Annotated in this window: 60 protein-coding genes and 1 pseudogene (1 of these 61 running past the window's edge); 52 read left to right on the top strand and 9 right to left on the bottom strand. The window is 48.2% G+C overall.

Annotated features, from left to right (window positions below):
- The 4 genes from CVU71_14835 to CVU71_14820 form a co-directional block, all read right to left on the bottom strand.
- Positions 1-95 carry the 5' portion of a hypothetical protein gene (locus CVU71_14835; protein PKN17703.1) on the bottom strand. Its footprint begins 322 nt before the window's first position, so the window shows 95 of its 417 coding nt (coding positions 1-95); it begins with the start codon at positions 93-95; its stop codon lies off the left edge, out of view.
- Complete coding sequence (locus CVU71_14830; protein PKN17702.1) at positions 31-201, bottom strand: hypothetical protein; 171 nt, start codon at positions 199-201, stop codon at positions 31-33. Before CVU71_14830 ends, CVU71_14835 begins: the two co-directional genes overlap by 65 nt.
- 65 nt (positions 202-266) lie before the next feature.
- Entirely contained in the window at positions 267-959 is a 693-nt protein-coding gene (locus tag CVU71_14825; GenBank protein PKN17701.1) for a hypothetical protein, read from the bottom strand.
- Complete coding sequence (locus CVU71_14820) at positions 956-1333, bottom strand: XRE family transcriptional regulator (GenBank protein PKN17700.1); 378 nt, start codon at positions 1331-1333, stop codon at positions 956-958. The genes CVU71_14825 and CVU71_14820 overlap by 4 nt, the downstream gene beginning before the upstream one ends.
- 317 nt (positions 1334-1650) lie before the next feature.
- Between CVU71_14820 and CVU71_14815 the strand changes: the two genes are divergently transcribed.
- A complete protein-coding gene (locus CVU71_14815; GenBank protein ID PKN17699.1) occupies positions 1651-1887 on the top strand; it encodes a histone H1 in 237 nt (78 codons plus the stop codon).
- On the opposite strand, the gene CVU71_14810 is transcribed toward CVU71_14815, so the two are convergent.
- Genes CVU71_14810 through CVU71_14800 form a run of 3 tightly spaced genes read right to left on the bottom strand, consistent with a single transcriptional unit; the run spans position 1877 to position 3799 of the window.
- Positions 1877-2341, bottom strand: coding sequence for a hypothetical protein (locus tag CVU71_14810; protein PKN17698.1), 465 nt, complete (start codon positions 2339-2341; stop codon positions 1877-1879). The genes CVU71_14815 and CVU71_14810 overlap by 11 nt on opposite strands.
- 19 nt (positions 2342-2360) lie before the next feature.
- Complete coding sequence (gene higA / locus CVU71_14805; protein PKN17697.1) at positions 2361-3488, bottom strand: addiction module antidote protein, HigA family; 1128 nt, start codon at positions 3486-3488, stop codon at positions 2361-2363.
- Positions 3489-3499: 11 nt separating this feature from the next.
- Entirely contained in the window at positions 3500-3799 is a 300-nt protein-coding gene (locus CVU71_14800) for a plasmid maintenance system killer protein (GenBank protein ID PKN17815.1), read from the bottom strand.
- A 223-nt stretch (positions 3800-4022) separates the two neighbouring features.
- Here CVU71_14800 and CVU71_14795 point away from each other — a divergent pair, with 223 nt between their 5' ends.
- The 5 genes from CVU71_14795 to CVU71_14775 all read left to right on the top strand — a co-directional run bounded on the left by CVU71_14795 (position 4023) and on the right by CVU71_14775 (position 8867).
- Positions 4023-4280 (top strand): hypothetical protein, encoded by a 258-nt coding sequence (locus CVU71_14795; GenBank protein PKN17696.1) that lies wholly within the window; start codon positions 4023-4025, stop codon positions 4278-4280.
- A complete protein-coding gene (locus CVU71_14790; protein PKN17695.1) occupies positions 4280-4657 on the top strand; it encodes a hypothetical protein in 378 nt (125 codons plus the stop codon). Before CVU71_14795 ends, CVU71_14790 begins: the two co-directional genes overlap by 1 nt.
- 1128 nt (positions 4658-5785) lie before the next feature.
- Positions 5786-6766, top strand: a complete 981-nt coding sequence (gene bioB / locus CVU71_14785; protein PKN17694.1) for a biotin synthase BioB — start codon at positions 5786-5788, stop codon at positions 6764-6766.
- A gap of 37 nt (positions 6767-6803) precedes the next feature.
- On the top strand, positions 6804-7811 hold the full coding sequence (locus CVU71_14780; GenBank protein ID PKN17814.1) for a hypothetical protein: 1008 nt from the start codon (positions 6804-6806) through the stop codon (positions 7809-7811).
- An 18-nt stretch (positions 7812-7829) separates the two neighbouring features.
- Positions 7830-8867, top strand: a complete 1038-nt coding sequence (locus tag CVU71_14775) for a [FeFe] hydrogenase H-cluster radical SAM maturase HydE (GenBank protein PKN17693.1) — start codon at positions 7830-7832, stop codon at positions 8865-8867.
- A gap of 134 nt (positions 8868-9001) precedes the next feature.
- On the opposite strand, the gene CVU71_14770 is transcribed toward CVU71_14775, so the two are convergent.
- On the bottom strand, positions 9002-9451 hold the full coding sequence (locus CVU71_14770; GenBank protein PKN17692.1) for a hypothetical protein: 450 nt from the start codon (positions 9449-9451) through the stop codon (positions 9002-9004).
- A 585-nt stretch (positions 9452-10036) separates the two neighbouring features.
- On the opposite strand from CVU71_14770, the gene CVU71_14765 reads away from it, so the two are divergent.
- The 42 genes and pseudogenes from CVU71_14765 (at position 10037) to CVU71_14560 (ending at position 53296) form a co-directional block, all read left to right on the top strand.
- Entirely contained in the window at positions 10037-11131 is a 1095-nt protein-coding gene (locus tag CVU71_14765; GenBank protein ID PKN17691.1) for a sulfate ABC transporter substrate-binding protein, read from the top strand.
- A 24-nt stretch (positions 11132-11155) separates the two neighbouring features.
- Complete coding sequence (cysT, locus tag CVU71_14760) at positions 11156-11989, top strand: sulfate ABC transporter permease subunit CysT (GenBank protein PKN17690.1); 834 nt, start codon at positions 11156-11158, stop codon at positions 11987-11989.
- Between the two features lie 15 nt (positions 11990-12004).
- Complete coding sequence (gene cysW, locus CVU71_14755; protein ID PKN17689.1) at positions 12005-12871, top strand: sulfate ABC transporter permease subunit CysW; 867 nt, start codon at positions 12005-12007, stop codon at positions 12869-12871.
- Between the two features lie 21 nt (positions 12872-12892).
- Positions 12893-13960, top strand: coding sequence for a sulfate ABC transporter ATP-binding protein (locus CVU71_14750; protein PKN17688.1), 1068 nt, complete (start codon positions 12893-12895; stop codon positions 13958-13960).
- 12 nt (positions 13961-13972) lie between these two features.
- Positions 13973-14185, top strand: coding sequence for a thiamine biosynthesis protein ThiS (gene thiS, locus CVU71_14745; protein PKN17687.1), 213 nt, complete (start codon positions 13973-13975; stop codon positions 14183-14185).
- Positions 14182-15417: an O-acetylhomoserine sulfhydrylase gene (locus CVU71_14740; protein PKN17686.1), complete on the top strand. Its 1236-nt coding sequence runs from the start codon at positions 14182-14184 to the stop codon at positions 15415-15417. Before thiS ends, CVU71_14740 begins: the two co-directional genes overlap by 4 nt.
- Positions 15418-15421: 4 nt before the next feature.
- Complete coding sequence (locus CVU71_14735; GenBank protein PKN17685.1) at positions 15422-16222, top strand: adenylyltransferase; 801 nt, start codon at positions 15422-15424, stop codon at positions 16220-16222.
- Positions 16219-16620: a hypothetical protein gene (locus CVU71_14730; GenBank protein PKN17684.1), complete on the top strand. Its 402-nt coding sequence runs from the start codon at positions 16219-16221 to the stop codon at positions 16618-16620. Before CVU71_14735 ends, CVU71_14730 begins: the two co-directional genes overlap by 4 nt.
- The gene (locus CVU71_14725; protein PKN17683.1) at positions 16617-17483 is read left to right on the top strand and encodes a sulfite reductase subunit beta; all 867 of its coding nucleotides are present in this window, start codon (positions 16617-16619) and stop codon (positions 17481-17483) included. The genes CVU71_14730 and CVU71_14725 overlap by 4 nt, the downstream gene beginning before the upstream one ends.
- Positions 17473-17706, top strand: a complete 234-nt coding sequence (locus tag CVU71_14720) for a sulfurtransferase TusA family protein (GenBank protein ID PKN17682.1) — start codon at positions 17473-17475, stop codon at positions 17704-17706. Before CVU71_14725 ends, CVU71_14720 begins: the two co-directional genes overlap by 11 nt.
- A gap of 23 nt (positions 17707-17729) precedes the next feature.
- Positions 17730-18482 carry a phosphoadenylyl-sulfate reductase gene (locus CVU71_14715; GenBank protein PKN17813.1) on the top strand — a complete coding sequence of 251 codons (753 nt, stop codon included), beginning with the start codon at positions 17730-17732 and terminating at the stop codon, positions 18480-18482.
- Position 18483: 1 nt separating this feature from the next.
- Positions 18484-19365: a sulfate adenylyltransferase gene (locus CVU71_14710; GenBank protein ID PKN17681.1), complete on the top strand. Its 882-nt coding sequence runs from the start codon at positions 18484-18486 to the stop codon at positions 19363-19365.
- The gene (locus CVU71_14705) at positions 19366-21165 is read left to right on the top strand and encodes an adenylyl-sulfate kinase (protein ID PKN17680.1); all 1800 of its coding nucleotides are present in this window, start codon (positions 19366-19368) and stop codon (positions 21163-21165) included. It abuts the gene before it with no gap.
- A gap of 335 nt (positions 21166-21500) precedes the next feature.
- Entirely contained in the window at positions 21501-22796 is a 1296-nt protein-coding gene (locus CVU71_14700) for a hypothetical protein (protein PKN17679.1), read from the top strand.
- Between the two features lie 269 nt (positions 22797-23065).
- A complete protein-coding gene (locus CVU71_14695) occupies positions 23066-23509 on the top strand; it encodes an AsnC family transcriptional regulator (protein PKN17678.1) in 444 nt (147 codons plus the stop codon).
- Between the two features lie 227 nt (positions 23510-23736).
- Positions 23737-25026, top strand: coding sequence for an O-acetylhomoserine aminocarboxypropyltransferase (locus tag CVU71_14690; GenBank protein ID PKN17677.1), 1290 nt, complete (start codon positions 23737-23739; stop codon positions 25024-25026).
- Positions 25027-25124: 98 nt separating this feature from the next.
- Positions 25125-26051 carry a cysteine synthase A gene (gene cysK / locus CVU71_14685; protein ID PKN17676.1) on the top strand — a complete coding sequence of 309 codons (927 nt, stop codon included), beginning with the start codon at positions 25125-25127 and terminating at the stop codon, positions 26049-26051.
- Complete coding sequence (locus tag CVU71_14680; protein ID PKN17675.1) at positions 26052-26933, top strand: pyridoxal 5'-phosphate synthase lyase subunit PdxS; 882 nt, start codon at positions 26052-26054, stop codon at positions 26931-26933.
- Entirely contained in the window at positions 26934-27137 is a 204-nt protein-coding gene (locus CVU71_14675; protein PKN17674.1) for a hypothetical protein, read from the top strand.
- On the top strand, positions 27134-27691 hold the full coding sequence (locus CVU71_14670) for an alpha/beta hydrolase (protein PKN17673.1): 558 nt from the start codon (positions 27134-27136) through the stop codon (positions 27689-27691). Before CVU71_14675 ends, CVU71_14670 begins: the two co-directional genes overlap by 4 nt.
- A 92-nt stretch (positions 27692-27783) precedes the next feature.
- Entirely contained in the window at positions 27784-28926 is a 1143-nt protein-coding gene (locus CVU71_14665) for a cystathionine gamma-synthase (protein PKN17672.1), read from the top strand.
- 60 nt (positions 28927-28986) lie between these two features.
- On the top strand, positions 28987-29826 hold the full coding sequence (locus CVU71_14660) for a TIGR00268 family protein (protein PKN17671.1): 840 nt from the start codon (positions 28987-28989) through the stop codon (positions 29824-29826).
- A complete protein-coding gene (locus CVU71_14655; GenBank protein ID PKN17670.1) occupies positions 29810-30616 on the top strand; it encodes a formate dehydrogenase family accessory protein FdhD in 807 nt (268 codons plus the stop codon). Before CVU71_14660 ends, CVU71_14655 begins: the two co-directional genes overlap by 17 nt.
- A 262-nt stretch (positions 30617-30878) precedes the next feature.
- Positions 30879-31154 carry a hypothetical protein gene (locus CVU71_14650; GenBank protein PKN17669.1) on the top strand — a complete coding sequence of 92 codons (276 nt, stop codon included), beginning with the start codon at positions 30879-30881 and terminating at the stop codon, positions 31152-31154.
- A 282-nt stretch (positions 31155-31436) separates the two neighbouring features.
- A complete protein-coding gene (locus CVU71_14645) occupies positions 31437-32663 on the top strand; it encodes a phosphohydrolase (protein PKN17812.1) in 1227 nt (408 codons plus the stop codon).
- 401 nt (positions 32664-33064) lie between these two features.
- On the top strand, positions 33065-33316 hold the full coding sequence (locus CVU71_14640; GenBank protein PKN17811.1) for a hypothetical protein: 252 nt from the start codon (positions 33065-33067) through the stop codon (positions 33314-33316).
- Positions 33317-33490: 174 nt separating this feature from the next.
- Positions 33491-34501, top strand: a complete 1011-nt coding sequence (locus tag CVU71_14635; protein PKN17668.1) for a transglutaminase — start codon at positions 33491-33493, stop codon at positions 34499-34501.
- A gap of 117 nt (positions 34502-34618) precedes the next feature.
- Entirely contained in the window at positions 34619-35755 is a 1137-nt protein-coding gene (locus CVU71_14630; protein PKN17667.1) for a sensor histidine kinase, read from the top strand.
- Between the two features lie 27 nt (positions 35756-35782).
- Positions 35783-37138 (top strand): DNA-binding response regulator, encoded by a 1356-nt coding sequence (locus tag CVU71_14625; protein PKN17666.1) that lies wholly within the window; start codon positions 35783-35785, stop codon positions 37136-37138.
- 777 nt (positions 37139-37915) lie between these two features.
- Entirely contained in the window at positions 37916-39145 is a 1230-nt protein-coding gene (locus CVU71_14620) for a hypothetical protein (protein PKN17665.1), read from the top strand.
- A complete protein-coding gene (locus tag CVU71_14615) occupies positions 39142-40386 on the top strand; it encodes an efflux RND transporter periplasmic adaptor subunit (protein PKN17664.1) in 1245 nt (414 codons plus the stop codon). Before CVU71_14620 ends, CVU71_14615 begins: the two co-directional genes overlap by 4 nt.
- Positions 40386-43490: a CusA/CzcA family heavy metal efflux RND transporter gene (locus tag CVU71_14610; GenBank protein ID PKN17663.1), complete on the top strand. Its 3105-nt coding sequence runs from the start codon at positions 40386-40388 to the stop codon at positions 43488-43490. The genes CVU71_14615 and CVU71_14610 overlap by 1 nt, the downstream gene beginning before the upstream one ends.
- A complete protein-coding gene (locus CVU71_14605) occupies positions 43474-43815 on the top strand; it encodes a GlnB (GenBank protein ID PKN17662.1) in 342 nt (113 codons plus the stop codon). The genes CVU71_14610 and CVU71_14605 overlap by 17 nt, the downstream gene beginning before the upstream one ends.
- 21 nt (positions 43816-43836) lie before the next feature.
- Positions 43837-44439, top strand: coding sequence for a hypothetical protein (locus tag CVU71_14600; GenBank protein ID PKN17661.1), 603 nt, complete (start codon positions 43837-43839; stop codon positions 44437-44439).
- A 129-nt stretch (positions 44440-44568) separates the two neighbouring features.
- Complete coding sequence (locus CVU71_14595) at positions 44569-44934, top strand: hypothetical protein (protein PKN17660.1); 366 nt, start codon at positions 44569-44571, stop codon at positions 44932-44934.
- A gap of 84 nt (positions 44935-45018) precedes the next feature.
- Complete coding sequence (locus tag CVU71_14590) at positions 45019-45408, top strand: hypothetical protein (protein PKN17659.1); 390 nt, start codon at positions 45019-45021, stop codon at positions 45406-45408.
- Positions 45409-45817: 409 nt separating this feature from the next.
- Positions 45818-46321 (top strand): pentapeptide repeat-containing protein, encoded by a 504-nt coding sequence (locus tag CVU71_14585; protein PKN17658.1) that lies wholly within the window; start codon positions 45818-45820, stop codon positions 46319-46321.
- A 222-nt stretch (positions 46322-46543) separates the two neighbouring features.
- Entirely contained in the window at positions 46544-47995 is a 1452-nt protein-coding gene (locus CVU71_14580) for a hypothetical protein (GenBank protein ID PKN17657.1), read from the top strand.
- A 57-nt stretch (positions 47996-48052) separates the two neighbouring features.
- Positions 48053-48856 (top strand): hypothetical protein, encoded by an 804-nt coding sequence (locus CVU71_14575; protein PKN17656.1) that lies wholly within the window; start codon positions 48053-48055, stop codon positions 48854-48856.
- A gap of 121 nt (positions 48857-48977) precedes the next feature.
- On the top strand, positions 48978-49346 hold the full coding sequence (locus CVU71_14570) for a transcriptional regulator (GenBank protein ID PKN17810.1): 369 nt from the start codon (positions 48978-48980) through the stop codon (positions 49344-49346).
- Positions 49347-49462: 116 nt separating this feature from the next.
- A pseudogene (locus CVU71_14565) lies at positions 49463-52032 on the top strand (heavy metal translocating P-type ATPase).
- 292 nt (positions 52033-52324) lie between these two features.
- Positions 52325-53296, top strand: coding sequence for an arsenic resistance protein (locus tag CVU71_14560; protein PKN17655.1), 972 nt, complete (start codon positions 52325-52327; stop codon positions 53294-53296).
- A gap of 283 nt (positions 53297-53579) precedes the next feature.
- On the opposite strand, the gene CVU71_14555 is transcribed toward CVU71_14560, so the two are convergent.
- The gene (locus CVU71_14555; GenBank protein ID PKN17654.1) at positions 53580-54203 is read right to left on the bottom strand and encodes a hypothetical protein; all 624 of its coding nucleotides are present in this window, start codon (positions 54201-54203) and stop codon (positions 53580-53582) included.
- Between the two features lie 344 nt (positions 54204-54547).
- Here CVU71_14555 and CVU71_14550 point away from each other — a divergent pair, with 344 nt between their 5' ends.
- The 4 genes from CVU71_14550 to CVU71_14535 form a co-directional block, all read left to right on the top strand.
- Positions 54548-55090 (top strand): hypothetical protein, encoded by a 543-nt coding sequence (locus CVU71_14550; protein ID PKN17653.1) that lies wholly within the window; start codon positions 54548-54550, stop codon positions 55088-55090.
- Positions 55077-55613 (top strand): hypothetical protein, encoded by a 537-nt coding sequence (locus CVU71_14545; protein ID PKN17652.1) that lies wholly within the window; start codon positions 55077-55079, stop codon positions 55611-55613. The genes CVU71_14550 and CVU71_14545 overlap by 14 nt, the downstream gene beginning before the upstream one ends.
- A gap of 268 nt (positions 55614-55881) precedes the next feature.
- Positions 55882-56250, top strand: a complete 369-nt coding sequence (locus CVU71_14540) for a transcriptional regulator (GenBank protein ID PKN17651.1) — start codon at positions 55882-55884, stop codon at positions 56248-56250.
- Between the two features lie 83 nt (positions 56251-56333).
- On the top strand, positions 56334-57671 hold a 1338-nt coding region (locus CVU71_14535), incomplete at its 3' end, for an ATPase P (GenBank protein PKN17650.1).

The following is a 57671-nucleotide window of genomic DNA, read 5'->3' as shown; positions in this document are numbered from 1 at the left end:
GTTTTTGAAGACATACCTCCATTTTCTTTTTCACTTTTCTTTACGCACACCCTTAAAAGGATCGCCGTCAACCTTCTGATCCATGAACTTACCATCTGGTCCACGCTTGGTCCAACGGTCTATGTTCGGATTGTAGGTTTGGCTTCGTTCCTTAACTGCGCCGTGCCGGTGCCCATCTCCTACAGGTGGGTTTTTTGCCATGTTATCACCTCCTTTCTAATTATTTGTTCCCTAAACACTAAACAGCATTGACAAAAAAACACTTCTTAGCAATTCAACAAAACTGTCTGTGATGGGGTCGAATCCACAACAAGCTTAAGATCGATGAGCCGATAACACATCGCCTCTATTGATACATTACTGAAACTGGTTTCGATGATACACTTGGCTGCTTTACGAAGGTCCGGATTGTCAGCAAGATTTCCGAGATGTTTTGCAAGTCCTTCAATTTTTATTTGTTCGTAACCATTAATAGAAGATATCGACGCCCGTAATAATGATGCGGGCATCAAAAGCATAGCCGCGAATTGATCCGCCTGCCACTCTGCCGGTTCTTTCTTCCCTGAAATACGGCATACAACAGCAGCAGATGGTGGTGCCTGTCCGTAAGCAAATAGTGGGAATGTTACTTTTCCCATTTCATAGATTGGGCGGTGCATCCACCAATGTCCGATCTCGTGGGCCATTGTGAAAGATAAACGACCTTCTTTAGTTTCTAGTGAAGAGTCTATTCGTATCACTTGCTCATCGAACCAGGTAGCCCCTAAGACATCTGGAATCGAAAGATGTTGCTTTAAATCCCCGAATTCGAGGGAGATATGGAAGTAGCCTTCCACTATTTCATCTACATTGATTGGAGGCGCCAATGGGTGTTTCTTCCACACCTCATACTTATGCAAAAGTTCGCGTGACATTGTCTCTATCTCAGATATTTTTCTGTAGGGAACTTTTATGCTCATTTATCCTCAGTATCCTGTTTTTCAAGTAGTTTCATCAATTCCTCGGCGGTTAAGTTTTTTTCCCTGGATCGCCTGAGAAATGCTGGCATATTTGAATCGGCCTTGATTAGTTCCGTGACCTCAAAGGATATTCGACCCGCAAGTTGCATCAACTCATCAAAATTGCCTTTGAGCACGTCTGCAAGATTCCGAATTTTCTCTTCGCTTGGGGGACTGGTTTCTTGGTTGTTTTCCACACGCGAAAGGTATGTTGCTGACATACCAACTTTGATGGCTGTCTCACGTAAACCGAGCCCCCGCGAAGACCTCATACGTTTTAAACGGTCTCCAAGTGTTTCACTCATAAATTCTCTCCTTGTTCGTGTTTGTAACATATTCTATTTTGCGTGTCAACCAATAACTAAACACTAAACAAGATAGAGAGGGAGCCTGTGTATTTTCACAAGACGGTAAATCCGCTTTGGGTTGATCCGAGACGGGACTTGTTCCGTTCTCTGCCGGTTGATGAGTGCCATGGCTGCTGATACAGACACCGCTATCGATACAGCGGACGGTACGACGACCTGCGAAAAATTCTTGCTTTGGTGCGCTTATCTATGACCACCGCTCGGGTTCTGACACAAAACGGTAGTGACTCAGTTTGATTTTTTCAACACTTGACCGGCTCATGCATATTTAATATGCTGATGCCATGAAGAAAATAAAAAACTTACCCAAAGACGCAAACAAAAGAGCTTTTGAAATCGTGCGGATTTCTACCGAAGAATCGGAAGAACAGCCAGAGCGGTCAGAGATTTCTAAGTACCTAGCAGAAATCGGGCGCAAGGGCGGATTAAAAGGCGGGAAAGCAAGGAAAGATAAACTAACCCCTGAGCGGAGGAAAGAGATTGCTGAAAATGCCGCCGCTGCAAGATGGTCTAAAAGTTAGAGCCTGCTTGTAATTCTTCAATGTCGTAGGTGAAGTCAAAAATTATCTGTATGGGTTTTTCGGGCTTTCTATTTTCATTAAAGCTATCCACATCAGTTTTTAACTGTCTACAATCACCTACTACTTGCTGCCTTCTTTGTTGAAAGGCAATTTCCATATGTTCTGCTTTTGCAGTTCTGATGTCTGCCCATAATGCTGTCTGTTCACCATTTTTGCTTATTCTTGCTACATGTTTAGCCCGCACTGTCCTGCCTTGCGGATCAATAATATGTTCCTCTCGCATGGCTCGTGCTAACTGATCAGCACACTGATCTATAATGGCAGACGATTGTGGCTGCCATAGTTTTTTTAAAACCGCCCAAGCTGCAATTTGTCGAGTTGTGGCTGGCCAATTCTGACCATCATCAATATACGCATCAACAATCTTTTGTAATTGCTTCGCTAAAGTAGCCATTCTATTTCTCCTTGTTTTCTCATAGTGTAACAGTTTGCCCCCATCCATCAGTTAAGGCCGATGGGATTAAAACATGTCTCATTTTATCTAACATTTTCCGAAACGATGACCAGGGTATTTCTCCCTTAAATTGGAGTTGTCCAATAACAATGGCAGGGTGAACACCAATTCTTTGCGCAAATCCAATTATCTTAGTAGTTCCATAAAGAGGGCGAACTCTTGCAATAAAATTATTCAAATCTGATTGGTTAATTAAAAAATCTGCTGCAAATAAATTCGCCTGCTGCTCTGCTTCTGATTGTATGTCATTAAGATAGTATTCATTACCGACAAGGTTGGTGTCTATAATTACATCCGTTAATCCATCCTTTCGTTTTACATGTCCTAATTCATGTGCCAATGTGTACCAAAAATTATCAATCCTATCAGATCTCAAGGAAAGAACAATCACAGGGCTTTTATTATCAAGCCAGAAAGTGACGCCATCAACGCTGGTCTGCGGCAAGTGTTCCAATACTAAGAAACGAATGCCATTTTCTGCTAAAATTCTAGGGACATGTCTTACTTCTTGTAAACTAGGCATTAATTTCTTTAATTGTGCTAAACAATTACTAAATGACTTAACAGAAAATGGTTTTGCATCTACACAAATGGCTAATTGCTTGGCCCTAACTAACCATGCGTTGAGCGAAGCGGACGGTATTTCTTGTCTGCTGCAACGCGCGGCATATGGCAACTGAATTGGATTATCTAAATCATCTATTTTGAAAAAACCTTTTACTGTATTTTCAAGAACATCAATATTTTCAGATGGTTCAATCCAATGTCTTTTGACCATTTCCTTGATTGGTGCTATTTTATAAAGTCTTGCTCTACGTGAAATAACATTACCAGTATCCGCAACATGCCAAAGCTGATACATGCTTTCCAAATTTAACCAATAATCTGCGCTAGTTCCAAACGCTTCACCTAATGCTTTTGCTATTTCTGGGCTGATAGCTCTCTTCCCAGAAATCAACTCATTAATCACACTGGGGAGGCGTCCAATAATTTCAGCCAATTCAGTCTGATTCCAATTGCGCGTTTCTAATTCTTCCTTTATAAATTCTCCCGGCGGAAAAACTTCAGCGGCTCTTCTTTCTGCCATGGCAATTCTCCTTAACGATGATAATCCTCAATACTAACTATTAAAATTCTTTTACTGTTTCCATTTTCCACATACTCTAAAATCAAACGCCATTGATCATTTAATTTCATAGAATGTTGGTGCTTTCTATTTCCTTTCAATTTTTCATATCCTAAGGATTTTATATTATAAAAATCTCTTTCATCTTTCGCAGCCCTTATTTGTTGCATCCGCCTTCTGTACGCCTTAACAATATTAGGTGGATGCCCGGCATTGAAACCAGCATCAATTTCTAATCTATCGAGGTTTTTATCTTTAAATACTATTTCCAGTCCCATTGGGAGATAGTAATAGCAATTAAATATACACTTGTCAATATAAAATATATAAATTTAAGAATTATTAAATTTATGATTAACATGCTTGACCTGTTCATGCATGTTAATCATCAAGAACGAACATGAGGAGAATGGTGATGAATAAACTAAACACAGCAAAAAGAACACAGATGTTAAGCTGCCTTATAGAAGGCAATTTACTTCGCGCACAGCGCGTATGTGTGATGTTGCGTTCAATACCGTGCTTAAATTCATACCTGAAATAGGCGAGGCTTACGCTAATACCAGGATAAAGTATTTCGCAATCTCAAGTGTAAAACAATTAAGTGTGATGAGATTTGGACATTCTGTTACGCCAAAGCTAAAAATGTTCCTCAAGACAAGAAAGACACCTTTGGTTATGGTGACGTTTGGACATGGGTTGCGATTGACGCGGATAAAAGCTTGTCCCTACTTTCATGGTGGGCAATCGTGATGCGAAAAGCGCAAAGATTTTCATGGATGATCTTGCTGAACGCCTTTATAAATCGTGTTCAGCTTACGACCGACGGGCATCATGCATATTTACAGGCTGTTGATAATGCTTTCGATGACGATATTGATTATGCAATGCTAGTTAAGTCATATGAATCAAGCCAAGAAGAAACACTTTACAGCCCTGCTAGATGCACGGGTTCTGATAAAAAGAGAATTAGCGGAAATCCTGATCCGAAAAATGTTTCTACCAGCTATGTTGAACGGCAAAACTTAACCATGCGGATGTGCATGAGAAGGTTCTCCAGATTAACAAATGGATTCAGTAAGAAAGTAGAAAACCATTTATCATTTGTCCCTGCACTATATGTATTATAACTTTTGTCGGATTCATAAGACTTTAAGAGTAACACCAGCAATGGAAGCAGGGATCGCAGATCATGCGTGGTCTCTGGAGGAAGTTATTAATCTTATGTAATTATTTTGATTGATTATCGGTTCTATTGTGCTAATATTCGCCACAAATCCAAGAAAGGAGGGGAAAACCACTATGGCAAGCACGTATAGAAAAAGAAAAGGAAATGATACGTGGCATTTTTGTTCAAATTGCAGTAACTGGCCCAAGAGTGATTATATTGAACAATCCTCAAAGCCAACTACTGGTGAATTGTGCAATGAATGCAAAGCAAAAAAAGCTGCTGGGAATTGTAGTTAATCCACCATATTAGATCTCGACTTCACTTCAAACTCAAACGACGCTCTATCTCCCGTAAAACAAGGAACCTCTAAATACTCCGAATAATCAATATTATTTTTAAATGCGAAATCATCAAAACACGATAAACATACTACTCTTGTTCTAAATATGGGAGGTATAATAGCCTCCCATATGTTATCTGGAACAAAAAAATTAAACTTATCTCTTCTACCACAAACCTTACAGGTTTGGTGTTAGTCATTATTTTTCAAACTATATTATTCCTAATATTACAACAGCGAATAGCGCATTTTTAACAAAAGTGTAATTAAAATTTTTTTTAATTCAAAATGAGTCACTACCCACAAAACATTGTGCTTGCACTCTGCATCACGGCAGTGTTTCTGGCTCTGGCTTTGACCAGGCAGGCAACGATGTGGATGGCGGTCTTTGCAGACATGAGCGTAAGTTTGTTGTTCGTGTTCAATGGATTGAGTTTGCTGCGTCGATGATAATCAGATTCCAGGATTGGCCTGGATGTTGCGTGACTTGAGGTGTTACTATGATCATTTTACTGCATCCCGGATGTAAAAATATTCTTGACAAAATTTAACTTGCCATTTAATCACTACCAATAAGATAGTAATTAAAGTAATGTTAGTTCAGTTGTATAATAGTCGGTGATAATCTTATGCCGTAAGAAATGGACGGTGGGCGAAAGAGGTGGAAGGACAAACTTATTGTCTCATCCAGATTTTCCTATGGGAAAATATATCTAAATAAAATCACCTTAACGGGGCAGAAGACTAATGTTTTGGTTCCAACGTGCGCAAAGGATTTTACATGGAGATCTATCATCAAAGGATGAAGCTCTTGATCTACTGATGTCCGCCGATGACGATTTGCTTGGTGTTCTTGCAGCGGCCTTCCTTATTCGCCGGCATTACTTTGGGCGCAACGTCACCATTCATATCATCAAGAATGCCAAAAGCGGTTTGTGCACTGAGGATTGCGCTTTTTGCAGTCAAGCGGGAGGCGCCAATACGGATTCGCCGCAATATGCGTTGCAAAAAGTGGAAGAGCTGGTTGAAGGTGCTCGTGATGCCCATCGCATGAAGGCGATGCGTTACTGCATCGTAACGAGCGGCCGGGCGCCCGACCCCGAAGATCTGGAAATTATCTGCGCGGCGGCTCGTCAGATAAAAAAGGAAGTTCCGATTCAGATTTGCGCGTCACTGGGCATCTTAACAGTCGGCCAGTCGCTGAAGTTGAAAAATGCCGGGGTAGATCGCTTCAATCATAATCTGGAATCGTCGGAAAGATTTTATCCTTCCATCTGTACAACACACAGCTTTGCCGACCGTAAGAGAACGGCAGAAATTGTCAAGGCATCCGGAATGGAACTATGCAGTGGCGGCCTGATCGGTATGGGAGAAACACTTGCAGATCGTGTGGAGATGGCCTTCGCCCTGCGTGAAGTTGAGGTGGATTCCATTCCACTGAATTTCCTCGATCCACGTCCGGGAACTGCGTTGGAAAACTTGGCCAGACTAACTCCTGCAGATTGTCTGCGAACGCTTGCCATGTTTCGTTTTGTCCATCCGGATAAGGAGATTCGCGTAGCCGGCGGACGGGAAGCCTGTCTCGGCTCGATGCAGGCCTTGTCTCTCTATGCGGCAAACTCCATTTTCACCAAAGGCTATCTCACCACGCCCGGTCAGGGATACGAAGAGGATATGGAGATGATTGCCCAGGCCGGATTTCATGTGACGGACTGGACGGCGGCATAAATAGCAAGAATATTAGAGGTAATAGATTGATATGAACATCAATAAAAAGGCTGTAGCCCTGCTCTCCGGGGGGTTAGACAGCACATTAGCCGTAAAACTGATGATTGATCAGGGCATCGATATCACGGCCATTCATTTTACCAGCGTCTTTTGCAACTGTTCGCCCAAGACGGCGGGCTGCAAAATGCACGCGCGCCAGGTTGCCGAAGAATTTGGTGTTCCCATTCACGTCATCCACAAGGGAATGGACTATATCAAGATGGTGGAAAATCCGCCGCATGGCCATGGCAGCGCCATCAATGCCTGCATTGATTGCCGCATCTATATGCTGCGGAAGGTCAAAGAGATGATGCCAGAGATGGGCGCATCTTTTGTGATCACGGGAGAAGTCCTCGGGCAACGTCCGATGTCTCAGCAGCGGCATACGATTCGTTTGATCGAGAAGGAAAGCGGTTTGCAGGACCTCATACTCCGGCCTCTTTCGGCACAGCATTTCGCACCGACGCTGCCGGAACGCGAAGGGATTGTGGATCGGGATAAACTACTCAATATTTCCGGGCGGGGCCGCAAGGAACAATTCGCGCTGGCGGAAGACCTGGGAGTCAAAGACTATCCCTGTCCCGCAGGCGGATGCCTGCTTACAGACAAAGTCATTGCCGCGCGTCTGCGCGATCTTTTCGATCATACACCCGATTACAACCACAGTGATCTGGTTCTGTTAACATTGGGCCGTCACTACCGGCTGTGTCCTGATCTCAAGATTATCCTGGGGCGCAACCAGGAAGAAAATGAGCGTCTTCTTTCGCTCGCCAAAGATGGACAGAGTATTTTTGAACCGGACAATTTCCGCGGACCGACAATTCTGGCCGTGGGCCGTCTGGATGAAGAAAGAGAAAAAACGATCGGTGCGATGATCGCCTCTCACAGTCAGGATACAATACCATCGTATCACATCATGAAGAAGGTGCGCTCCGATAGCACGTTAACGATATTCAAAGCACAAAGGCAGCTTCGGGAGACTTGGGACAGACAGCGTCTGGGTTGAAAACAGGATTTCATCATCATGATTGAAGAAGAAATAATTACCTGGCTTCGCGAAGAAGATGAACGGAAACTGGAAACGCTTTGGAGCAAGGCCAACGATACGCGTATCGCCAACGTGGGCGATCAGGTTCATCTGCGCGGCCTGATCGAAATTTCCAATATCTGCGTCAGGCGTTGCGGATACTGCGGCATCAGCGCCGACAACAGCCAGATTGAGCGCTATCGCATGACCGAAGAAGAAATTATGGAATACGTGCACAAGGCTGTCGACTTCGGTTATGGAACCGTCGTTATGCAGGCGGGAGAGGACTATGGCATTACACGGGAATGGATGGCCAATATTATCCGCCGGATCAAATTTGAAACGTCCCTGGCAGTGACCTTGAGCCTTGGTGAACGGCCGGATGAAGACCTGATTGCCTGGCGCGAGGCCGGTGCCAACCGCTATCTCATCCGTTTTGAAACCTCCAACAGGGACCTTTATGACCGGATTCATCCGCCTCTGGGAGAGCATCCGTCGGACAGGTTTGCCATTCTTTCGAATCTAAAAAAGCTGGGTTATGAAGTGGGCAGCGGCATTATGATCGGTATTCCCGGCCAGACCTATGAAGATTTGGCATGCGACATCCTGGCGTTTCGTGAATTGGATCTGGACATGATCGGGGTTGGCCCATTCATTCCTCATCCGGAAACGCCGCTGGGGCAGTGTTTGCCGGAAGCTTCAGCCAATCAAGTGCCGAATACCGAACAAATGACCTACAAAGTTATTGCGCTGACTCGCCTGGTTTGCCCGGAGGCAAACATCCCCAGCACAACGGCTCTGGCCAGTCTCAACAAAGCCGATGGCCGCGAACTGGGCCTGATGCGCGGCGCCAACATCGTGATGCCCAACCTGACACCGCCGCAGTACCGGGTGATGTATGAAATCTATCCCAACAAGGCCTGCATCAACGAAACGTCTGAAGCCTGCGCATCGTGTCTTTCTATGCGAATCCTGAATATCGGACGAACCGTGGGCAGCGGGCAGGGTGGACGGCTGAAACGCGATACGCGTTAGCCAGCATCACGTTGCGTGTGATTGAAGTTCATATTCTTAGTGAAACTCTAATTCCACAAGCGAAGCGCGAGGGAATTGGTTTGCTTAACTTATCCCGCAAAGCGGAGGGCATTATGCCCGTGGGTCAACGAGAGCTATGATGTTTTTATCAGTTTCGACTGGACTGTCTTTTCTATTTCCGCGGCACGTTGTGGATCAATTTTATTTACGAATTTCAGATAGATCAGCATCTCTTTTGACAAGTCACTAGCTGTATTGCTGCGCCATTCATCCAACTGGAGGGGCGATAAGGCATCTAAACTGCGTTCGACCGTATCCGTTATTTTCCGCATATTTTGAGTATAAGATGCCGGCAGAGCAGATTGATTTAAGATCTCTCTTATGGCCGCAAGTTGTTCTTTATTTATGCCTTCGCATGTTGCAAGAAAATTAACTAATTCTAAATTCAACTGTATACATCTTGTCGCCGTGGCGACCTGAATGCTGAGCGCGTTATTAATCTTTGGTGATTCCACCGCTCCTTGATCTGTTTTAGACGTGTTTTGTTTTTGTGTCTTCTTTTTAAACAATCTGCTGGGGCTCATGGATATCCGTTCATTTCTAAGATATTGTAATAAATTTGTTATCTTCAAAATTACACGCGGGGCCTTTATTTCACAAAGTGAATAGAAAAAATTACCTATAAAATCAATCTATTTTCACTAATTGTTTCTTTCCGTCAGGCAGGCTTCTTGAGGTCATTACTCTACTAAAAAAGTAGAGAATTATCCATTATGGAAGTTACTGTGCTTCAATAAAAGTATGCATAATCTTATTATTACGAATTTATTGATTATTATTTAAAAACCATATCGATACTTTGATGAAGACTAAAAATAGTTCTTGACAGATCGCCTTTTTTCTATTATCTAGTATTTCAATAGATTTAATGGAGAATAAAAACAAAGAATGATAAAAAGATTACAAAACAATGTTTCCGGTTACATGCGCAGATATCTTATATGCGCCGGCATGTGTCTTATGGGCATATGTTGTTGTCGGGAAAAAGGATGTTCGTCGATGTGATTGCAAACCAAAATCAATAAGAACTGACGAACCCGCTGACCGGCAAAAAGGAACAAACCGTGAAGTGGGTTTTTTGTTAACTGAAATATATAAGGAGAAATAAAATGATAACCAAGAAGTTCAATATAAATAGTGCTCAGCAATTGAGCATTCATCGAAGCAGTCATAAGGCTGGAAGTTACTTAACTGCAGGCAGCCGGGTTTTTGCATTTTTTATCGCTTTCTTTGCAATTATCCTGACTTGGTCGTTAGCCGCTACCGCTGCGGAGGCCGTGACCCTGCTCAACGTCTCATACGATCCGACGCGTGAACTTTACCAGGAATTCAACCAGGCGTTCATTAAAGACTGGCAGAAGAAGACGGGGCAACAGGTGACGATTAAGCAATCTCACGGCGGGTCCGGTAAACAGGCGCGTTCTGTCATCGACGGCCTGGAGGCGGATGTTGTTACCCTGGCTTTGGCCTATGATATCGACGAGGTTCAGGGGAAAGGCCTGATCAAAACCGGCTGGCAGAAGAGACTGCCCCATAACAGCGCCCCTTATACATCCACAATTGTATTTTTAGTCCGCAAGGGTAATCCGAAAAATATTCACGATTGGAATGACCTGATCAAACCGGGCATCTCCGTCATTACTCCGAACCCCAAGACCTCCGGCGGCGCGCGCTGGAATTACCTGGCTGCCTGGGGATACGCCCTGCGGCAAAAGGGTGGGAATGATGCCACTGCCCAGGCATTTGTCAAAAAACTCTTTAAAAATGTACCGGTCCTGGATTCCGGCGCCCGTGGTTCGACGACTACCTTCGTCCAGCGCGGTATTGGCGATGTACTGCTTGCCTGGGAAAATGAAGCTTTTCTGGCCATCAATGAACTGGGGCCGGATAAATTCGAGATCATCACGCCCTCGGTCAGTATTCTGGCCGAACCACCCGTAACAATTGTGGACAAGGTTGTCGAGAAGCACGGAACACGTGCCATTGCCGAGGCCTATCTGAAATACCTGTATAGCGACGAGGGACAGAAGATTGCCGCCAGGCACTACTACCGGCCAATCAACAAGAAGATAGCTGCTGCAGCCTCCAGGCTTCCGAATCTGAAACTCTTTACTCTCGAGGAAGTGTTCGGCAGTTGGCAGAAGGCACAGAAGACGCACTTCTCCGATGGCGGTGTTTTCGACCTGATATACGCGAAGAATTAAGAGCAGGGAATAGAAGGAATTGTCATGAACTTGCGATTGAGAAACCAACATGTGCTTCCCGGATTCGGGCCGACGATGGGCTATACGGTTTTTTATCTCAGCCTCATTGTCCTGATTCCGCTGTCCGCGCTGGTGATCAACACAGCGGGGATGACCTGGGCGGCATTTGTATCGGCGGTGACATCGCCGCGGGTGATGGCTTCCTATCGCGTCACTTTCGGCGCCGCTCTCATCGCAGCTTTGATCAACGCCGTGTTCGGCACATTGGTGGCCTGGGTTTTGATCAGATACGACTTCCCCGGTCGTAAAATCATGGATGCTCTGGTCGATCTGCCTTTCGCACTGCCTACAGCCGTGGTGGGCATAACGCTCGCCACGGTTTACTCGGCCAACGGCTGGGTCGGATCATTTTTAGAGCCGTTGGGTATCAGGGTTGCTTACACGCCACTGGGCATTGTGATTGCCATGACAGTGATCGGCCTGCCCTTTGTGGTCAGGACGCTGCAACCGGTGATCGAGGACATTGAAAAGGAGACGGAGGAAGCGGCCGCTTCTCTGGGGGCAAGCCGCTGGCAGACATTTCATCATGTTCTGTTTCCGGTCATCGTCCCATCGATCCTGACAGGTTTTGCGCTGGCCTTTGCCCGCGCGGTGGGAGAATACGGTTCCATCATTTTCATTGCCGGTAATATGCCCATGGTCTCGGAGATTACCTCGCTTTTGATCATCACCAAGCTGGAGCAGTACGATTACAGCGGTGCGACGGCGATTGCTCTGGTGATGCTGGTTGCTTCTTTTATCATGCTCCTGATGATCAATGTGCTCCAGCGCTGGAGCAGAAAAGTGACGGAAACTTAAAGAAAGGAAAAGGGTATGTCGGATACTTTACAAACAAAATTGATCAAAGCGCCGGGCAGACGCAGGGATCTCACTGAACCCGCACCGGTCCGCTGGCTGTTGACGGGGATAGCCGTCCTTTTTCTCGGGCTCTTTCTGCTATTGCCCCTGGCTGCGGTGTTTGCTCAAGCTCTGGAAAAAGGGCTGGCGGTTTACCTTGCCTCTCTGCACGAAACGGATGCTCTGGCTGCCATCCGCCTGACGCTTTGGGTGGCGGCCATCAGCGTGCCGCTTAATCTTATCTTCGGGCTGGCGGCTGCCTGGGCCATTACCAAGTTTCAGTTCCCCGGCAAGAATTTTTTAATTACACTGATTGATCTTCCGTTTTCCGTTTCGCCGGTTATTTCGGGATTGATCTTTGTTCTTATTTTCGGACTTCAGGGATGGCTGGGTCCGTGGCTTGATGCTTCCCGGATCAAGATCATTTTTTCAACGCCGGGAATCGTTCTGGCAACAATATTTGTCACTTTTCCGTTTGTGGCGCGGGAATTGATTCCCCTGATGGAGTCGCAGGGCAGGGATGAAGAGGAAGCTGCCTTGGTCCTGGGCGCGAGCGGCTTACAGACTTTTTTTAAGATAACGCTTCCCAATATCAAATGGGGCGTCATTTATGGGGTTATTCTCTGCAATGCGCGCGCCATGGGAGAGTTTGGCGCTGTTTCCGTTGTTTCGGGGCATATCCGGGGCGCGACCAATACGATTCCCCTGCATGTGGAGATCCTCTATAACGAATACAACTTTGCCGCAGCTTTTGCCGTGGCATCGCTGCTGGCCCTTCTGGCGCTGGTAACGCTGGCCGTCAAGAGTTTTGTGGAATGGAAGATGCGCGAGCAGCTCTCGTGACATTTTTAGAAAGCAATTAATATGAGCATTGAAGCAAGAAATATCAGCAAGCGATTCGGTAGTTTCACCGCCCTCAAGGACGTAAGTCTGGATATTCCGTCAGGAGAGCTTGTGGCGCTGCTCGGGCCTTCGGGCTCCGGCAAGACAACGCTGCTCAGGATCATCGCCGGACTGGAAACGCCTGAAGGCGGGACTATTCAAATCAATGGCGAAGACACTACCAGCCGGCATGTCCGTGAGCGAAAGGTCGGGTTTGTCTTTCAGCACTATGCCTTGTTCAAGCATATGACGGTTTTGGAAAATGTCGCATTCGGCCTGCGGGTCAAATCACGAAAGGCGCGCCTGCCGGATCAGGAAATCCGGGAAAAAGTATTGGGGTTATTGCGTCTGGTACAGCTCGATGGCTTGGCCGACCGCCATCCGTCCCAATTGTCGGGAGGGCAGCGCCAGAGAATCGCCCTGGCGCGGGCACTGGCCGTGGAGCCGCAGATTCTGCTTCTTGACGAACCCTTCGGGGCGCTTGATGCCCAGGTCCGGGCGGAATTGCGCCGCTGGCTGCGAAAACTTCACGATGAGATCCACGTAACGAGCGTCTTTGTAACGCATGACCAGGAAGAGGCATTGGAACTGGCCGACCGCATTGTCGTGATGCGCGAAGGAAGGATCGAACAGATCGGCACACCGGAGGAAGTCTATGAACACCCGGCCAATGCTTTTGTCCTGAATTTTTTAGGCAACGTCAACCTCTTTCATTGCCGCTCTCATCAGACGCGAGGCAAATCCGGTGAAGGCGTTTCAGCAGTCGCAGGCCGCGAGGAGACAGGCGCCCCAGAGGTTCTGGGCTACGTCCGGACACACGATCTGGCTTTGGAAAGAAAGCCCCTCGATCATACCAGTATTGAGGCCAGGGTTCTCCATATCCATGCCATCGGTCCCGTGGTGCGCGTCAGCCTGACTCTGGCGGGCAGCCGTGAGACATTGGAGGCCGAATTGACGAGAGACGTTTTTCAAAGCCTGGGTCTGCAAAAAAATGAACCGATTTTTGTAAGGCCCCGGCATGTCAGGGTGTTCGAAGATTACCAGATATAAAGGAGAAGAAACATGAAATTACTGATTAATGGAAATGCAGAAGAGGTTTCGGGCGTTTTGACCATAACGGAGCTGCTGGCCGAGAAGAAGGTCGCGGACCCCGATATGGTTACGGTGGAACTAAACGGGACCATTCTGCAGCGCCAGGATTTTGTATCGATCAAGATAAAGGAAGGCGATGCCGTGGAATTTCTCTATTTCATGGGCGGCGGGTCCGGGGCATGAAACAACGCGGATTTACAACCAGGGCCATTCACGAATCGGGTCTCCGGAAAGAGGCGCAGGGAGCGCTGCGCTTTCCCCTCTATGACACGGCCGCTTTCGGGTTTGAATCCGCTGAGTCCATGGCCGATGTTTTTTACGGACGGCAGGCCTCTCATGCCTATACACGCATATCCAACCCGACCGTGGAAACCTTTGAACGCAAGATCACAGCCCTGGAAGGCGGCGTTGCCTCCGTGGCCGTTGCATCGGGAATGGCGGCCATCTCCACAACCTTTCTCAATTTAGTTGCGTCAGGCGAAAATATAATTTCCACCGCGTCGCTCTTTGGCGGGACCTATACGTTTTTCAAAAAAATCCTCACGCCCTTCGGGGTGGAAACGCGTTTTGTTCCAGCGGAAGATTTAGCTGCCATAGAAGCGGCCATTGACGGGAACACCCGGGCAATTTTCATGGAGACAATTTCCAATCCCTGCATGATCGTTGCCGATTTTGAAGAGATCTCTTCGATTGCCGCAAAGCATCGGATACCCGTCATTGCCGACAGCACGGTAACAACGCCTTATCTTTTTCGCGCCCGGGATTTCGGCGTCAACGTCGTTTTGCATTCCACGACAAAGTATGTCTCGGGAGGCGCAACCAGTATGGGCGGCGTTATCGTTGATCTGGGCAATTATGACTGGTCGCTCTCTCCCGCGCTTCAGGACTATCATCGGTTCAGAGATATGGCCTTTATTGCCCGGCTGCGAAAAGAGATCTATCGGGAAACGGGCAGTTGCCTTGCGCCCCATAACGCCTGGCTGCAAACCCTGGGACTGGAAACCCTGGGCCTGCGCATGGAGAGGATCTGCGCCAACGCCGGTAGTATGGCGGAGTATTTATCAACCCATCGCGCCGTTAAGTCCGTTTTATATCCTGGGTTGCCGTCATCTCCGTTTCACAAGCTGGCGCAAAAGCAATTTTCAGGTTTCGGCGGGATTCTATCATTGAATCTCTTCAGCAAGGCGGACTGCTTCCGTTTTTTAAACAAGCTGTCTGTGATCAGCCGGGCCTCCAATCTGGGCGACAATAAAACGCTGGCCCTGCACCCCGCGTCAACGATTTTTGCCGGGTTTACGGAAGCAGAGATGAAAGGTCTGGGGGTGGATGACACCCTGATTCGCATTTCATTCGGCATTGAAGATATTGATGACCTGCGTGAGGACATTTCGCAAGCCTTAAATGAAGGAGCATAAAATTATGAACGATGAACAAATTGAGCGATACAGCCGTAATATAATTTTAAAGCAGGTCGGCGGCAAAGGTCAGGAAAAGTTGCTTGCCTCGAAAGTACTCATCATCGGGGCCGGGGGCCTGGGCGCTCCTGCGGCCCTTTATCTTGCCGCCGCGGGCGTGGGGACGATCGGCCTTGTGGATGGCGATCATGTCGATCTGAGCAACCTCCAGCGGCAGATTATTCACTTTACCGGCGATGTGGGTATTCCCAAGGTGGACTCAGCAGCGGAAAAAATAAAAGCGCTGAATCCCGATGTCCGGGTCGTTACATATAAGGAACGGGCATTGTCGGGGAATATTCAGTCCATGATCACCGATTATGATTTCGTGATCGACGGAACGGATAATTTCCCGGCGAAGTTTCTGATCAACGACGCGTGTGTTTTGCAAGGCAAGCCTTTTTCCCATGCGGGTATTCTGAGGTTTGACGGGCAGACGATTACGGTCCTGCCCGGTGAAAGCCCATGTTACCGCTGTCTGTTCATCGCGCCCCCGCCGGTTGGCGCAGTGCCGAGTTGCAGTCAGGCCGGCGTTTTGGGCGGTATGGCGGGCATCATCGGCACCATCCAGGCGGTGGAGGCTCTCAAATATCTGCTGGGGCTGAAGGAATTGCTGACTGGGCGGCTGCTGATCTTTGACGCGTTGGCCATGCGCTTCCGCGAGGTCAAGGTAAACAAGAATCCCGATTGCCCGGTGTGCGGCAAAAACCCGACCATTACCAGTCTGGTGGACTATGAACAAAAGGCTTGTGAGATTAGAAGATGATTATTGCACAGAACATTGTCGATCAGATCATCGCCCACGCCTGCCGGGAAGCCCCGATTGAGGCTTGCGGCTACCTGGGCGGCATGGATGACCGGATCACCGCGATTTATGAAATGAAAAACATCGATGGCCGGGAAGATCACTTTTCCTTCGAGCCGCAGGAGCAGTTTGCCGCCCATAAAAAAGCCAGGCAGGCGGGTCTCAAAATCATCGGTGTCTATCACAGCCATCCGGTTACACCGGCGCGGCCATCCGTGGAAGACATCGCACTGGCCTATGACCCGTCGGCTTTATACGTTATTATTTCCCTTCTGGATGACCGGCCCGTCGTTAAGGGGTTTTGGATCAAACAGGGAAAGGTCAATGAAGAACCATTAATCATCGAGGATAAACTATGAGTGAGAAAGATTTTGATCTGGCGGCCCTGAAAAAAGTCGGCATGATTCAACAGAAGCAGAAAGATTATTTTGCCATGCGGCTGCACGCCGTGGGCGGCGATTTCACCTCCGCCCAATTGGCGAAAGTTGCTGTCGTGGCAGAAAAGTATGGCCGTGGGCAGCTTCACCTTTCAACAAGACAGGGCATCGAGATCCACTTCGTCCATCACAGCCATCTCGAAGAGGCCAGAGGCGAGCTGGACTCGGTCGGCGTGACCATGGGTGCCTGCGGCCCGCGAATCCGTATTATTGTTGCCTGCCCGGGGGAGTTAACCTGCCACTGGGGCATCATCGATACGAAAGCCATCGCCCGTAAGCTGGACGAGAAATATTTCCGGCAGGAAACGCCGCACAAGTTCAAGCTGTCCGTCACGGGTTGCCCGCATAATTGCGCCAAAGCGACGGAAAACGATATCGGCGTCATGGGCGGGATTCTGCCCGCGTGGGACAAGGCGTCATGCAGTGATTGCGGGCTTTGCCTTAATATTTGCCCCACGGGAGCCATCAGTAAAGTAGGTGATGACTATGTTCTGGACGAAGCGAAGTGCCTCTATTGCAGTATTTGCACATCCGGCTGCCCGGAAGGGTCATGGAGGGCAGCCAAGCGCGGGTATATCCTCTGGATCGGTGGAACGATGGGGAAGATTCCCCGATTGGGCACACGCCTTGGCGGGTTAATCGAAAACGCCGACAGGCTCTATGAGCTGATTGACCGGACCATCGCGTTTTACCGCCGCAATGGACGGAAGAAAGAAAGATTTGGACACACGATCAACAGGATTGGTGTGGAAAAAGTGAACGAGGAGATACTTCATGGAACATGAGATTAAGAAACATCTGAATCTGCATGGTGTCGCCTGCCCTATGAATTTCGTCAAGACGAAGCTCGCTCTTGAAGAATTGGAATCCGGTGAATATCTGGAAGTGATCCTTGATGAAGGAGAACCCATGCTGAATGTGCCCCGGAGTCTGAAGGAAGAAGGTCATCGGGTGGTCAAAGTTGAGCCTATTGGCGAAACCTTCCGGGTCGTCGTGAAAAAAGGATAAGTGTGAATAATAGAATGGTTATGATGCAGCAAGAAATAATAAAGGAATTGGTTTTGCAATTCAAAGACCAGGAACCGGATCAGATTCTGCGCTATTTCCTTTCGGCCTATGCCGGAAGCTCCATTAATAACAAGGATCGCATTGCTCTGGCGTCGAGCCTTGGCGCAGAGGATCAAGTCCTCACGCAAATCATTCTAGCCATAAAGCCTGAAGCAAGAATCTTTATCCTCGATACGGGGAGGCTCCCTAGTGAGACTTATGACGTTGTGAACCGCACCATGTCGCGATACAAGATGAAGTATGAGTTTTTGTTTCCGGAATCAGCAGATGTCGAGGCCATGGAAAGCCGGGAGGGGCCTAACCTCTTTTATGAAAGCATCGAAAACAGAAAAAAATGTTGTTTCGTGCGCAAGGTAAAGCCGCTTGGAAGAGTTCTGTCCACACTGGATGTCTGGATTACGGGATTGCGCAGGCAACAGGCTGTCACAAGAAATGCCCTGGAAAAAATTGAGTGGGATGAAGGCAATGGCCTCATCAAGCTCAATCCTCTGGCCGATTGGAGCGAAGAGCGGGTATGGGCCTATATTAAGGAACATCAGATACCCTACAATAAACTGCACGATCAGGGCTATCCGAGCATCGGCTGCGCCCCTTGTACCCGGAAGGTGTTGTCCGGCGAAGATCTCCGGTCGGGGCGCTGGTGGTGGGAAACACCCGAACAGAAGGAATGCGGTCTGCATATTGTAAACGGCAAACTTGTCGGAAGGAATAAGTAAAATGGATCATCTTGACAAACTGGAAGCACAGAGCGTGTATATATTCCGGGAGGCCTACCGGGAATTTAAGAACCTGGTTATGCTGTGGTCGATCGGCAAAGACAGCACCGTCTTGCTGTGGCTGGCGAGGAAGGCTTTTTTCGGTCATGTGCCTATGCCCATGCTGCACATCGATACGCATTTCAAAATTCCAGAAATGATTGAATACCGCGATGCATTGGCCCGGCAATGGCATTTGAATATCCTCTATGGGGAAAACACGGAAGCGCTGGCAAAAAAGGAAACCTACCCTGATGGGAACTGCGACCGTATCAGCTGCTGCCGCAAATTGAAAAGTGAGGCGCTGAAAAACACGCTGTCGGGGCAGTGGCCGCGCTACCGGTTCGATCACGGCCTTGGCCGCTATGTGCCGGATACAAATACCGAGCAGTATACCGGCGTCATCGTCGGCGTGCGTGCTGACGAAGAAGGCAGCCGGTCGAAAGAGCGGTATTTCTCGCCGCGCGATCGTGAAAATGACTGGGATGTCGGCGATCAACCACCGGAATTATGGAATCAATTCAAAACTGATTTCGCGCCGGGGACGCATATTCGCGTTCATCCCCTGCTGGATTGGACGGAACTCAATATCTGGGAATATATCGAACGGGAGAATATTCCGCTGGTCTCCCTGTATTTCAATCAGGGCGACGGCAAACGCTATCGCTCGCTGGGCTGCTACCCCTGTACAACACCTGTAGCGTCGGAGGCCCGCACAGTGAAGGAAATCATTGCGGAGCTGCGGGAAGGGAAATTTTCCAACATTGCGGAGCGATCAGGCCGCGCGCAGGATAAAGAAGACGGCGGTGGTCTGGAAACACTGCGCCGGGAAGGATATATGTAAATGAAAGATCGCGACCAAATCAATATTGTTATTGTGGGCCATGTCGATCACGGCAAGAGCACGGTGATTGGGAGGCTTCTGGCCGATACGGGATCACTTCCCGAAGGAAAACTCGAAGACGTTAAAGCCCTTTGCGCCAGAAACGCCAAACCATTTGAGTATGCCTTCCTTTTGGATGCACTCAAGGATGAAAGGACGCAAGGCATCACCATCGACAGCGCCCGTTGTTTCTTTAAAACAAACAAGCGGGATTACATCGTGATCGATGCACCGGGTCATATCGAGTTTCTGAAAAACATGGTAACGGGGGCTGCCCGCGCGGAAGCGGCATTATTGGTCATCGCCGCTGACGAAGGCGTGCAGGAAAACAGCAAACGCCACGGTTATCTCGTCTCCATGCTGGGGGTTCGCCAGGTGGTGGTGCTGCTCAATAAAATGGATCTCGTCGGCTATGACCGCAAGGCCTATGATTTGCTTTGCGCGGAATATACGGCATTTTTGGAAACCTTACAGGTGAAGCCAATTGCCTTTATTCCCATCAGTGCCCGCGACGGCGAGAATCTGGTCACGCTTTCTTCCCTTATGCCCTGGTATGAAGGGCCGACGGTACTTGATCAGTTGGATGCGTTTGAAAAGAAGCGTAGCGATACCCATCTGCCGCTGCGTTTTCCGGTGCAGGATATCTATAAATTTACGGAAGAAAATGACGACCGCCGCATTATCGCCGGAACCATCGAGACCGGGAGCTTAAGCGCCGGCGACGAGGTTTTATTCCTGCCTTCCAATAAAAAAGCGCGTATCCGAACCATCGAGGCCTTCAATACACCGGTCAAGACGCAAGCGAAGGCCTCGGAAGCCATCGGCATTACTCTTGATACGCAGCTATACATCAAGCCGGGTGAGATTGTTACCAAACCCGGCGATACACTGCCGCTCGTGAATTCGCGTTTCAAAGCCCATATCTTCTGGATGGGACGTTCGCCGCTGATCAGAGATAAATCCTATAAACTGAAGCTGGCGACCTGCCGTGTGCCTGTTCGGCTTGCCGAGATTATTCATGTCCTTGATGCGACGGATCTCAGTATGACGCAGCATAAGAAACAGCTCAACCGGCACGATGTCGGAGAAGTCATTCTGGAGACCACCAAGCCGATTGCCTTTGATTCCGTGACTGCCATCGAAGGCACCGGAAGGTTTGTCATCGTCGATCATTTTGAAATTGCCGGAGGCGGCATCATCCTGGACGAAGCTGATAATCGAGATACACTTCTTGCGGATCATATCCGGCAGCGGGAGATTGCCTGGGACAAGGGCTTCATTACACCGGTTGATCGTTCTCGCCATAACAGCCATGGCGCAAAGTTCATCGTCTTTGCGGGCGAAGAATTTGATCGGGTTACAGCACTGGCCAAGGGACTGGAACGGATGTTGTTTTTTCATAATCACCAGACTTACTATCTCGGTTTCAATAATCTGCTTTCCGGCATTGCTTCCGATGTTCCGGGAAACACCGCGGATACGGACGACGCGATTAACCGCTTGGGAGAACTGGCCAGGATTCTGACCGACGCAGGCCAGATCTTCATTACAGCCTTGTCCGGCATCGACGATTATGATCTGGAAATATTGAAAGTGCTCAACACGCCTGCCGAAATTCTGGTGGTGTGCGTGGGGAATAATATTTTTTCGAGTTTCCCGGTTGATCTGGTCATTCCGGCAGACGCGTCGCCGGATGACGCCGTCCGTGAAGTTAACGCATTGCTCCGGAACAAAGAAATCGTCGCCGAATATATTATTTGAAAGGTCGCATTGTTATAGGGGCTTCGGTTATTACTAGGGGCTGTCATTACGAATGGTTTAAATATGAACTTAAGATTAACAAAACTGAACAATCTCAAACAAACGATGTGTCGTTGTATGAAAATGCGAAATTCCTGGGAATGGGGAGGTTTGTTTTTGTAAAAGAGCATCATCATAATAGCTAGAAACAACCCACCAGCCGGAATTTAGAATCCATTTTGGCAGGTGGGTTTTTTTATTAATTGAAGCATAAGAGGCCTTAAAAATGCCTGTTTTTAAGGGAATAATAAATATTTTAATTCAGGAGAAGAGTAATGAAGAGATTTTGGTTAGTAATGCTGTCGCTGGGACTTGTCCTGGCCTTCAGCATATCGGCTATGGCGCTCGATGTAGAGTTTAGCGGCGAGTTTTATGCGGCAGGCGTGTATCTGGATAAGACCACGGTGAAGAAAGATACAGCCACGGACGGTCCTTCGACCGCTTTTTATTACCAGAGATTAAGGGTCAGAACAGATTTTACCGTGTCACCCGGTTTGACTTTAGTTACCCGTTTTGATGCAATGGAGAGAGCATGGGGTGCGACAAGAGACGCTGCCGGCACGGCACTGGCTGCGGATTCGGCCGGAACGCGTGCGGAAAACGAAAACATTGCTCTTGACTGGGCATACATCAATTATAAATCAGCCGTCGGCGTTTTCGATGTCGGTTATATGAATGACGGCGCCACGGGAACTATATTCGGCAATAGCTACGCGCCCGCCGGGCGGATTAAATATTCTTATGCCGTAGGTCCGGTAACGCTTAATGCGGCCTATACCAAAGTTAAAGAGGCCAACCGCACCGCAGTCAACACGACTGCCACAACAACGGATAGAGACAATGACAAATACAGTATTGAAGGCGTTTATAACTGGAAAACCGGCAGAGCCGGCTTGGACATCAAATATTACAATTATGCTGAAAACCGCACTGCCGCTCAACCTTACAAAAGAAACTATTTTCTATTGACTCCTTATATCCTTGCCAAAATCGGTTCGGTGGCGCTGCAGGCTGAATTCAATTACCTGAACGGTAGAGACAAGTTTGATAACGGTGCAGCCGATATTACGCTGGACAATATAGCCGGCTGGGTTGATGCAACTGCCGATCTCGGTAAATTTTACGCCGGTGGGACCATTGCGTATGTGTCCGGTAATGATCCCGGTACGACTGATAAAAATGAAGGCGGCATTCTTAATGGCGGCCGTGACTGGAGCCCCTGCCTGATTATGTGGAACTATGAGCGCACCAATTGGGCGGGAACGCTGGCCGGTTACGATGGTGCTGCGCAAGACACGGCCATGACCAACAGCTGGTTTTTCCAGGCCAGAGGTGGTGTGAAACCGATTGATGCCCTGGATATCATGGCGTCTGTGTCTTATGCCAATGCCGATAAGAAGCCGGCGGACTACCTTAACAACGCTTACGGTTATGAAGTCGATTTGAAAGCCATTTACAAAATCACTAATAACCTCTCCTATATGCTGGGCGTGGGTTATCTTTTTACTGATGATTACTATAAAGGGAAGTCAGACGCCAATAATCTGCGCAACGATTATCTGGTCATCAACAAGCTGACGCTGACGTTTTAAGGAGATTCTATTCACATATTAAATCAGCAATCCCGGAGCAGAATAGTTTTGCTCCGGGATTCGTGTTTTGCTGATTTCGAACCGAGACCTCGGATCATCGTCTCTGTTCAATTTTCTCCATAACGCAAAGCAATATGTTGTCTATGTATATGATTTATTATTGTATTTAAAATATTATGGGAATTGTCCATAATTAATAATTTCTCTTGACAATGGTCTTTAATTATAATATCTAGTATTTCAATGAAAAAAATAGAGATTAAAGAATTATGAAACTCTCGACCAAAGGACGCTACGGCGTCCGGCTTATGTTAGATCTTGCAACCCATTACGGCGAACGTCCGGTTCTTTTAAGAGAGATATCTCAAAGGGAAGATATCTCAGAAAAATATCTCTGGCATTTGATTAATCCGTTAAAATCAGCCGGATTAATTAATTCAACACGAGGATCGCACGGCGGGTATGAGCTGGCGAAAGCACCGTCCGAAATAACCGTCAAAGATATTTTTGAGGTTGTCGAAGGGCCAATCTGCCTGGTCGATTGTGTGGAGAAACCGTCAGCCTGCAATCGCTCGGACTTCTGTATAACCCGTGATTTGTGGGAAGAGGCTTCCAGAGCGTTTGCCGAAACGCTTGCAAAAACAACTCTTGACTCTCTCGTGGTACGGCAAAAAGACAAAAAACAGCGCCAGACTGTTAATTACGATATTTAATGAATGTTTTAACTATGAAATTAAAATTAATAAGGCTGAATAATATCTTACCAATGATGTGTTGTTGCATGGAAATGCGAAATTCCTGGAAATGGGGAGATTCGTTCATGTAGAACTGAATCATTGTAGTAACGGAAGATATCCCATCACCCGGAATTTAGAATTCATTCCGGATGGTGGGTTTTTTTATACCTAAAAATTTAATACAACTTAAAGGAGAAAACAAAATGACAAAAAGAAGACTGGAAACCATTGCAGTACACGCCGGGCAGGAAACACCGGATTCTGCAACAACAGCGAGGGCGGTGCCGATTTACAGGACATCGTCGTTTGTATTCAAGAACACAGAACACGCGGCGAATTTATTTGGGTTGAAAGAATTGGGCAATATCTATTCACGGCTGACCAACCCGACCAATGCCGTCCTGGAAGAACGCATCACGCAACTGGAAGGCGGCGCCGCATCGGTCGTTGTCTCATCCGGCACATCGGCAATTTTTTACGCCATCATAACTCTTGCGGAAGCCGGCGATGAGATTGTATCGGCAAATAATTTGTATGGCGGAACCTACACGCAGTTTGACGCCATTTTGCCGAAACTCGGCATCAATACGAAATTTGTCGATCCACACGATCCGAAGAATTTTGAGAAGGCCATCACGCCCAAAACACGCGCCTTGTTTATCGAAACCATCGGCAATCCGGTTCTGGATTTTACGGATGTGAAAGCGGTGGCCGACATCGCCCATAAACACGGCCTTCCGTTGATTGTCGATGCAACCTTCACCACACCGTATTTGCTGCGCACGATCGATTACGGCGCGGACATCGTGGTTAATTCGCTGACCAAGTGGATCGGCGGACACGGCACGGCAATCGGCGGAAGCATTACGGATTCCGGAAAGTTCAACTGGAAAGGCGGAAAGCACAAATTGTTAACGGAGCCGGATAACAACTATCACGGATTGCGCTGGGCGCTCGATCTGCCGGAAGCGCTGGCGCCGATTGCTTTTGCCCTGCGCGTGCGAACGGTACCGCTTCGTAATCTCGGCGCAGCGCTTTCACCGGATAACGCATGGATATTTTTACAGGGCGCTGAAACACTGCCATTGCGCATTGTGCGGCACAGCGAAAATGCGCTGGCTGTTGCCCAGTATCTGAAGAAACATCCCAAGGTCGCCTGGGTGCGCTATCCGGGGCTGACCGATGATCCGACTTATCCAACGGCATCCCAGTATCTGAAAAAAGGTTTCGGAGGCATGGTCGTTTTTGGCGTGAAGGGCGGATACGATGCAGCGGTAAAGATTATCTCAAATATCGATTTATTCTCGCATCTGGCAAACGTCGGCGACGCCAAGAGCCTGATCCTGCATCCGGCCAGCACTTCTCATTCGCAGCTTTCCGAAAAAGAACAGCTGGCAGGCGGATTGACACCTGATCTTATCCGGCTGTCGATCGGGATTGAGCATATTGATGACATTATCGAAGCTCTGGATGGCGCACTGGCGAAAATCTGATGCATCACGCTGAGTGCCGCGAATTGGAAAATGAAATTTAAGCAAATAATGGCCGGTCAAATCATTTCCTGATCCGCCGGCAATGAAAGGAGAACAAAATGAAAATATATAAAGACATTACTCAAACTATCGGACGCACGCCTTTGGTTAGTTTAAATCGAATGACTGAGGGGATTGGAGCCCAGGTTGTATTAAAACTGGAGTCTTTTAACCCCCTTTCCAGCGTGAAAGACCGCATAGGCGTTTCATTAATTGAGGACGCCGAAAAACGAGGCGTGATCAAAAAGGATTCCGTCCTCATTGAACCCACCAGCGGCAATACCGGGATTGCGCTGGCCTTTGTGGCCGCATCGCGCGGGTATCGGCTGGTCCTGACTATGCCGGACACCATGAGCCTGGAACGCAGGCAGCTTCTGCAAATCTTCGGCGCGGAACTGGTGTTGACGCCGGGGGCGGAAGGCATGCCCGGAGCCGTAAGAAAAGCAAAGGAGCTTGCAGAAACGACGCCGGGCGGCGTTTTGCTGCAGCAGTTTGAAAATCCGGCCAATCCTGAGATTCACCGGAAAACAACCGCCGAAGAGATTTGGGAGGACACCGACGGCAAGGTCGATATCCTGATTTCCGGCGTGGGCACCGGCGGCACAATTACCGGTGTTGCCGAAGTTATCAAAGCAAGAAAGAAAGACTTCCGGGCGATTGCCGTGGAGCCGGAGGCATCGCCTGTGCTTTCCGGCGGGGTACCGGGACCGCATAAAATTCAGGGCATCGGCGCAGGATTTGTTCCCGGTGTTTTGAACAAAAATATTATTGATGAAATTGTGAAGGTTTCCAATGACAATGCAGGCCTTACTGCGCGGCGGCTGGCTCGCGAAGAGGGTATCCTGGCCGGGATCTCCAGCGGCGCTGCACTCTGGGCGGCGCTCGAAGTCGCCCGCAGGCCGGAAAATGCCGGGAAGCTGATCGTCGTCATCATTCCCGACACCGGTGAACGTTATCTTTCGACGTGGTTGTTTAAGGAGCAATAAATGAGTTCAAACAGGTATGAATTGAATCTCCAACTGGCGCAAATGCTCAAGGGCGGTGTCATTATGGATGTTACAAACGCTGAGCAGGCAAAAATTGCGGAGGAGGCAGGCGCTGTTGCGGTTATGGCTCTGGAAAGAGTTCCCTCGGATATCCGCAGAGATGGGGGTGTAGCACGGATGTCCGATCCGGCCATGATTGCGGAAATTAAAGCGAGTGTCACCATTCCGGTCATGGCCAAGGCGCGCATCGGTCATTTTGTGGAAGCGCAAATTCTGGAAGCGCTGAAAATTGACTATATTGACGAAAGCGAAGTGCTCACCCCGGCGGATGAGGAATGCCACATCGACAAAAGCAAATTCTCGATTCCCTTTGTCTGCGGCGCCCGCAACCTGGGCGAAGCCCTGCGCCGAATCGCCGAAGGCGCGGCAATGATCCGCACCAAAGGCGAAGCAGGTACGGGCAATGTGGTGGAAGCAGTGCGCCATATCCGGGCCATCAATCGCGAGATCCGGATTCTGGTGGGAATGCCTGTCGAAGAAGTCACCGGCTTTGCCAAAACAAACGGCATGCCCTATGAACTGGCGCTCAAGGTTAAGGAATTGGGAAGATTGCCGGTAGTCAATTTTGCCGCCGGCGGCATTGCGACACCGGCCGATGCGGCCCTCATGATGCAACTGGGCTGTGACGGCATCTTTGTCGGCTCCGGTATTTTCAAATCAGACAATCCCGAGGCCCGGGCTCGCGCAATCGTCAAGGCGACAGCCTACTTCAATGATCCGGCAAAGATTCTGGAAGCGTCAATCGCCATCGGTACAGCAATGCCGGGTCTGGAAATATCGCAGATACCGTCTGAGCAACTATTGGCAGGGCGCGGATGGTGATTGCGTTCAGCAGTGGTTGTTATTCTGACAACCATCAACAGCCATCAAGGTGTTCAACTGGCCAAGCGTTTAGCACATAAGCATGATTGCCCATACGTTGTCATGCAACGTTGCGGTCAGAGCAGATTCCGGCAGTTAATGGCAGCTATAGATCAGCGTGACGGTGAAATTCGGCAGAATGCGAGTAACATGAAAAACCAATGATGAAGGACGTCATGAGAATAAGGACATTGATCGTTCCCGGATTAAACGGTTCGGGTCCGGGACACTGGCAAACTATCTGGGAAGAAAAATACGACTGCGAGCGCGTCTATCAAAGAGATTGGGAAAACCCCGATCTCGCCTTGTGGATGGACACATTGAATGCCGCGGTTACCGCAGGATCAGAGCGCAGCATTATAGTGGCCCATAGCCTGGGTTGCCTGACTGTCGCGCACTGGGCGCAAGCCTATCCGGAAAATACCGGCCGCATCCAGTGTGGTTTTCTGGTTGCGCCACCCGACGTGAAATCATCATTCGATATACCCGAAGCTCTGCGATGCTTTGCCACGCATAAAGTAATTCCATTCCCTTCTTTGCTGGTTGGTAGTGAGAGTGATCATCATATGACGCTGGAAGCCGCGCGAAGGCTGGCCGGGTTTTGGAAAAGCCGTTTTGTGAATGCCGGTACTGTTGGACATATCAATCTGGATTCCGGCCATGGTCCCTGGCCGCAAGGTGAAGATCTGTTGCAGGATTTGATAATAACAACAATGTAAATTATCTGTCTGCTATTCTCTTTAAATCAAAGATTGTTTTCATTAATATAATGATATAAATTACCCTAAAATAACCCCAGGGGGAAAGAAGTATGAAATTTGAAACGCTTGCCGTTCATGCCGGTCAGGCGCCGGACCCGGCGTACGGTGCGGTTATGCAGCCGATTTACCAGGTATCGACGTTTGCCTACAAGGGCGTGAAGCAGATGGGGCCTTTTGATTACTCCCGCTCTGGCAATCCAACGCGCAAAGCGCTGGAAGACTGCATTGCCGCCCTCGAAGGCGGAACGCACGGCTTTGCCTTCGGCACGGGGATGGCTGCGGAAACAACCGCGATTGCTCTTTTGGCAGCCGGAGACCACATCATCGTCCATGATGACCTTTACGGTGGCACTTATCGCCTAATGACCAGTGTAGCCGCACGGCATGGTGTGGACGTCCAGTTCGTCAATCTGCGTAATCTGGACACACTTCAAAAATCGATCAAATCCAATACGAAAATGATCTGGACGGAATCACCGACGAATCCCCTGATGAATATTCTGGATCTCGCGGCCATTGCCGGCATTGCAAAATCCAAAGGCGTGCTGACCGTCTGCGACAACACGTTTCTGTCTCCGTATTTCCAGAATCCCCTGGCACTGGGAATTGATATTGTGCTTCATTCCACGACCAAATACATCAACGGACATTCCGACGTAGTGGGCGGCGCCATTGTTGTTAATAATAAGGAGTTGGCCTCGCGTGTTTATTTCCATCAAAATGCGATGGGCACCTGCCAGGCGCCCCATGATTGTTTTCTGGTCTTACGCGGTCTGAAAACGCTGGCCTTGCGGATGGAAGCCCACAACCGCAACGCGCTCACTATTGCTCGATGGCTGGAAGCGCATCCTAAGATTGAAGCGGTTTTGCATCCGGGCTTGGAGAGCCACCCGCAATATAAACTTGCCCTCTCGCAGGCGCGTGGTTTCGGCGGTACATTCTCTTTCAAAGTCAAAGGAGGCGAAGAAGAGGCGTTTCGCCTTTTAGAGAATCTCAAACTTTTTATCCTGGCGGAATCGCTGGGCGGCGTGGAGTCGCTCATTGAACATCCCTGGACGATGACCCATCTGTCCATGCCGGAGGATGTCCGCAAGGCCGCAGGCATTACAGAAAACCTGATCCGCATCTCCGTCGGCATTGAACATGCCGACGACCTGATTGCTGATCTGGAGCAGGCTCTAACCCATGCCTGATTCCGGTCAACCCACCATGATCTCATGCCGCAATGGAAAAGAATAAATGAGAATTGTCCTATGATCCAACATCCGAAATACAATAATTTACTGGCAACTTTGAAGCGCCTGGAGCACCTGGCCGTCGCCTTTTCCGGCGGTGTTGACAGTTCGTTTTTGCTTGCCGCAGCCAAAGATGCCCTGGGTGACAAAGCGGTTGGTATCACCATCGATTCGCCGGCATTGCCTCGCTATGAATTGGAAGATGCCGTGGCAATAGCCGGTTTGATCGGGGCCAGGCATATCATCGTAAAATCTCCTGAGATTGAAGATGAAGTAAAACTTAACCCCGTGAACCGCTGTTACCTCTGCAAGAAGGTGGAGTTTGGCGCGGTCATTGAAAAAGCAACAAGCCTCGGCATCCGGCATGTCCTGGACGGAAGCAATGCCGATGACTTGACGGATTATCGCCCTGGGATGAACGCCATAAAAGAGTTGCAGGTGATGAGCCCCTTACTGGAAGCCGGTTTGACAAAAGCCGAAATTCGGAAGTTTTCCAGAGAGCTCAACCTGCCGACCTGGGATAAGCCAGCCTATGCCTGCTTGTTTTCCCGCATTCCCTACGGGCAGGAAATTCGGCTTGAGGATCTGGAAAAAGTCGAGAAGAGCGAAAAATTCTTTATCGACAAAGGGTTCAGGACTGTTCGGGTGAGGTGTCACGGCGAGCTGGCCCGAATCGAGGTGACTGTGGCAGACAGGGTAAAGCTCCTTGGCGAACCCCTGGCAACGGAAATATCACAAAAGCTGAAATCGTTTGGATTTAAATATGTCACGGTCGATATCCAGGGTTATCGCATGGGGAGCTTCAACGAATCCATTGATCTGACTAAATTAAAATGTGGCGGTGAAAACCATGGATGAAAGACTGTTCGCTACTTTCGACGTCAAAGAGATTGTCACTGACAACGGCGTGACTCTTCTGCAGGATAGAGTAAAAGACGTCATCGGTGAGATATCGCTGAAAATATACATCAACGGAACAGAATACGCATCGCTTCTATGCCTCAATCAGCTGACGGAAGAACTGGCTTTGGGCTTTCTCTACAGCGAAGGTGTCATCGACACAATCGAAGATATCGCCGACATCTCCTATAACGAGCGCCTCTTTGCCGTCATGATCAATCTTGTTCCCGGAAGGTCGGTCGAGAAGTGCGAGAGCTTACGCAGTGTGACATCCGGATGCGGCAAATGCTTTACCTACATCAATCCGCTCAAGCATGAAAAATTTCTGCCTGTCGGCAATCAGGATAAATATTCCATTATTGATATTTTGAACGTCATGAAAGAATTTGAACGGCAATCGGAGATTTACAGGAGCGTGGGCGGTGTGCATAGCGTTCTTTTCCGGCACCCTGACTTTTCCGTTTTCAATGAAGATATCGGGCGGCATAACTGCTTTGACAAAATCGGGGGCGTACTTCTGAAAAACAATAAAATGGCGCTGGTTGCAGCCGGCATGCTGTTGGTCAGCGGGCGGGTTTCTTCCGAAATCATCACCAAGGTCATTCGCCTGGGCGTTCCCGTGCTTGTTTCCCGATCAACACCCACGGCCGCCGCTGTCAATCTGGCACGGGAGTACGATGTCACGCTCTTAGGCTATGTGCGCAAAAACTCTGGTTTTGTCTATTCCGGTGAGACCCGGTTGATATAAAGATTTTCCTCCATCCATTCCAAAGTTTCTTCAAATTTGTGTTAAACCGCTTTTCAATGCAGACTATTCTATTTGCTCTGTAGGATATTCGCCATTCTTAATTGTACTATTTGCTGATACTCAATAATTACAGTATGTTACGTTTTGGCATGCTATATGCTGATCTTGTTGGTATCGTTCCACTGATGAAGTTGTCCATGGGCATCAGGATAGTGAAACAAATATGTGAGTGAAATTAAAAAAATATTTCAGGAGGTTCAAAATGAAAAAGACAATGAAAACAAAACTGGCAATTGGAACTTTTGCGGTAGCGCTGGGGGTTGCGTTCTTATTGCCGCAGCCGAGTCAGGCAAAGGACGCTGACGTCCAGGATCGTCTCTGGGGGGCGGCCGAGAAAGTCGAAAAATTGGCAAATGGCAGCGAACTCAGGTACTACAAAGACAAGGTAGAGAGCGTTGAAACGTACCGGGTTGTTGAAGTTCAAAAGGATGGCGCAGTCATCTTTAAGAAAGTCATTTTTAAGGCTGAGACGTATTAGATCACAGGGGTGACCATTATTTATGATATCTTGTTGCCACGTAATTATGATATATTGCATGGCAACTGAAAACGAGCCCCCGAAACGAAATGAACCCTGTCTGCCGTTGTTTAACCTTCAACATTGGCGACCGGGCTCATTTCGTCTTCCGTTCGTCGGGATGAATGATATATATGCCCTGTGAGGATGGATGTTGCAGGATTTGTCCATTGCCGATGGCAGGAGATTTGTCCGATGGCGCCTGATTCACGAATTCATAAAAAATTGATTACTCGACTGATACTGGTCTGGGCGGTACTTTCCCTTGTGATAGGGGCGGCCGTTTACTTTATCGAAATTAGTAAAATTGACCAGTATGTCGGCAGAATGGCGGCAGAGGAATCCCGTAGTTTTGTTAAGATCATGCAGGATTATCACACAGCCCCGGAGGCTGATCAGCGCGAACAGATGATTCAAGAAAGCCAGCGGCATATTCAAAAAGGGCACTTCATCTCGGTGGAACTTTATGACGGGAACAAGCAAAAGATCATCGAGAAGCGCCTGCCCAAAGAGGAGGCCATTGAGGGTAAAATCCAGATGCACAGTCTTACTCCTTTCATGGGCAAAGAGGTTCATTTTGAAAAATTCTACGGTCAAGCCGGACAGATTTACGTCTTGATCCTGACACCCTTGAAAACAGAGACAAATGAGATTATCGGCTACTTAAACGGCGTTTACAAAGTGACTGCCGATACCATGAGTGAGATCAGACGCCGCATTGCTTTTTCTTTGTTACAGGTCGTTTTCATCATCTTCCTGACAACAGCGGTGATCTATCCGATTGTGCTGATGTTGAACAGGGGGCTGATTCGATTAACGACTGACCTGTCCCATGCCAACATTGGGATGCTTAAGGTACTGGGTAGCGCTGTCGCCAAAAGAGATAGCGATACTAACCTTCACAATTACAGGGTGACTATCTACGCTGTCCGTCTTGCCGAAGCGATTGGGCTAAAATCGAGCAATATGCAGGCCCTGATCAAGGGATCATTTCTCCATGATGTCGGCAAAATCGCCATTAGCGACAACATCCTGCTCAAGCCGGGAAAATTGACGAATGAAGAATTTGCCGGCATGAAGACCCATGTGCGCCATGGCATCGATATCATCGGCCATTATGCATGGCTAAGAGACGCGGCCGATGTTGTCCTTCATCACCATGAAAAATTTGATGGCACCGGTTACGGTGATGGACTCAAAAATACCAGCATACCTTTGAACGCCAGAATATTCGCCATTGCCGATGTCTTTGACGCCCTTACCTCCGAACGACCTTATAAGAAAGCATTCTCTTTGGCCGCAGCTATGGATATCATGCATGCCGGTAATGGCAGTCATTTTGATCCTGAACTTCTTGCCACTTTCGATACTATTGCCGGACAGCTTCACGCAGAGGTGAGCCGCTCCAAAGGGGCGACACTAGAGACAGCCCTGGACGAAATAGTTGATCGATATTTTAGGACGTCGTGATTTACAAGTAGTGAGAAAAAAGAAGGGCAAGCGGTACGGTTTGCGGCACAAAAGGGCTGTCGAAGATTGGCAAGATGGCTTAAATTAAAAGACAAATGCGATACTAATATAGAGAATTGCACATATTTGTTACAATTATTTGATTAATATTGAAGGCATAGTATGCAATTAATCATAATTTCAATGGATTACATTTATGGCATATATTTTGATGATAAAAATATAAAAGTGGAAAACATTGCAATCAATTTAGTCAAACGTCAAGAAAGGAGAGTATTATGCATCAACTAAAAAGTGGTAAAGGAAAGAGGTTACTATTAGTGACCCTGATGATGGTTGGACTTTTTATGCTGGCCTCCTGTACGGCAAGTCAGCAGCAAAAGGTCTATCATGGTGTTTACATGAAAGGCAGTATCATCCACACAGCCGATGATGGCGTTTATTTGTGCATCGGCACTAAAGATGGCGCCGCAGTCGGTCAGGAATTGGACGTCTATAAAATAACTTTCACCGGTCAGCCGAAGGCACCCACTTTTAAGAGAGAGAAGATCGGGAAGGTAAAGATTACGCAGATCGTCGATGAACATTTTGCAACGGCCGCGGTAATTTCAGGTAAAGCAGAGAAGAACGATATTGTCGAATTGACAAACTGAAAGGATTTGAGACTATCGGCCAAAGAGCGAACTACCCCAGACTATCATGGCGGTAGCTCGCTCTTTTTTAACAAACACTTCAGAAATCTTTTCGTAAATATTATTCTTGACAGATAATTTTAATTACTACTATAATAATAGTAATTGTAGTAATTAAAATTAAAGAGGTGACTCATGTTTTTAAAAAGAATAACGCATTTTATTTTCGTACTGGCTCTTTTACTTATTCTCCCTCTCGAAGTTGTGGCCGGACCAGTCGAAGTAATCTTCAAACTAAATCTTAAGGCTCCTGAAAATAGCAAGGATGTTCGCATCTGGATCCCGTATCCGGTCACAGATGAAAATCAGAATGTCAGCCATATAAAGATTGATGGGAATTACACATCCTCCGGTGTTCAAAAAGAGAAGGCTTTCGGGAATTCGATCCTTTATGCGGAATGGAAGAATCCAGCAAGGGAAAGGATATTGACGTATACCTTTACCGTCGAGCGAAAAGAAGTTGTCAAAAAAAACTTCCCCCAACGGGAAGCTGAACTGAACCGGAAACTGTTTGAACCCTATCTCGCTTCAACCAGTCTTGGACCGACGGGCGGTAAAGTGAAAAGGCTTGCGGAAACGATTACGGAAAAGGAAACAACAATTTTGGGCAAATCCAGGGCAATCTATGACTGGATCGTGGACAATATGTATCGGGACCCGAATGTCAAAGGCTGCGGATTTGGACGGGTAGAGCAGCTATTGATAAGCATGGGAGGCAAGTGTGGGGACATTTCGTCGGTATATGTAGCTTTGGCGCGGAGCGCCGGTATTCCGTCCAGAGAGATTTTTGGCATTCGCATTCCCAAGGGCCAAAAGGGCGAGATGACGAAGTCTCAGCATTGCTGGGCGGAATTCTATCTGCCGGGGTATGGTTGGGTTCCTGTTGATCCGGCCGATGTGAGAAAAGCCATGTTGGAAAAGAAACTGCAATTGGGGCAGGAGAAGGAAATCCGGGAATATTATTTCGGTGCAGTAGATAAACAGCGAATTGCTTATGGGACCGGAAGGGATTTGATTCTTGAGCCCCGGCAGAAAGACGAACCACTTAATTATTTCATGTATCCATACGCCGAAGTGGACGGCAAGGCCATTGACGATTTGTTCGGATTCGACTTGGGTTATACCATCATCTTTAAGGAATTATAATATCCGCTAACGGTGATGATGCATGTCATTAAAAACAATGCGTGATATAATAAAACTTAAGGGGCAATCAGGTATCCGGCGATTTAAACTTAACATGTCTTCTGAGAGCATGCAGCCATGAAAAAATACGAGACACCCATCCGTCTCTTGGTGATTTTAGCGGCAATTCTCGGGATAAGCCTGCTGCATTACATCACGCCGCTGAAGGAATCCGTTCTTCATGATATTTTTCAACGCCTCTACTATATACCCATTATCCTTGCTGCCTTCTGGTTCGGTCTTAAAGGGGGTATTGGAACCGCGCTGATTGTAAGCATTTTGTATGCCCCCCATATTATCCTGCAATGGGGCGATAGACCGACGCTGGAGACAGAAAAATATCTGGAGATATTGCTTTACAATCTGGTCGGCGGCGTGACCGGCTTTCTCTCGGATCAGGAAAAACATCGCCGGCAACAATTGGAAAAGACTGCCGCAGGGCTTGAGGAATCTTACCGCACGCTGCAACAGCAGTCTGATCTGATCATCCGAATGGAAGAGCAATTGCGGAGCGCTGAGCGGCTGTCTGTTCTTGGTGAGTTGGCGGCGGTGCTGGCGCACGAAATTCGTAATCCACTGGGGTCAATTCGCGGCACGGCAGAGATCCTCAAAGACGATTATCAACCTGGGGATAAAAAGTTTGAGTTTCTGGAGATCCTCTTGAAGGAATCGGATCGTCTTAACCGTGTGGTTGAAGATTTTCTCCGGTTGAGCCGTCCGCAACCCCTGTCAATGAAGCTCTGCAATATCAGTGAAGAATTGCGTAGCGTCGTTTTGCTCGTCCAGGCGGAAGCGCGAGATAAGGGCCTCCACATGGAGTTGAAAACCGAAGAGCCGCTGGAAATATCGGGAGACAGAGATAAGCTCCATCAGGCTTTTCTTAATATCATTCTTAACGGGATTCAGTCTATGGCCGGTGGCGATACGCTGACAATAGAGGCACAATGCGTGAGACATCCCAGACAGGAATATTCCGAGATACGGATTGTTTTTCGCGACACGGGTGCCGGCACGCCTGAAAATCTCGGACCCAAAATATTCGACCCTTTTTTTACCTTAAAGAAAGATGGAACAGGATTGGGGCTGGCCATTACGAAGAAGATCATCGAAGCCCACAAGGGCAGGATAGAGGTGGATGCAAATTCACCGAAAGGGGCAATCTTCACTGTTTTTCTTCCCGCGGAAGTTCCCCCCTCACAGATAAAAAAAGAATAATCCGACAGGAGAAGGCAGGCAACGGTAATGAAAATTTTGGTTATTGATGACGACGCATCTTTTCGGCGAATCTTGGAATATAACCTCCAGGAAGAAGGCTATGAGGTTCTGATTGCGTCATCAGGTGAAGAAGGCCTGGTCATTTTTGATAAGCAGTCCCCGCATCTGGTCATCACGGATATGAAGATGAACGGCATCAGCGGCATCGATGTCCTGAGCGCCATCAAAAAACAATCACCGGATACACTGGTTATTATTATCACTGCTTTCGGCGCTGTGGACAAAGCCGTAGAAGCCATGAAGCTGGGCGCCTACGATTATATTACAAAACCTGTTAACCGCGATGAGCTGAAGCTCATGGTGCGTAAGGCGCTTGATCTGACCAGCCTGTCCCAGGAAAATAAAGATCTAAAAAAGCGGATAGAAAACCGGGAAGAATTTAAGCACATGGTTGGAACTTCGGATGCCATGGCCGAGGTTTTCTCACTGGTCAGTAAGGTGGCTGATACAGAAGCGGCGATCCTCATTACCGGCGAATCAGGAACAGGCAAGGAGTTGGTGGCGCGGGCTATTCACGAGCAGAGCTCCCGCAGGAATTCACCGTTTGTCGCAATCAACTGTGCGGCCATTCCAGGCGAACTTTTGGAGAGTGAATTATTTGGTCATGTAAAGGGTTCATTTACCGGTGCGATCAAGGATCAACAGGGCAAATTTCAGCAGGCTGACGGCGGGACGATCTTTCTCGACGAAGTATGCGATTTGCCGCTTGTGATGCAGCCGAAATTACTACGTGTTTTACAGGAGAAAGAAGTTCTTCCGGTAGGTTCCGGAAAAACTCAAAAGATCGACGTTCGTGTCGTGGCGGCCACAAATCTGGATATCGAAGAAATGGTCGCCGCCGGCCGTTTTCGTGAGGATCTTTACTACCGGCTTTCCGTTATCCCGATTCATCTGCCGCCGCTCAGGCAGCGTATGGAAGACATCCCCCTTCTTTTGCGGCACTTTGCCGCCAAGGTGGGATCGCCCCAGGTCGTTTTCTCAAAGGATGCGTTGCAACCACTGAGAGCCTATCCTTGGCCGGGAAATGTGCGTGAACTGGAAAACATGGTCACACGCCTGATGATCCTGCGCGAAGCCGATATCATCCGGATGGAAGATCTGCCGAAAAAGATCCTGACACCGCAACAGCATGAAGGACAAACAGGCGTTGTGAATCTGCCGCCGGAAGGCTATCCCCTTGAGCAACTGGAGCGGGAAGTGGTCATTGAAGCCTTGGAACGCAATAATTGGAACAAATCCGCAGCAGCGGCTTTTCTGAAAGTGCCGCGTCACGTTCTTCTTTACCGGCTGGAAAAATACGGCATTGAGACCCCTTCGAAATAAAGAGCAAAATAGCCGACAGAAAAAGAAGAGAAAGAACCAGGGGGCTGGTCACTTTTTCTGTAGATGTGATGTCCCATGATTATTTTTCCTGACGATCACCGCATCTCAAGCAATAGATAATCATAAGGAAGGGCTGAAAATGGTTTTTTCTGTTAGTTCTGTTAGTTCTTGACAAAACCTGACCTAGGAATTACTATCGAAAAAATAGTATTTAGACTTAGGAGCGTTTATTTTTTGTAGTAAAATGAAATGTTTTCCTGCTTTAGGAAATTGACTTTGAAAGTTAAGAAGCGATAGAAAAAAATGCGTTTACAAATACTTAAAAATTTTATCACCTATGCTATTATCATTTTCTACATTTGCACGCCGATGCTTGACGGCATGGTATGTGCAGATTGTGTAGGTAATGCTCCTTTGGGGGGTGGCTTAACCATCAGCCACATGAAGACCTCACATATTGATGTGAGCTATTCAAAGAAAGGGCAGACGCGATCAAGCACTAACAATGAGCAGGGGCATAAATTTTTCTGCTCGATCTGTGCTAATTCCATTTTGGGCTTTGAAGTTTATTCTTCGCAGATGCCTATTCTGGTAGTTCAAAGCGTTGGCACATATATAGCGTCTCCATTTTCAGAATTGCACTATTCCATTCATAAGCCACCTCCGAATTCCCTCGTATGAACTTTATCTTTGCAGAGTAATATCAGCCGGATTTCTATCAAAATCCCGCTGAAGTATCTGCATCCAATATCAAACTATTTTATACGAGGTGAATTAATGCGACGTTTTATTATTACGCTTTTTTTAATGCTTTTTCTTGTTGCCCCTGCTTATTCGATGACTGTCGAAGAGGCGGTGCAGCATGCCATTGGGCATAATCCCGACCTCCAGGCACTGCGGCTCGAAGAAGATACTGCCAAAGGCCTGCTTGAAAAAGCTCAACTACTTTTAATCAATAATCCGACCATCGAGGGAAATATATCAAAAAAGGACAAGCCGGAAGAAGATGGCGGAGGTGCGTTTACAAACTATGGCATCAAACTTTCACAGGAATTTGAAGTCGCGGGTCAACGAGGATCAAGGATCGCGGTGGCAAAAAATGAGTTGGCCCGTGTGCAGTCTGGAATCAAGGACAGGGAAAGGGTTTTGACTTGGGAAGTAAAGGATTCTTTTACCAGAGTGTTGGCGTTAAAAAAGAAAAACGGACTGTCCAGGGAGGTTGTTCAACTGAAAGAAGAATTGCTCGGTTACACGAAGGTTAAGTTTCAAGCAGGTGACATATCCGGCCTTGATGTGAACCTGGCCGAAGTTGAGTTGAGCAAGGCTAAAAGAGATCTTCTCCTGTCAGAGAGAGAATACCGGGAATCGCTTGTCGCATTGCAGGGATTACTCGGTTTATCACCGGACCGGTCTTTTGCCCTCCAGGGTAACTTGCCTTCAGAAGCACCGGTGTTGCCTGATAGAGAAGCCCTGAAGGAAGCTACCTTTTTACGGAGACCGGATGCCAGGGCAGCCGTGTTTGATGTGGAGAAAACCAAGGCCGCGCTAAAACTGGCAAGAAAAGAAGTCATCCCGAATGTAACTCTTTCAGGATTTTATGACCGCGACGAGTTGAGGAACGTTACAGGGCTTGCCGTATCCATTCCCTTTCCTCTTTTTGACAGGAAGCAGGCTGAGAGGAAAGAAGCCTATGCCAAAGCCGAAGGGGCGAAGATAAAATCCGAGGGACTTAAAAAAACGATAGAACGCGAAGTCGAACAATCTTACAGCGATCTGGCGACCGCCATTGAAGAGCTGACACTTTTCAAAAAAGAGATCATTGTAAAAACTGCGGAGAATTTGAATCTCCTGAATCTGGCTTTCAAGGAAGGAAAAGTCGGCTTCTTCGAAGTGCGGCTGGCTCAGAAAGATACGATTGAGGCTCGGTTTGCCTATATTGAAGCGCAGACTCGAACACAGCTTGCGCAAAATGCGATAGAAAAGATCACAGGGGGAACACTAAAATGATAAAACAAACTGGAAATAGAGCGAAGCAGGGGTTGCTTGTTGCAATCTTTCTTCTCTTGGGAATGGCCATCCTGACCGTGGGATGCGGAAATAAGGAAGCACATGAAGAAGGAAACACAGCAGGGGTGTCGGAGAAAAAGGAATCAGGCCATGAAGGGAAGGATCACAAAGAAGAGCAAGGTATTGTAACGCTGTCCAAGGAAATACAGAAGTCTTCAGGAATAGAAGTCAAACCGGTAGCCATGGAAGAAGCGGACGTTCCGCTTGCGGCGACAGCCGTTATCGAAATGAACATGGACAGGGCTGCAAAGATCAGTTCACGGGTTACGGGAAAGGCGATTAAAATCATCGCCACGCAGGGTGACCGCGTGAAGGCGGGACAGCCGCTTGCCTATCTCGACAGTGTAGAACTCGACCAGATTTGGGCCGACTACCGGAAAGCGCAGGGTAAGGTGGAGTTGGCGCGGAGAAACCTCCAACGGGAGGAAACGCTGTTTCAAAAAAAGATATCCCCGGAAAAAGACGTATTGAAGGCAAGACAGGAACTGGGCGAGGCGGAGGCAGATATGAACCTGGCCGTGGAACGTTTCCGGCTTGTTGGTGTAGATGCTGCGCAGTTTGCCGCAAACAAAGGAAACGGCAGTCACCCGCTGATTCCGGTTGCATCGTCGGTTGGTGGCATCGTGATAGAAAAGACATTGACGCAGGGTGAGGTTGTTAGTCCGGAAAAAATCATCTTTACAGTGGCGGATCTCACGACGCTGTGGGTGGTCATTGATGTTTACGAGAAAGACATGTCCCGTCTCAAGGTCGGAAGTCCCGTAAAGCTGTCCGTCACAGCGTTTCCCGACAAGGTCTTCAAGGGGAAAATATCCTACATTGCCGATGTTGTAGATGAGAAAACGCGCACCGAAAAAGCGCGGGTCACCATCGACAACGCAAGTGGACAGCTCAAACCGGGTATGTTTGCATCCGTTCTTGTGGAAACAAAACAAGGCGGCGGTGAACGTCTGATCGCTGTTCCGGAGGAAGCCGTCCAGATTGAAGGTGCCATGCGCTATGTCTTTGTTCAGATCGCGCCCGACAAGTTCCAAAGAAGAGATGTCGAAACAGGCAGAACCCTGGGGAAAAGTCTGGAAGTAAAAACAGGACTCAAGGAGGGCGAAATAATCGCAGTCAAAGGCGCTTTTACCCTGAAGTCTGAGCTTAAAAAAGGTGAACTTGAAGGAGATGCACACTAATGCTGGAAAAAATCATTGCATATACATTACGGCAAAAGGGGATGGTCATTTTCCTTTCACTTTTGATCATTGCGTTCGGATTGTATTCGTATTTCAAATTACCGATTGACGCTTTTCCGGATGTCACCAACATTCAGGTGGAAGTCGTCAGCCACGCCGACGGACTATCGGCGGTAGAAATTGAACGCAACGTGACCTATCCCATAGAGATGGCCATGCGCGGTTTGCCGGACATTGAACAGATGCGGTCCGTCACCAAGTTTGGCCTGTCCATCGTTACCATCGTATTCAAAGACAATGTCGATATCTATTTCGCGCGGCAGTTGGTCTTTGAACGCCTGGCCGAAGCCCGCGAAAAAGTCCCCAAAGGCGTTGAGGTTGCTCTTGGGCCAATCGCCACGGCAATGGGGGAAATCTATCAATACACTATTGAGGGTAAAATACCGGCGGACCCCCTGCAAAAAAAATCCTACCTGGCCAACCTGAGAACGCTTCAGGAATGGGTGATCACACCGCAGTTAAAAAGCATAGCAGGGGTGAATGAAATTAATTCCTTCGGCGGTTATTTCAAGCAATACCAGGTTATTGTAGCGCCGGAAAAACTGGTCAAGTATGCCGTTACGGTTGATGATATTTATAAGGCGGTTGAAAACAATAACCAGAACGTCGGCGGCAATATTCTCGAACGCAACACGGATCAATATATTGTTCGCGGCGTTGGTTTGATAAAAAACATCGGCGATATAGAAAACATTGTTTTGAAATCCGAACATGGAACGCCGACCTACATCAAAGACGTAGCCCAGGTGAAAATCGGCGAAGCCGTGCGGATGGGTGCGGCCATGAAAGACGGCAAGGATGAAGCCGTTGGTGGAATCGTCATGATGCTCAGAGGCGAAAACAGCCGTGACGTTGTTCGTCGGGTGGCCCAAAAAGTTAAGGAAATTAATGAGAACAATATGCTTCCGGACGGTGTCAAGATCGTTCCTTATTACGATAGAAGTGATATTGTGAATGCGAGCGTTAGCACTGTAAACAAGGCTTTGATCGAAGGCGCCATTCTGGTTCTGATCGTATTGTACCTTCTACTGAATAGTTTCAGGGGCAGTCTTGTCGTTCTCATCACATTGCCGCTATCGTTACTGGCCACATTTATCGTGATGAAACTGGTTGGCATCAGCGCAAATCTGATGTCGCTGGGAGGCTTGGCGATTTCCATCGGAATGATCATCGACACGACGATCATTCAGGTTGAGAATGTTCAACGGCATCTAAGTGAAGAGATGGGAAAGCATCCCAAATTATTGACGGTCCTTAAAGCCGTGATGGAAGTCAGAAAACCGAGCATCTTCGGTGAAATGATTATTGCCATCACGTTTATCCCGATTCTTTCCTTATCCGGAATTGAAGGGAAAATGTTCGGGCCGCTGGCTATCACTGTAACTATGGCGCTTCTTTCATCGTTGTTACTTTCCATATTCGTTGTTCCGGTTCTCTGCAGCCTCTTTCTGAAACCACAGCCCGAAAAAGAGAGCATCATCATGAAGTATGCCAAGAAAGCTTATTTGCCTTTGCTGGAACAGGCCATGATGAAGAAAAAGGTTGTCTTGAGCATTGCCGGTGTCCTCCTTGTTGTTTCTGTGTTTCTGATCACCCGGCTGGGAACGGAGTTCATCCCCACGATGGACGAAGGCTCATTTGATATGGACATTGCCATGCTTCCCGGTGTATCGCTTGCCACCGCGATGGACGTCAATCAGCGCGCCGCTCAAAAGCTCAAGCAGTTTGAAGAACTGGATGTGGTGGTGTCGCGCACGGGGCAAACCGGCGTGGCGCTCGATACGCGGGGAACGGATAAAACCGGATACGTAGGCATCTTCAAACCTAAAAGTGAATGGAAGCGGGATATTTCCAAAGAAGACCTGACCAATGAAATGCGCAAATCCCTGGAATCCATTCCGGGAATCACCTTTGGTTTCAGCCAGCCCATCCAATGCAGAATCGATGAATTGGTGGCCGGAACACGCGCGCAACTCATCGTTAAACTGTTTGGCGATGACATTGATGTCTTGAATAATAAATCAGCGGAAATTGCGCGGGTTCTATCCGGAATCGAAGGCGGAACCGATCTGGCGGCGGAAAAAGTGACAGGACAGCCCTATCTGACCGTCAACATTGATCGGGCGAAAATTGCGCGGTACGGCCTGAACATCAGCGATGTCCAGAGTGTCGTCGAAATAGCAATTGCGGGAAAAGCCGCTTCCCAATTCTATGAAGAAAACCGGAGTTTTGATATCACCGTTCGCCTGCCGGAAGAAAAGAGAAATTCTCTCGAAGCGATAAAAAATATACTGGTCACTACAAAATCGGGCATGAATGTTCCGCTCGAACAGCTGGCCGATATCAAAATCATCGAAGGCCCGGTTCAGATCAGCCGCCAGGATGGCATGCGAAGAATCGGAATAGAAATGAATATCAGTGGCAGAGACATCGGCAGTTTTGTGTCAGAAGCAAAACAAAAAATCAAAGAGCAGGTCAAACTGCCTGCCGGGTATTACCTGACCTGGGGGGGGCAGTTTGAGAATCAGCAAAGAGCGATGAATAAGCTCATGATTATTGGTCCCGTAGCCATTGGATTAATTTTGCTTCTCCTGTTCGTTACGTTTCGGTCGATCCGTTTATCGCTTCTGGTCATTTCAAATTTACCCTTTGCGCTGATCGGCGGCGTTTTTGCGCTCTTTATCTCCGGGCAGTATTTGTCGGTCCCGGCGTCAGTGGGATTTATCGTCCTGTTTGGCGTTGCCGTGCTCAATGGCCTTGTACTGGTGTCGCGTATATCGCAATTGCGCGAAGAAGGCCTTGAATTGCCGGAAGCGATCCGGAAAGGTGCTATGGACAGACTTCGTCCGGTGTTGATGACGGCATCCATTGCCATTTTCAGCTTGATTCCCATGTTAATTGCCGGCGGGGCGGGATCGGAAATTCAAAAACCGCTGGCTACAGTTGTTGTGGGCGGCTTAATTACGTCAACACTGCTCACATTGCTGATTATTCCATCGGTTTACGGCTGGTTTGAAAAGCGTAAAGTTGAAGAAGAACTGTAAATGGCTGTGGAAGCTCAAATTGTGGGATGTAGTCGAGGAACTTAAAGGAATTGAAGGACTGCCCGGTGTGACGGTATCGGAAATTCGAGGATTTGGTAAAGGCAGGGCGAAAAATGCAGAGGATAAAGTTGTTTACGAAATGGTGGAATTTGTTCCACGCATCCAATTAGAGGTTGTTGTCAATGATGAGATGGTGGATGAAGTCGTCAACGTCATTCAGAAATATGCCCACACCGGCAACACGGGTGATGGGAAAATATTTGTGGTTAACGTCGAGGAAACCGTGAAGATCAGAACAAATGAAAGAGGGCCGGACGCGATTTAGTCGCGTAGAAAAGGAGAGAAAATGCGAAACGTAATAGTTGGCATGTTTATAGGCGTGATGAGCCTTGTTTTGATAGGGTGTAGTGCTACGGCAACAACAATTAAGCAAAAAACACAAAATGAACGCGTCGGTGTTTTTACGGAGATCAAAGATGGCTTAGCGCCAACGCCGGGCTTTGCGGTTTTATCCATCAAAGCGAGCATCAAGACGCATCTTGCGGGATATTACCTTCTTGAGTCGAGAGACTCTATTCATGGAAAGCCAGGCTATCCGTTCCTGATCAATATTGATGGACAGGCACAGGTATGGACTGTCGATGGGCAGAAAGAAAGCCTGCCTCTCTACGATAAGGATGGAAAGACAAGCCGTGACCCCGATGCTGGAGAAGGCGTCAAATATGTTCTGGAAAAAAAGATACAACTGCGCCCCGGAACGCACAAAGTTTTCCTCGGGTTGTCTGCCGATGATTATTTCAGGGAAGTGGAGATAACACTGAAAGAACGGGACTTCATTACGCTTGAATTCAGACCCGTTTATAAATCCAAAACCCAGCCTACAAGAACTCCCAGCTTTAAAAAGGGTGTAAAAGAATATGAGGTGCATCTAAACAACGCACGCATTTAATATGGCAAGCGGAGAGAGGTCCGGCTCTCTCCGCTAACACCCGGGAAAATATTATTTTGTGACAAATCGAAATGTTTTCATGTTTTTTAGAAATACGACTTTGAAAGTTAAAACGTAAAAGAAAAGCTAATGCGTAAAAATATTATCATCGTTGCCGTTCTTCTTTGCTACCTTTGCGTGCCTATGCTGGACGGCATAATATGTGCCGACTGCATAGGAAATGCGCCGTTTATGGGCGAAAAGACCATCAGCCATGTTAAAACCACACCCGTTGGTGTGAACTATGCCAAGAAAGGTTCGGCGCACGCAAATCCTGCCACGGAGCAGGGGCATAAATCTTTCTGTTCGATCTGCGCCAATGTCCTCATGGGTACACAAATATTTTCTGTGAATCCGCCCGGCATGTTGACACAATGCGACACCCCGTCCACCTTGCCTGCGGTCTCCGAACCCCATTATTCCATCGATAAACCGCCTCAGAATTTTCTCGTATAAGCCATTTCTTTGCAGAGACATTTTGTGGTCCATATTTCCTTGGCATGTAATCACATATTACCCATACTCGTCTGCCAGGAAAGTGTGTTCTTATCAAAACAGATTAATGATTCGAAAAAGGAAGGGATTTTTATGGCAGAAAGAAGGAAAGCGAAACGCGGGAAAGAAAGAAGAAAAGCGGAACGACTGGAGGAGGAAGATGAAATTACCATAATGGTCGTCTCATGTAATAAATTTTCTCCCAAAAGAAAACTCATCTATACTTTAAGCATGGATCTTTCCGAGTCCGGCGCGCGAATGCAGGTCAATAATTTCTTGCCTTTCAGGACCCTACTCGATATAAAAATTGCATCAAAGAATCCGCCTCAAACGATAACTGCCTTAGGAAAAATAAAATGGATCAAAAGTCTCTTTGCGGATGAGCTCTTCGAGGTGGGTTTGGAATTTGTTCATGTATACAGGGAAGCGGTCTAGCCAATGGCGAATTACAGCAATGAAACAATAACCCGGAAAGCAGCCAGATCAGGAGGCGGTCAAAAGTGAACATAATTGAAGATATTAAGAAACATAGAAGGGCAACAACCATAGACGAGACACCTGCAATGGCAAGAACGAATACCACAGGTGTCGCCCTCAAGAGAACTGCACGCGGCATAAGAGTTTATTGAAGCTTATGTTGTGTTGACTCATTATGTGGAACGGTTTCATCTTTAAGCAACGGCCAAGGGAGCTCATGACGAAGAATCAACACTTTCTAGAATTCGAGATGTCGAGATAATGTTTGAACCAGCATAAGGTGTGTTCATGCCATCTCCAAATGGTATCTCGATTGCGAAAATGATTAAAAACGTAGGGACAAAATAATTAAAAAGGAGAAGATCTCATGAAAAGAATTATTTTAATGGTTTTTATGGTTATGTTTTTAGGAATATTTCTGATCCCCGGTGGTGGAGTGTATGCGTTTAACGAGGAGCAATTGCAGCAATTAAAGACTACTAATAAATGTGATCGCTGCAATTTATCCAAGGCAAACTTGGCAGGGGCAAATCTGAAAGAGGCAAACTTGGCAGGGGCAAACCTGAAAGAGGCAAACCTGGCAGTTGCAATTCTGGCAGGGGCAAACTTGAAAGAGGCAAACCTGGCAGGGGCAAATCTTTTCAAAACATCAATGATCGCAGCACAAATGATCGGGGCAAATCTAACCGAGGCCTTTTTGGCAAAGGCAGGAATGAGATTTGCAAACCTGAAAGGGGCAAACTTGGAAGATGCAAACCTGGAAGATGCGGACCTGGATAGTGCAAACCTGCTAGGGGCAAACTTGGAGGGTACAAAACTGAAAGGTGCAAGCCTGAAAAGGGCAACATGGACTGACGGGTCGAAAAGGTAAGGAAAAGTCTGTGGTGGTGGAAGAGACCAAAAAAGCAGAGGCATTTCCCGGTATCGTTTGAAAAAAAGGTGAAGGCCTGGAAGGGAAAAAAGGGGAAAATAAAGAGGGAGCTTCAGAATCTACGACAGAAGTAAGTGTGGGATAGGGCGGGAGTCAGCCGTCGGAATATCGTCTTTGTGTTGAGCTAAGCTGAAGTGGTACAGGCTACGGTTAGGAGGTGTGATGAAAGCATATCGCAAAGTTCATGCAGTTTTTTTGTTATTTATTTTAGTCCTATTATGGATCTGCATTCCCTGCATGGCTTATTCCGCTGGCGGTTCGGCGCCGGCCGGCAAAGAGAAGCAAGCATCAAAGCCCTGTGAACAGTCGGAAGCGGACGCTTGCAAAGGCACACCTCTCGCTTACAGTTACGAGACAGGTAAAGGTGTTCCCGCGACCGGAACATCCTACAGCGTGATCGGTGCAACAGCAGCAGCCAATCCCATCGCTTATTTTTTTAAAGGCGATGGCTGTCCCAAGTGCGCAGAGGAAGAGCTTTTTTTGGAGGCATTGACCAAGAGGATTCCGGTGGAAATACGGGTATATGAAGTGTGGCGCCATGCCGGTAACGCAGCCATGATGCAGAATCTGCTGGCGTCGCGTGGCGTGGACGCTAGAGGAATTCCCTTTACCATCGTCGGGAATCAGATTTTCTACGGTTTTTCCAAACAGATTGCCGAAGAGATCGAGAGGGCTGTCACTTCCTGCACGCCTTCTTCCTGTCCGGATCCTGCTTCTGAAGGAGCGCCGCAAAGGTTAATTTCGAAGAGTGGCGGCATCGTTGAAATTCCACTTGTGGGAAAGGTCGACTTGTCAGGCTACTCCCTGCCCTTTGTCACAGTGGTCATCGCTTGCCTGGACAGCTTCAATCCGTGCGCCTTTTTCGTTCTCCTGTCGCTATTGGGAATACTGACCTACGCCCGATCGAGAAAAAAAATGCTGCTGGTAGGGGGTGTCTTTCTTCTGTTTTCAGGATTGATCTATTTCCTGTTTATGGCGGCGTGGCTCAACCTTTTTCTCGTCATCGAAAAAGTCGCCCTCATCACATTGATTGCCGGCTTCGTGTCGATACTGATCGGTGCGGTCAATATCAAAGACTTTTTCGCATTCAAGCAGGGGATCTCCTTGTCCATTCCAGATAGCGCGAAACCGAAGCTTTTCGACCGCATGCGTCAGCTTGTCCATTCCACGTCGATGCTGCCGGTATTGGCCGGTACGGCCGTGCTTGCCGTTACTGCCAATTCCTACGAGCTTCTTTGCACGGCCGGCTTTCCCATGGTTTACACAAGAATCTTGACCCTGAACAATCTTTCCCCCGCCGGCTATTATCTGTATTTGACCCTGTACAACCTGATCTACGTGATTCCCATGGCCGTTATCGTTTTGGTATTTGCTTTTACTGCGGGGAAACGGAAGCTTACCGAGTGGCAGGGCAGAGTGTTGAAGCTCATCTCGGGTACGATGATGTTTGCCCTCGGCGTCGTTTTGCTTGCGAAGCCCTCTCTGATCAACAATATCATCGCCTCAAGTGGCATTCTTGTTGGGACCATGGGCGTTTCCTTGCTTTTTGCATGGGGCGTCGGAAAGTTTGAAGAAGCGAGAGCCAAATCTAGAGAGGAGACAATAAATGGATAAAATAACACGTGAAGAACGTCCTGCGGAAGAATTACCCCCCAGAGATCTTAAGGGAAGATGACTGTCAAGAGAGAAAATTCAGCATCTCCCAACGCGTCAGATAGCGAAGTCTTCGGGGTGGTTGCGCAAAAAGTCAAAAATGGAATAGAAGCGCAACGAGACACGGCCACGGGCAAAATCGGTGAAAACCGTCGCCGGATGCGGCTATATTTTCTTGGGGAGGTTAATTTACCTATGTTTAAAAAATACAAGTTGCCGTTACTCGTTGTCGGTATTTTGGGATATTTTATTATTCTATTTACCTTTTCCGGTTCCGCTACGCCTGCCTATGGGCAGGATAAAATGAGTGGCGTTCCGTCCATGGGCAAAGGCCCCTATGAAGTGATTATGTTTTCCGACTACTTCTGTCCGCCCTGCAAGCGAATCGACACAAAAGCCGAACCGCTGATGAAAGAGTTGCTGGCGACGGGAAAGGTCAGGATTACGTTTGTCGACGTCCCATTTAATCCCGTGACACCGGTTTACGCACGCTATTATCTTTATGCGGTCAACGCCGGATCGCGCGATGAAGAAATATTCAGAACCCGCAAAACACTTTTTAAGGCGGCTCAGGAAAAACGAATTCAAACCAAAGAAGCGCTGGTCAGTTATCTGAAAGAGGAAAAAATCGAATGGAAAATATTCGATGAAAATCCGGTTTTTGCAATGATGAGCAATATAATCAGACAGAATAAGATAGAGAGAACGCCAACCTGCGTAATCCGATACGGGGTTGCCGGTGAAAACAGGTATGTCGGGGACGAAGAGATCTGGCTCGGATTAATACAACTGAAGGCAACGCTTGAAACCGGAAAGAAGTAATCATCGAAGTTTTAAATAATGGAAAATCATAAGGAAAGAATGAAAGAGGATGGTTTTTCTTGACAATATATAAATACATGCTAATATATGAACATATATTCATATATGGGAGTGTTGAATGATGAAAAGAGAAAAGAAAAATAAAGAAGATGTTTGCGAAATCTTATGCATTAATGATCGGAAGGTGGCCGCCGCCAGAAAAGCCATGAAGTCCGATGCAACGCTTTTTAAACTCGCTGCAATTTTCAAGGTTCTAGGCGATCCGACAAGAACGAAGATTATCTCCGCTCTCTTGCAGGAAGAACTTTGCGTATGTGACTTGAGTACCCTGATCGGCACATCCCAGTCTGCCATTTCGCATCAATTGAGAGTCTTGAGAAATATGGACCTTGTTAAATATCGGAAAGACGGCAGAATTGCTTATTACAGTTTGGATGATGATCACATCAGTTCAATCCTCACAGCGGGTTTGAAGCATGTAGAGGAGTAATTTTTTTATTTAAATATATGAATATATGCACATATATAACTAGTTAACTGATTGAAGGATCTATTTATGATGAAAGGAATAAGGACATGAACGAAACCATTTTCAAAGTAACAGGTATGGATTGCGCCGAAGAGACCAACGCTTTAATGAAAGTAGTTGGCGCATTGTCGGGAATCAGCGATGTGAAATTCAATCTTCACAACAGCACGATGACTGTAACGACTATGAAAAACGCTGTTGATAGTAAGGATATCATCGCGGCGGTACAAAGGGTCGGCATGAGCGCCCGGCCTGCCGACAATACACAAGTGGAAAATACTCAGTCCAGCGCTAAGGGACTAACGCTGATACAAGGGCGAGACAAAACGAGCACAAATGAATGCAAAACCGGCGGGTGCAGTTGTTCTCCTATGCCCGTGAAATTAACTGAGCCATTCTCTGTGGGACCGGGAAAGGCGCTGTATCGCATCGATAATATGGATTGTCCCACCGAAGAGGCGCTGATCCGGAATAAACTGAAGCCCATTGACGGCTTAAAGGCACTGGACTTTAACCTGATGCAGCGCACGCTGACAGTCAGTCATCAGCTCGCCTCACTTACAGCGGTCGAAGAGGCCTTGCGCACGATCGGAATGCAGGCTAAGCGCATCGACACACCGACCGGGCTTGAACGGACAGTTCTGAAGATCGCAAAAATGGATTGTCCGACGGAGGAAGGATTGATTCGGGGTAAACTCACCGGTATGGACGGCGTGACGGGACTGGACTTCAACTTGATGCAGTGCATCCTGACCGTGACGCACAAGTCCGGGGCGTTGGACGCGGTTTTGGCGGCCCTCCAAACCATCGGTTTTGAGGCAAAAGTGGAGTCGGGAGGTTCAACAGATATGGTCACGCCTGCGGCGACATTACCCAAAACCAAGTGGTGGCCATTGGCGCTTTCCGGGGTTGCCGCGTTGCTGGCCGAGGTTGTGCACTGGGTAAACGGCGGCAATCACTGGATTGTCATAGCACTTGCGCTGCTGGCAATTTTCACCGGCGGTCTGCCTACCTACAAGAAAGGCTGGGTTGCCCTAAGGAACCTCAATCTGAATATGAACGCGCTGATGTCTATCGCTGTGACAGGCGCCATGATCATCGGGCACTGGCCGGAGGCGGCGATGGTCATGTTCCTTTTTGCACTGGCCGAGGTGATTGAGACCAGGTCGCTCGATCGGGCGCGCAATGCAATTCGCGGATTGATGGATCTTGCGCCCGAAACCGCGACCGTGCGGCAGGAAGATGGAAGTTGGAAAGAAATCCCCGCCAAAACAGTGCCGCTGGAAGCCATTGTTCGACTGCGCCCCGGTGAGCGGATTGCTCTCGACGGCATCGTGACCAGTGCGAAACGGGATCGTTTGAATACCGCGTGACGGCAGAGGCAAGCCATTCGACGCTGGCTCGGATCATCCACGCCGTCGAGTCTGCCCAGGGCAGCCGGGCGCCAACACAGCGCTTTGTTGATCAGTTTGCCAAAATTTATACACCTGCTGTTTTTGCACTCGCGTTTCTGGTGGCAGTTATTCCGCCGCTGGTCTCAGATGCTGCATGGCTCGACTGGATATACAAGGCTTTGGTGTTGTTGGTGATTGCCTGCCCGTGCGCACTGGTGATTTCAACACCCGTGACCATTGTCAGTGGTCTTGCTGCCGCGGCCCGCAAGGGAATCCTGATTAAAGGCGGCGTGTATCTCGAAGAGGGCCGCAAGCTTAAGGCGCTGGCGCTCGACAAGACGGGTACCATTACATACGGTAAACCGGTACAAACCGATTTTATCGTTCTCAGTGGTGAGGCGAACGAAACCAGAATACTGGCGGCCAGCCTCGCCTCACGTTCCGATCATCCGGTTTCACTGGCCGTTGCTCATGCTGCGGCAGAAGCAGGACTGACGCTGCGCGATGTGAACGATTTTGCCGCCATTCCCGGTCATGGCGTCAAAGGTAGCATTGCAGGGCACCTCTATCAACTTGGCAATCATCGTTTGATCGAGAATCTTGGATTGTGTTCGCAGGATATCGAGACCCAACTTACCGCACTGGAGAGCCAGGGCAAGACAGCAGTATTACTGGCTAACCAAACCGGAGTGCTCGCTATTTTTGCAGTTGCCGACACAGTAAGGGAAACAAGCCGTAAGGCCATCGCTGACTTGCATTCCCTCGGTGTGAAAACATTAATGCTTACCGGCGATAACGTCCATACGGCCGAAGCAATCGCACGAGAGGTCGGTATTGATGAGGCAAGGGGCAATTTGCTGCCTGAAGACAAACTCAAAACGATCGAAAGTCTCCTGACAAACGGGAATGGCGGCAAGGTAGGCATGGTGGGCGACGGTATCAATGATGCACCCGCGTTGGCCCGTGCGGATATTGGCTTTGCCATGGGTGCTGCCGGTACGGACACCGCCATCGAAACGGCTGACGTGGCGTTGATGGACGACGACCTGCGCAAGATTCCCGCTTTCGTGCGCCTGTCTCGGGCCACGGCTCGGGTGCTGACGCAGAACATTGTGTTGGCACTCGGCATCAAGGCGGTGTTCCTGTTTCTGACCTTGACCGGGCAGGCAACGATGTGGATGGCGGTCTTCGCAGATATGGGCGCGAGTCTGTTGGTGGTGTTCAACGGGTTGAGGTTGCTGCGCCGATTTTGATAAGAACTTCCTTTTTTCGTGTGGGAGTATATGAAGAAAGTCTTGTATGTCAAGGAAATCTTGACCACAAGATGTGGGTTGTCGCACCGATGATTGCGTTGAAGGCACATTGCGACATTAGTCTTTTTAAGAAATCTTTACTCCCATGTACGAGAAAGACGGCTCCTGACGCGTCAGCGGCTACTTCATCAAGTAGCTGCAGGGAATCCGTCGTACCGCGCCGACGAGCCTAACCCCGGCATGCAGCGGGCTCGCCGCTGATGCCAGACGTTATGCGTCTTAAGGAAACACGATGTCAAGAGAACGACTAGAAAAAAAACAGATCTGGGTATATGCCTTGGCCTTGGCTCTCGGGGGAGGGCTTGGGTTGTGGCGCCCGACTTTTGGTAAAAGCCTCGAGTTCTTGATCTCCCCAGTGCTTGCGATCTTGCTCTACAGCATGTTTACCCAGATTCCGTTCCTCCATCTACGCGAGGCGTTCGCGAGCCGACGGTTTACCGCCGCCTTGCTGACCGTAAATTTCATTGTTGTTCCCCTGTTTGTTTGGTTGTTGTCGCGCTTCTTGCCACAGCAGTCGCCTTTGTTGCTCGGGGTGTACCTCGTTCTGCTCACGCCCTGCATTGACTACGTCATCGTCTTTACCCACCTGGGGCGTGGAAACGCACGGCTTGTTCTCGCCTCCACGCCTCTGCTGCTTCTCGCCCAGATGCTTCTTCTGCCATTTTATCTGTGGCTTTTCATGGGAGGACAGGCCGCACAGATAATGAGTGCTGGCCCGTTTTTGGAAGCATTTCTCGTGCTCATTGCCTTGCCTCTGGGGCTGGCTTTGGCAACTGAATTCTGGGGCAAGCGCCAACGCAGCGGAGAAGTCTGGCTTGAAGCAACAGCGTGGTTGCCCGTACCATTCATGGCACTTACCTTGTTTCTCGTTGTGACATCTCAAATCGGCGGAATCGAGCAATACCTCCCGGTTGTGATTCAAGCCGTGCCGATCTATGTAACCTTTATGGTCATTGTGCCCCTCCTGGCTCGCGTGATAGCGTGCATATTTCGCTTGGATACCCAGGCTGGGAGGGCATTGATTTTTAGCGCGGGAACGCGCAATTCACTGGTCGTGCTTCCCCTTGCGCTTGCCTTGCCGGACGCCTGGATGGTGGTGCCTGCTGTCATTGTGACCCAAACACTGGTGGAACTGGTCGGCGAGTTGTTTTACATACGGCTGGTCCCGTCGATCGTTTTTCGAGAGGCCAGGCGCTACAAGTGAACCATAGGTGTCAGGCACTGACACCTGATAACCCAACTAAACCAAAACGCCGTGAATCCCCATACTACATGGTTTCACGGCGTCTTTCTTTAACCACTGAAAGATTGGCGGGAAGTGTTTCAGGTTTCCGAAGTCTTGATTCTTTGGATCAACTCGGCAGGGTCAAGCACATTAGGCCTTTCACTGAAATCAACCTTGGTCCTAGTTTTGATAAGAACTTCCTTTTTTCGTGTGGGAGTATATGACGAAGGGCGAGAAACTTCCTCACCCTTCGTCGTTTTTATCAGTGCTTGTGGGCTGCCGGGGATGCCGCCTCGGCACCATGGCCTTTGCCACCGACAACCTGGGCGACCCCTTCGACATAATGGGTGAAAGTCACGTATGCCTTGACATATTCCCGGCCGGCCAGCACACTTTCTTGTGAATGCTTTCTGGTTTCCAGCGCATGGTTGAAACGTTCGCGGATCCCTTTTTCGGTGTGGGTTGCGATGGCCTTGGCTAGCCCATCAATGGACCCCTTTTCCAGAGCCTGATCGGCTTTGGCGACAATCGTTTCACCAGTTGCCGTGGCCTTGATCCCGGTATACGGAGCCCCCTCTCCGGCACGATGGATCCGCACCAGAGTCTCGAAGAAGTACATGTCGGCCAGTTTCTGCGCCTCAGGGTTGAGCTTGCGCACTGCCATGGTTTTAATGAAAGCTTCACTGATTTCCTTTTCTTCTTCCGCCTTAATCCACTTCAGTAATGGGTAGACGTCACCCTTGGCTAGAGCCTCTCGCGCTTCGACCACCACCGGTCCGTCGAGGGTGTCGCAGTGGGCTAGACTAGTTTGTGGTGTGAGCAGAATAGCCAAAGCCAAAAATGTTATAGCTGCAAATCCTTTAAAACAGTCCTTCGTTCTTTTCATTTTTTCCTCCCTTGGTTTTGAGTTTTTTTGGTGTCTTTACCGGCTAGAACGAGGGAGGCGACCTATTTGTGACAGATAAATTGATAAAAAATAGATCCCATCAAATATATCAGCATTTTCAAATACTTGGTTCAGAGCAAGAAAATAGTGTCACAAGACTCTGCTTAAGTACGTATTAAGATATGGTGGGTTGAAAAAAATGGACACCAGTGTTAAAGAAGGCAGACCAGACTCGGATTTCTCTCTCCCGTCTCTTTTAACGATGGTTCTCTGAAAAACGAATGGAAGCGTGAAATATTTGGTATCCACTATTGACAACCAACCTCAAGAAAAGGTGACTGAAATTGACGGATGAGGAACTTATGGCTGCCTATGCCGATGGTGATATAGAGGCTTTCCGGACTTTGTATGAGCGGCATAAAAAACGCATCTTCGGGTACCTCTTTGCGAAATTAAAGGACCGAAGTGCGGCAGACGATGTTTTCCAGTCTGTTTTTGCCAAGCTTCATGTCGCCAGGCAAAAATACAGGCAGGAAATTCCCTTTTTGCCTTGGATTTTCACCATCGCCAGAAATGACTTGTTTGACTATGTCAGAAAGAAGAACACCTATATGAAGCACATCACGATCTCCGAAAAGGAAGTGGGGTGCTGTACAGATCCGGTGTCCGACACGGCGAGCATCGGAGTTGCGATTGCAGAGCTTTCCAGTCTAACTGATGCCCAACGCCAAGCCCTGGAACTCCGCTTTAACGAGGGGTTGACCTTTAGGGAGATTTCCGCACAAATGCAAACGACAGAAGACAATATAAGACAAATCATCAGCCGGGCCATTCGTAAACTCCGTAAACTAATGGGAAACAAGGAGGTACGTCATGGTGGAAACTAAATCCGAACAAGCGATGTTGAAGGAATTTGCTGAGTTTATCGATGCCAAGCCGACTGCCCCTGGTGGACCAGCAGATGAGGCGATTCTGCGAATGGTAGGAAAGGATCTACGGCCTGCCCTTTGGAAAGTCTATACCAAATTTACTATTATCGAGGTCGCTGCCGGACTCTTGACGTTGACCATCTGTCCGCAATTTGGTTTAGGGTTCAGTCGGCACAATGAGTTCTTGCATGCGCTGCACTTAGCGACGCCACCGGTAGTTTTTTACCTCCTTTGCGGCCTGTTTTTTGTGATTTTCGGCGCTGCCTTGGGCGGCCTCGTCTTGACTCGTGATGAAATCCGCAGTTTCTTCAATAATGACAATTTGTACTTTGCTGTTTATAGCATTTTAGCTTATCTAACTCTCGTTGCCCTTGGATTTGAGGTTTTCGTTCTCAGTTCTTTAACCTGGATGTTGGGTGCGATCCTGGGCAACCTGTTAGGCTTTAGGGCGGTCATCCGGTTGCGACAGGTAACGATCTAGTGGTTGCTCTTGAACTCGATGAGCGCTTTAAAATCATATCACGTTCCGGATTGTAATGCGCACCATCCGCGCATAAAACTATTGGCACTTATCCAGCGGGAACAGTGCGCGTCAGTTTCAGTTATTTCAACACGGAAGAACAAATAATCGCATCCATCAAAGCAATAAAGCAAATTAGTAAATAAGGAAAAAAACCTTTAATTTTCTTGACAATATAAATAAACATGCTAATGTATGAGCACATATTCATATATTGGAGTGCTGAACAATGAAAAGAGAAAAGAAAAGTAAAGAAGATGTTTGCGAAATCTTATGCATTAATGATCGGAAGGTGGCCTCCGCCAGAAAAGCCATGAAATCCGATGCAACGCTTTTTAAACTCGCGGCAATTTTCAAGGTTTTGGGCGATCCGACAAGAACGAAGATTATCTCCGCGCTCTTGCAGGAAGAACTTTGCGTATGTGACCTGAGTACACTGATCGGCACATCCCAATCTGCCATTTCGCATCAATTGAGAGTCTTGAGAAATATGGACTTGGTTAAATATCGGAAGGACGGCAGAATTGCTTATTACAGTTTGGATGATGATCACATCAGTTCCATCCTCACGGCGGGTTTGAAGCACGTAGAGGAATAATTTTTTTATTTATATATATGAATGTACGCACATATATAACTGGTAAATTGAAGGATGTATTTTGCGATGAAAGGAATAAGCACATGAGCGAAACCATTTTCAAAGTAGCAGGCATGGGTTGCGAAGAAGATACCAATAAATTGCGCAAAGTTGTCGGTGCGCTTCCCGGTATTGGCGATGTAAAATTTAATCTTTGCAACGGCACGATGACTGTAACGACTACGAAAGGCGCTGTTGATAACAAGGATATATTCACGGCGGTACAGAGGGCCGGCATGAGCGCCCGGCCTGCCGATAATATGCAAGTGGAAATTACTCAATCCAAAGCTAAGGGGCTAACGCTGATTCAGGCACCAGACAAAACGAGCACGAATGAATGCAAAGTTGGCGGGTGCAGTTGCTCTCCTGGGCCCGTGACATTAACTGAGCCATCCCCCGTGGGGCAGGGAAAGGCACTATATCGCATCGACAACATGGATTGTCCTACCGAAGAGGCGCTGATCCGGAATAAACTGAAGCCCATTGACGGTATAAAGTCACTGGACTTTAACCTGATGCAGCGCACGTTGACAGTCAGCCATCAACTCGCCTCGCTTACACCGGTCGAAGAGGCCTTGCGCGCAATCGGGATGCAGGCTAAGCGCATCGACACACCGGCCGGGCTTGAACGGACAGTTCTGAATATCGCAAAAATGGATTGTCCGACAGAGGAAGGATTGATTCGGGGCAAACTCACCGGTATGGACGGTGTGACGGGACTGGACTTCAATCTGATGCAGCGACGCTTGACCGTGACGCATAAGTCCGGGGCGTTGGACGCGGTTTTGGCGGCCCTCCAAACCATCGGTTTTGAGGCAAAAGTGGAGTCGGGAGGCACAACGGATGTGGTCACGCCTGCGGTGCCATTACCCAAAACCAGGTGGTGGCCGCTGGCGCTTTCCGGAGTTAGCGCGACGCTGGCCGAGGTTGTGTACTGGATAAACGGTGGCAATCACTGGGTTGTCATAGCCCTTGCGCTTGTGTCGATTTTGATCGGCGGCCTGCCTACCTACAAGAAAGGTTTAATCGCGCTCAGGAATGGCAATTTGAACATTAACGCGCTGATGTCTATCGCTGTGACAGGCGCCATGATCATCGGGCACTGGCCGGAGGCGGCGATGGTCATGTTCCTTTTTGCGCTGGCTGAAGTGATTGAGGCCAGGTCGCTCGACCGGGCGCGCAATGCGATTCGCGGATTGATGGATCTTGCGCCCGAAACCGCGACTGTGCGCCAGGAAGATGGAAGCTGGAAAGAAATTCCCGCCAAAGCAGTGCCGCTGGAGGCCATTGTTCGACTGCGCCCCGGTGAGCGGATTGCTCTCGACGGCATCGTGACCAGTGGACATTCTTCAGTGAATCAGGCGCCCATTACGGGCGAGAGT

Source organism: Deltaproteobacteria bacterium HGW-Deltaproteobacteria-6, from assembly GCA_002840435.1.
GTDB lineage: Bacteria > Desulfobacterota > Syntrophia > Syntrophales > Smithellaceae > UBA8904.
This window is presented reverse-complemented; position numbering and strand designations above follow the sequence as displayed.

What these genes read in the sequence shown, in the direction of transcription:
- cysW (PKN17689.1), top strand. Translation starts at nt 12,005, where the DNA reads ATGTCGGATACTTTACAAACAAAATTGATCAAAGCGCCGGGCAGACGC.
- CVU71_14690 (PKN17677.1), top strand. Translation starts at nt 23,737, where the DNA reads ATGACAAAAAGAAGACTGGAAACCATTGCAGTACACGCCGGGCAGGAA.
- CVU71_14620 (PKN17665.1), top strand. Translation starts at nt 37,916, where the DNA reads ATGCGACGTTTTATTATTACGCTTTTTTTAATGCTTTTTCTTGTTGCC.
- CVU71_14770 (PKN17692.1), bottom strand. Translation starts at nt 9,451, where the DNA reads ATGAGCCCCAGCAGATTGTTTAAAAAGAAGACACAAAAACAAAACACG.
- CVU71_14560 (PKN17655.1), top strand. Translation starts at nt 52,325, where the DNA reads ATGTCAAGAGAACGACTAGAAAAAAAACAGATCTGGGTATATGCCTTG.
- CVU71_14825 (PKN17701.1), bottom strand. Translation starts at nt 959, where the DNA reads ATGAGCATAAAAGTTCCCTACAGAAAAATATCTGAGATAGAGACAATG.
- CVU71_14635 (PKN17668.1), top strand. Translation starts at nt 33,491, where the DNA reads ATGTTTTTAAAAAGAATAACGCATTTTATTTTCGTACTGGCTCTTTTA.
- thiS (PKN17687.1), top strand. Translation starts at nt 13,973, where the DNA reads ATGAAATTACTGATTAATGGAAATGCAGAAGAGGTTTCGGGCGTTTTG.
- CVU71_14815 (PKN17699.1), top strand. Translation starts at nt 1,651, where the DNA reads ATGAAGAAAATAAAAAACTTACCCAAAGACGCAAACAAAAGAGCTTTT.
- CVU71_14600 (PKN17661.1), top strand. Translation starts at nt 43,837, where the DNA reads ATGCGAAACGTAATAGTTGGCATGTTTATAGGCGTGATGAGCCTTGTT.
- CVU71_14585 (PKN17658.1), top strand. Translation starts at nt 45,818, where the DNA reads ATGAAAAGAATTATTTTAATGGTTTTTATGGTTATGTTTTTAGGAATA.
- CVU71_14720 (PKN17682.1), top strand. Translation starts at nt 17,473, where the DNA reads ATGGAACATGAGATTAAGAAACATCTGAATCTGCATGGTGTCGCCTGC.
- CVU71_14810 (PKN17698.1), bottom strand. Translation starts at nt 2,341, where the DNA reads ATGGCTACTTTAGCGAAGCAATTACAAAAGATTGTTGATGCGTATATT.
- CVU71_14680 (PKN17675.1), top strand. Translation starts at nt 26,052, where the DNA reads ATGAGTTCAAACAGGTATGAATTGAATCTCCAACTGGCGCAAATGCTC.
- higA (PKN17697.1), bottom strand. Translation starts at nt 3,488, where the DNA reads ATGGCAGAAAGAAGAGCCGCTGAAGTTTTTCCGCCGGGAGAATTTATA.
- CVU71_14715 (PKN17813.1), top strand. Translation starts at nt 17,730, where the DNA reads ATGCAGCAAGAAATAATAAAGGAATTGGTTTTGCAATTCAAAGACCAG.
- CVU71_14640 (PKN17811.1), top strand. Translation starts at nt 33,065, where the DNA reads ATGAAAGGCAGTATCATCCACACAGCCGATGATGGCGTTTATTTGTGC.
- CVU71_14630 (PKN17667.1), top strand. Translation starts at nt 34,619, where the DNA reads ATGAAAAAATACGAGACACCCATCCGTCTCTTGGTGATTTTAGCGGCA.
- CVU71_14540 (PKN17651.1), top strand. Translation starts at nt 55,882, where the DNA reads ATGAAAAGAGAAAAGAAAAGTAAAGAAGATGTTTGCGAAATCTTATGC.
- CVU71_14545 (PKN17652.1), top strand. Translation starts at nt 55,077, where the DNA reads ATGGTGGAAACTAAATCCGAACAAGCGATGTTGAAGGAATTTGCTGAG.
- CVU71_14730 (PKN17684.1), top strand. Translation starts at nt 16,219, where the DNA reads ATGATTATTGCACAGAACATTGTCGATCAGATCATCGCCCACGCCTGC.
- CVU71_14725 (PKN17683.1), top strand. Translation starts at nt 16,617, where the DNA reads ATGAGTGAGAAAGATTTTGATCTGGCGGCCCTGAAAAAAGTCGGCATG.
- CVU71_14670 (PKN17673.1), top strand. Translation starts at nt 27,134, where the DNA reads ATGATGAAGGACGTCATGAGAATAAGGACATTGATCGTTCCCGGATTA.
- CVU71_14830 (PKN17702.1), bottom strand. Translation starts at nt 201, where the DNA reads ATGGCAAAAAACCCACCTGTAGGAGATGGGCACCGGCACGGCGCAGTT.
- CVU71_14615 (PKN17664.1), top strand. Translation starts at nt 39,142, where the DNA reads ATGATAAAACAAACTGGAAATAGAGCGAAGCAGGGGTTGCTTGTTGCA.
- CVU71_14625 (PKN17666.1), top strand. Translation starts at nt 35,783, where the DNA reads ATGAAAATTTTGGTTATTGATGACGACGCATCTTTTCGGCGAATCTTG.
- CVU71_14775 (PKN17693.1), top strand. Translation starts at nt 7,830, where the DNA reads ATGATTGAAGAAGAAATAATTACCTGGCTTCGCGAAGAAGATGAACGG.
- CVU71_14610 (PKN17663.1), top strand. Translation starts at nt 40,386, where the DNA reads ATGCTGGAAAAAATCATTGCATATACATTACGGCAAAAGGGGATGGTC.
- bioB (PKN17694.1), top strand. Translation starts at nt 5,786, where the DNA reads ATGTTTTGGTTCCAACGTGCGCAAAGGATTTTACATGGAGATCTATCA.
- CVU71_14665 (PKN17672.1), top strand. Translation starts at nt 27,784, where the DNA reads ATGAAATTTGAAACGCTTGCCGTTCATGCCGGTCAGGCGCCGGACCCG.
- CVU71_14705 (PKN17680.1), top strand. Translation starts at nt 19,366, where the DNA reads ATGAAAGATCGCGACCAAATCAATATTGTTATTGTGGGCCATGTCGAT.
- CVU71_14595 (PKN17660.1), top strand. Translation starts at nt 44,569, where the DNA reads ATGCGTAAAAATATTATCATCGTTGCCGTTCTTCTTTGCTACCTTTGC.
- CVU71_14570 (PKN17810.1), top strand. Translation starts at nt 48,978, where the DNA reads ATGAAAAGAGAAAAGAAAAATAAAGAAGATGTTTGCGAAATCTTATGC.
- CVU71_14660 (PKN17671.1), top strand. Translation starts at nt 28,987, where the DNA reads ATGATCCAACATCCGAAATACAATAATTTACTGGCAACTTTGAAGCGC.
- CVU71_14790 (PKN17695.1), top strand. Translation starts at nt 4,280, where the DNA reads ATGCGAAAAGCGCAAAGATTTTCATGGATGATCTTGCTGAACGCCTTT.
- CVU71_14710 (PKN17681.1), top strand. Translation starts at nt 18,484, where the DNA reads ATGGATCATCTTGACAAACTGGAAGCACAGAGCGTGTATATATTCCGG.
- CVU71_14820 (PKN17700.1), bottom strand. Translation starts at nt 1,333, where the DNA reads ATGTTACAAACACGAACAAGGAGAGAATTTATGAGTGAAACACTTGGA.
- cysT (PKN17690.1), top strand. Translation starts at nt 11,156, where the DNA reads ATGAACTTGCGATTGAGAAACCAACATGTGCTTCCCGGATTCGGGCCG.
- CVU71_14695 (PKN17678.1), top strand. Translation starts at nt 23,066, where the DNA reads ATGAAACTCTCGACCAAAGGACGCTACGGCGTCCGGCTTATGTTAGAT.
- CVU71_14700 (PKN17679.1), top strand. Translation starts at nt 21,501, where the DNA reads ATGCTGTCGCTGGGACTTGTCCTGGCCTTCAGCATATCGGCTATGGCG.
- CVU71_14765 (PKN17691.1), top strand. Translation starts at nt 10,037, where the DNA reads ATGATAACCAAGAAGTTCAATATAAATAGTGCTCAGCAATTGAGCATT.
- CVU71_14580 (PKN17657.1), top strand. Translation starts at nt 46,544, where the DNA reads ATGAAAGCATATCGCAAAGTTCATGCAGTTTTTTTGTTATTTATTTTA.
- CVU71_14650 (PKN17669.1), top strand. Translation starts at nt 30,879, where the DNA reads ATGAAAAAGACAATGAAAACAAAACTGGCAATTGGAACTTTTGCGGTA.
- CVU71_14795 (PKN17696.1), top strand. Translation starts at nt 4,023, where the DNA reads ATGTGTGATGTTGCGTTCAATACCGTGCTTAAATTCATACCTGAAATA.
- CVU71_14740 (PKN17686.1), top strand. Translation starts at nt 14,182, where the DNA reads ATGAAACAACGCGGATTTACAACCAGGGCCATTCACGAATCGGGTCTC.
- CVU71_14735 (PKN17685.1), top strand. Translation starts at nt 15,422, where the DNA reads ATGAACGATGAACAAATTGAGCGATACAGCCGTAATATAATTTTAAAG.
- cysK (PKN17676.1), top strand. Translation starts at nt 25,125, where the DNA reads ATGAAAATATATAAAGACATTACTCAAACTATCGGACGCACGCCTTTG.
- CVU71_14575 (PKN17656.1), top strand. Translation starts at nt 48,053, where the DNA reads ATGACTGTCAAGAGAGAAAATTCAGCATCTCCCAACGCGTCAGATAGC.
- CVU71_14555 (PKN17654.1), bottom strand. Translation starts at nt 54,203, where the DNA reads ATGAAAAGAACGAAGGACTGTTTTAAAGGATTTGCAGCTATAACATTT.
- CVU71_14750 (PKN17688.1), top strand. Translation starts at nt 12,893, where the DNA reads ATGAGCATTGAAGCAAGAAATATCAGCAAGCGATTCGGTAGTTTCACC.